Source organism: Agromyces sp. NPDC060279 (assembly GCF_042726785.1).
Classification (GTDB): domain Bacteria; phylum Actinomycetota; class Actinomycetes; order Actinomycetales; family Microbacteriaceae; genus Agromyces.
Genome location: NZ_JBHXBK010000001.1, coordinates 230,398 through 286,657 on the forward strand (window position 1 = coordinate 230,398; position 56,260 = coordinate 286,657).

53 protein-coding genes, 1 pseudogene and 1 riboswitch (1 of these 55 cut by a window edge) are annotated in these 56,260 nt (G+C 72.3%); of the genes and pseudogenes, 11 read left to right on the plus strand and 43 right to left on the minus strand.

Features of this window, described 5'->3' with window-relative positions; translation table 11 throughout:
- A pseudogene (locus ACFWE1_RS01105) lies at nt 1–2,364 on the minus strand (hypothetical protein); the annotation flags it as partial.
- A gap of 287 nt (nt 2,365–2,651) precedes the next feature.
- Here ACFWE1_RS01105 and ACFWE1_RS01110 point away from each other — a divergent pair.
- Complete coding sequence (locus ACFWE1_RS01110) at nt 2,652–2,999, plus strand: metallopeptidase family protein (protein ID WP_376931724.1); 348 nt, start codon at nt 2,652–2,654, stop codon at nt 2,997–2,999.
- Between the two features lie 54 nt (nt 3,000–3,053).
- Nucleotides 3,054–4,289 (plus strand): hypothetical protein, encoded by a 1,236-nt coding sequence (locus tag ACFWE1_RS01115; RefSeq protein WP_376931725.1) that lies wholly within the window; start codon nt 3,054–3,056, stop codon nt 4,287–4,289.
- A 35-nt stretch (nt 4,290–4,324) separates the two neighbouring features.
- On the opposite strand, the gene ACFWE1_RS01120 is transcribed toward ACFWE1_RS01115, so the two are convergent.
- From ACFWE1_RS01120 to ACFWE1_RS01190, 15 genes are all read right to left on the minus strand, one after another.
- A complete protein-coding gene (locus ACFWE1_RS01120; RefSeq protein WP_376931726.1) occupies nt 4,325–4,582 on the minus strand; it encodes a hypothetical protein in 258 nt (85 codons plus the stop codon).
- Between the two features lie 42 nt (nt 4,583–4,624).
- Entirely contained in the window at nt 4,625–5,179 is a 555-nt protein-coding gene (locus ACFWE1_RS01125) for a zeta toxin family protein (protein WP_376931727.1), read from the minus strand.
- A complete protein-coding gene (locus ACFWE1_RS01130; protein WP_376931728.1) occupies nt 5,176–6,042 on the minus strand; it encodes an energy-coupling factor transporter transmembrane component T family protein in 867 nt (288 codons plus the stop codon). Before ACFWE1_RS01130 ends, ACFWE1_RS01125 begins: the two co-directional genes overlap by 4 nt.
- Nucleotides 6,039–7,529 (minus strand): ABC transporter ATP-binding protein, encoded by a 1,491-nt coding sequence (locus ACFWE1_RS01135; RefSeq protein WP_376931729.1) that lies wholly within the window; start codon nt 7,527–7,529, stop codon nt 6,039–6,041. The genes ACFWE1_RS01130 and ACFWE1_RS01135 overlap by 4 nt, the downstream gene beginning before the upstream one ends.
- Nucleotides 7,526–8,164 carry an ECF transporter S component gene (locus ACFWE1_RS01140; protein ID WP_376931730.1) on the minus strand — a complete coding sequence of 213 codons (639 nt, stop codon included), beginning with the start codon at nt 8,162–8,164 and terminating at the stop codon, nt 7,526–7,528. The genes ACFWE1_RS01135 and ACFWE1_RS01140 overlap by 4 nt, the downstream gene beginning before the upstream one ends.
- A 35-nt stretch (nt 8,165–8,199) precedes the next feature.
- A riboswitch (TPP riboswitch) is annotated at nt 8,200–8,310 on the minus strand.
- An 82-nt stretch (nt 8,311–8,392) separates the two neighbouring features.
- Nucleotides 8,393–8,728 (minus strand): hypothetical protein, encoded by a 336-nt coding sequence (locus tag ACFWE1_RS01145; RefSeq protein ID WP_243568160.1) that lies wholly within the window; start codon nt 8,726–8,728, stop codon nt 8,393–8,395.
- 63 nt (nt 8,729–8,791) lie between these two features.
- Nucleotides 8,792–10,072 carry a DNA polymerase IV gene (locus ACFWE1_RS01150; protein ID WP_376931731.1) on the minus strand — a complete coding sequence of 427 codons (1,281 nt, stop codon included), beginning with the start codon at nt 10,070–10,072 and terminating at the stop codon, nt 8,792–8,794.
- 43 nt (nt 10,073–10,115) lie between these two features.
- Nucleotides 10,116–10,736, minus strand: coding sequence for a hypothetical protein (locus tag ACFWE1_RS01155; protein WP_376931732.1), 621 nt, complete (start codon nt 10,734–10,736; stop codon nt 10,116–10,118).
- A gap of 108 nt (nt 10,737–10,844) precedes the next feature.
- Nucleotides 10,845–12,365, minus strand: coding sequence for an Asp-tRNA(Asn)/Glu-tRNA(Gln) amidotransferase subunit GatB (gene gatB / locus ACFWE1_RS01160; protein WP_376931733.1), 1,521 nt, complete (start codon nt 12,363–12,365; stop codon nt 10,845–10,847).
- On the minus strand, nt 12,365–13,906 hold the full coding sequence (gene gatA / locus ACFWE1_RS01165; RefSeq protein ID WP_376931734.1) for an Asp-tRNA(Asn)/Glu-tRNA(Gln) amidotransferase subunit GatA: 1,542 nt from the start codon (nt 13,904–13,906) through the stop codon (nt 12,365–12,367). The genes gatB and gatA overlap by 1 nt, the downstream gene beginning before the upstream one ends.
- On the minus strand, nt 13,903–14,205 hold the full coding sequence (gene gatC / locus ACFWE1_RS01170; protein WP_189084818.1) for an Asp-tRNA(Asn)/Glu-tRNA(Gln) amidotransferase subunit GatC: 303 nt from the start codon (nt 14,203–14,205) through the stop codon (nt 13,903–13,905). The genes gatA and gatC overlap by 4 nt, the downstream gene beginning before the upstream one ends.
- A 38-nt stretch (nt 14,206–14,243) precedes the next feature.
- Entirely contained in the window at nt 14,244–16,604 is a 2,361-nt protein-coding gene (gene ligA, locus ACFWE1_RS01175) for an NAD-dependent DNA ligase LigA (RefSeq protein WP_376933048.1), read from the minus strand.
- A 95-nt stretch (nt 16,605–16,699) separates the two neighbouring features.
- Nucleotides 16,700–17,254 carry a phosphotransferase gene (locus tag ACFWE1_RS01180; RefSeq protein WP_376931735.1) on the minus strand — a complete coding sequence of 185 codons (555 nt, stop codon included), beginning with the start codon at nt 17,252–17,254 and terminating at the stop codon, nt 16,700–16,702.
- A complete protein-coding gene (gene mnmA, locus ACFWE1_RS01185) occupies nt 17,255–18,394 on the minus strand; it encodes a tRNA 2-thiouridine(34) synthase MnmA (protein ID WP_376931736.1) in 1,140 nt (379 codons plus the stop codon).
- 55 nt (nt 18,395–18,449) lie between these two features.
- Nucleotides 18,450–19,673 carry a cysteine desulfurase family protein gene (locus ACFWE1_RS01190; protein ID WP_376931737.1) on the minus strand — a complete coding sequence of 408 codons (1,224 nt, stop codon included), beginning with the start codon at nt 19,671–19,673 and terminating at the stop codon, nt 18,450–18,452.
- 53 nt (nt 19,674–19,726) lie between these two features.
- Here ACFWE1_RS01190 and glgX point away from each other — a divergent pair, with 53 nt between their 5' ends.
- Both glgX and ybaK read left to right on the plus strand, forming a co-directional pair.
- Nucleotides 19,727–21,829 (plus strand): glycogen debranching protein GlgX, encoded by a 2,103-nt coding sequence (gene glgX, locus ACFWE1_RS01195; RefSeq protein WP_376931738.1) that lies wholly within the window; start codon nt 19,727–19,729, stop codon nt 21,827–21,829.
- Nucleotides 21,829–22,326, plus strand: coding sequence for a Cys-tRNA(Pro) deacylase (gene ybaK / locus ACFWE1_RS01200; RefSeq protein ID WP_376931739.1), 498 nt, complete (start codon nt 21,829–21,831; stop codon nt 22,324–22,326). Before glgX ends, ybaK begins: the two co-directional genes overlap by 1 nt.
- An 8-nt stretch (nt 22,327–22,334) precedes the next feature.
- On the opposite strand, the gene glgP is transcribed toward ybaK, so the two are convergent.
- Nucleotides 22,335–24,914, minus strand: a complete 2,580-nt coding sequence (gene glgP, locus ACFWE1_RS01205) for an alpha-glucan family phosphorylase (protein ID WP_376931740.1) — start codon at nt 24,912–24,914, stop codon at nt 22,335–22,337.
- Between the two features lie 97 nt (nt 24,915–25,011).
- Between glgP and ACFWE1_RS01210 the strand changes: the two genes are divergently transcribed.
- Both ACFWE1_RS01210 and glgB read left to right on the plus strand, forming a co-directional pair.
- A complete protein-coding gene (locus ACFWE1_RS01210) occupies nt 25,012–27,054 on the plus strand; it encodes a maltotransferase domain-containing protein (RefSeq protein ID WP_376931741.1) in 2,043 nt (680 codons plus the stop codon).
- Complete coding sequence (gene glgB, locus ACFWE1_RS01215; protein WP_376931742.1) at nt 27,047–29,227, plus strand: 1,4-alpha-glucan branching protein GlgB; 2,181 nt, start codon at nt 27,047–27,049, stop codon at nt 29,225–29,227. Before ACFWE1_RS01210 ends, glgB begins: the two co-directional genes overlap by 8 nt.
- Before the next feature lie 30 nt (nt 29,228–29,257).
- On the opposite strand, the gene ACFWE1_RS01220 is transcribed toward glgB, so the two are convergent.
- Both ACFWE1_RS01220 and ACFWE1_RS01225 read right to left on the minus strand, forming a co-directional pair.
- On the minus strand, nt 29,258–30,190 hold the full coding sequence (locus ACFWE1_RS01220) for a co-chaperone YbbN (RefSeq protein WP_376931743.1): 933 nt from the start codon (nt 30,188–30,190) through the stop codon (nt 29,258–29,260).
- Nucleotides 30,187–32,049, minus strand: coding sequence for a hypothetical protein (locus ACFWE1_RS01225; protein WP_376931744.1), 1,863 nt, complete (start codon nt 32,047–32,049; stop codon nt 30,187–30,189). The genes ACFWE1_RS01220 and ACFWE1_RS01225 overlap by 4 nt, the downstream gene beginning before the upstream one ends.
- A gap of 162 nt (nt 32,050–32,211) precedes the next feature.
- On the opposite strand from ACFWE1_RS01225, the gene ACFWE1_RS01230 reads away from it, so the two are divergent.
- Together ACFWE1_RS01230 and ACFWE1_RS01235 are read left to right on the plus strand one after the other, a co-directional pair.
- Entirely contained in the window at nt 32,212–33,825 is a 1,614-nt protein-coding gene (locus ACFWE1_RS01230) for a DivIVA domain-containing protein (RefSeq protein ID WP_376931745.1), read from the plus strand.
- 22 nt (nt 33,826–33,847) lie between these two features.
- Nucleotides 33,848–34,924: an AI-2E family transporter gene (locus ACFWE1_RS01235; protein WP_376931746.1), complete on the plus strand. Its 1,077-nt coding sequence runs from the start codon at nt 33,848–33,850 to the stop codon at nt 34,922–34,924.
- A 36-nt stretch (nt 34,925–34,960) separates the two neighbouring features.
- Here ACFWE1_RS01235 and ACFWE1_RS01240 read toward each other — a convergent pair whose 3' ends face one another.
- From ACFWE1_RS01240 to rpsB, 9 genes are all read right to left on the minus strand, one after another.
- Nucleotides 34,961–35,713: an alpha/beta hydrolase gene (locus ACFWE1_RS01240; RefSeq protein ID WP_376931747.1), complete on the minus strand. Its 753-nt coding sequence runs from the start codon at nt 35,711–35,713 to the stop codon at nt 34,961–34,963.
- Nucleotides 35,710–36,015 (minus strand): hypothetical protein, encoded by a 306-nt coding sequence (locus ACFWE1_RS01245; RefSeq protein ID WP_376931748.1) that lies wholly within the window; start codon nt 36,013–36,015, stop codon nt 35,710–35,712. Before ACFWE1_RS01245 ends, ACFWE1_RS01240 begins: the two co-directional genes overlap by 4 nt.
- Nucleotides 36,016–36,067: 52 nt before the next feature.
- The gene (locus tag ACFWE1_RS01250; RefSeq protein ID WP_376931749.1) at nt 36,068–36,682 is read right to left on the minus strand and encodes a lytic transglycosylase domain-containing protein; all 615 of its coding nucleotides are present in this window, start codon (nt 36,680–36,682) and stop codon (nt 36,068–36,070) included.
- A gap of 138 nt (nt 36,683–36,820) precedes the next feature.
- Complete coding sequence (locus ACFWE1_RS01255) at nt 36,821–37,375, minus strand: DivIVA domain-containing protein (RefSeq protein WP_376931750.1); 555 nt, start codon at nt 37,373–37,375, stop codon at nt 36,821–36,823.
- Nucleotides 37,376–37,395: 20 nt separating this feature from the next.
- Nucleotides 37,396–38,412 (minus strand): phosphatidate cytidylyltransferase, encoded by a 1,017-nt coding sequence (locus tag ACFWE1_RS01260; protein ID WP_376931751.1) that lies wholly within the window; start codon nt 38,410–38,412, stop codon nt 37,396–37,398.
- Nucleotides 38,413–38,421: 9 nt separating this feature from the next.
- The gene (gene frr, locus ACFWE1_RS01265; protein WP_189084801.1) at nt 38,422–38,976 is read right to left on the minus strand and encodes a ribosome recycling factor; all 555 of its coding nucleotides are present in this window, start codon (nt 38,974–38,976) and stop codon (nt 38,422–38,424) included.
- 35 nt (nt 38,977–39,011) lie between these two features.
- A complete protein-coding gene (pyrH, locus tag ACFWE1_RS01270; protein ID WP_189084800.1) occupies nt 39,012–39,749 on the minus strand; it encodes a UMP kinase in 738 nt (245 codons plus the stop codon).
- Between the two features lie 198 nt (nt 39,750–39,947).
- Nucleotides 39,948–40,772 carry a translation elongation factor Ts gene (gene tsf / locus ACFWE1_RS01275; RefSeq protein WP_376931752.1) on the minus strand — a complete coding sequence of 275 codons (825 nt, stop codon included), beginning with the start codon at nt 40,770–40,772 and terminating at the stop codon, nt 39,948–39,950.
- A 23-nt stretch (nt 40,773–40,795) separates the two neighbouring features.
- Nucleotides 40,796–41,707, minus strand: coding sequence for a 30S ribosomal protein S2 (gene rpsB / locus ACFWE1_RS01280; protein WP_243568138.1), 912 nt, complete (start codon nt 41,705–41,707; stop codon nt 40,796–40,798).
- Nucleotides 41,708–42,053: 346 nt separating this feature from the next.
- Between rpsB and ACFWE1_RS01285 the strand changes: the two genes are divergently transcribed.
- Nucleotides 42,054–42,584 carry a murein hydrolase activator EnvC family protein gene (locus ACFWE1_RS01285; RefSeq protein WP_376931753.1) on the plus strand — a complete coding sequence of 177 codons (531 nt, stop codon included), beginning with the start codon at nt 42,054–42,056 and terminating at the stop codon, nt 42,582–42,584.
- A 45-nt stretch (nt 42,585–42,629) separates the two neighbouring features.
- Here the strand turns inward: ACFWE1_RS01285 and ACFWE1_RS01290 are convergent, their stop codons facing one another.
- The 10 genes from ACFWE1_RS01290 to ACFWE1_RS01335 all read right to left on the minus strand — a co-directional run bounded on the left by ACFWE1_RS01290 (nt 42,630) and on the right by ACFWE1_RS01335 (nt 50,918).
- Nucleotides 42,630–43,667, minus strand: a complete 1,038-nt coding sequence (locus tag ACFWE1_RS01290; protein WP_376931754.1) for a tyrosine-type recombinase/integrase — start codon at nt 43,665–43,667, stop codon at nt 42,630–42,632.
- A 4-nt stretch (nt 43,668–43,671) separates the two neighbouring features.
- Complete coding sequence (locus ACFWE1_RS01295; protein WP_376931755.1) at nt 43,672–44,568, minus strand: metallophosphoesterase; 897 nt, start codon at nt 44,566–44,568, stop codon at nt 43,672–43,674.
- An 82-nt stretch (nt 44,569–44,650) separates the two neighbouring features.
- Nucleotides 44,651–46,012 (minus strand): DNA-processing protein DprA, encoded by a 1,362-nt coding sequence (gene dprA, locus ACFWE1_RS01300; RefSeq protein ID WP_376931756.1) that lies wholly within the window; start codon nt 46,010–46,012, stop codon nt 44,651–44,653.
- On the minus strand, nt 46,000–47,544 hold the full coding sequence (locus tag ACFWE1_RS01305; protein ID WP_376931757.1) for a YifB family Mg chelatase-like AAA ATPase: 1,545 nt from the start codon (nt 47,542–47,544) through the stop codon (nt 46,000–46,002). Before ACFWE1_RS01305 ends, dprA begins: the two co-directional genes overlap by 13 nt.
- Nucleotides 47,544–47,900 (minus strand): YraN family protein, encoded by a 357-nt coding sequence (locus ACFWE1_RS01310; RefSeq protein WP_376931758.1) that lies wholly within the window; start codon nt 47,898–47,900, stop codon nt 47,544–47,546. Before ACFWE1_RS01310 ends, ACFWE1_RS01305 begins: the two co-directional genes overlap by 1 nt.
- A 111-nt stretch (nt 47,901–48,011) precedes the next feature.
- Complete coding sequence (locus ACFWE1_RS01315; RefSeq protein ID WP_243568131.1) at nt 48,012–48,335, minus strand: DUF2469 family protein; 324 nt, start codon at nt 48,333–48,335, stop codon at nt 48,012–48,014.
- Between the two features lie 6 nt (nt 48,336–48,341).
- The gene (locus tag ACFWE1_RS01320) at nt 48,342–49,031 is read right to left on the minus strand and encodes a ribonuclease HII (protein WP_376931759.1); all 690 of its coding nucleotides are present in this window, start codon (nt 49,029–49,031) and stop codon (nt 48,342–48,344) included.
- The gene (lepB, locus tag ACFWE1_RS01325) at nt 49,031–49,780 is read right to left on the minus strand and encodes a signal peptidase I (RefSeq protein ID WP_376931760.1); all 750 of its coding nucleotides are present in this window, start codon (nt 49,778–49,780) and stop codon (nt 49,031–49,033) included. The genes ACFWE1_RS01320 and lepB overlap by 1 nt, the downstream gene beginning before the upstream one ends.
- Before the next feature lie 91 nt (nt 49,781–49,871).
- Nucleotides 49,872–50,219, minus strand: a complete 348-nt coding sequence (gene rplS / locus ACFWE1_RS01330; protein WP_189084790.1) for a 50S ribosomal protein L19 — start codon at nt 50,217–50,219, stop codon at nt 49,872–49,874.
- A gap of 198 nt (nt 50,220–50,417) precedes the next feature.
- Nucleotides 50,418–50,918, minus strand: coding sequence for a hypothetical protein (locus ACFWE1_RS01335; RefSeq protein WP_376931761.1), 501 nt, complete (start codon nt 50,916–50,918; stop codon nt 50,418–50,420).
- A gap of 122 nt (nt 50,919–51,040) precedes the next feature.
- On the opposite strand from ACFWE1_RS01335, the gene map reads away from it, so the two are divergent.
- Nucleotides 51,041–51,808 carry a type I methionyl aminopeptidase gene (gene map / locus ACFWE1_RS01340; protein ID WP_243568126.1) on the plus strand — a complete coding sequence of 256 codons (768 nt, stop codon included), beginning with the start codon at nt 51,041–51,043 and terminating at the stop codon, nt 51,806–51,808.
- Between the two features lie 13 nt (nt 51,809–51,821).
- Here map and trmD read toward each other — a convergent pair whose 3' ends face one another.
- The 4 genes from trmD to rpsP are packed head-to-tail and all read right to left on the minus strand — an operon-like array spanning nt 51,822 to nt 53,816.
- Entirely contained in the window at nt 51,822–52,514 is a 693-nt protein-coding gene (trmD, locus tag ACFWE1_RS01345; protein ID WP_189085143.1) for a tRNA (guanosine(37)-N1)-methyltransferase TrmD, read from the minus strand.
- A 16-nt stretch (nt 52,515–52,530) separates the two neighbouring features.
- On the minus strand, nt 52,531–53,142 hold the full coding sequence (gene rimM / locus ACFWE1_RS01350) for a ribosome maturation factor RimM (RefSeq protein WP_376931762.1): 612 nt from the start codon (nt 53,140–53,142) through the stop codon (nt 52,531–52,533).
- 1 nt (nt 53,143) lies between these two features.
- Entirely contained in the window at nt 53,144–53,380 is a 237-nt protein-coding gene (locus ACFWE1_RS01355; protein WP_189084786.1) for an RNA-binding protein, read from the minus strand.
- Between the two features lie 4 nt (nt 53,381–53,384).
- Complete coding sequence (gene rpsP / locus ACFWE1_RS01360; RefSeq protein ID WP_376931763.1) at nt 53,385–53,816, minus strand: 30S ribosomal protein S16; 432 nt, start codon at nt 53,814–53,816, stop codon at nt 53,385–53,387.
- Nucleotides 53,817–54,104: 288 nt separating this feature from the next.
- Between rpsP and ACFWE1_RS01365 the strand changes: the two genes are divergently transcribed.
- Nucleotides 54,105–55,256, plus strand: a complete 1,152-nt coding sequence (locus tag ACFWE1_RS01365; RefSeq protein ID WP_376931764.1) for a glutamate--cysteine ligase — start codon at nt 54,105–54,107, stop codon at nt 55,254–55,256.
- A gap of 8 nt (nt 55,257–55,264) precedes the next feature.
- On the opposite strand, the gene ffh is transcribed toward ACFWE1_RS01365, so the two are convergent.
- On the minus strand, nt 55,265–56,260 hold the 3' portion of the coding sequence (ffh, locus tag ACFWE1_RS01370; protein ID WP_376931765.1) for a signal recognition particle protein. Its footprint extends 588 nt past the window's final position; 996 of the gene's 1,584 nt are visible here — the last part of the coding sequence; the start codon falls outside the window, past its right edge; the stop codon is at nt 55,265–55,267.

Below are 56,260 nucleotides of genomic sequence, written 5' to 3' on the forward strand. Positions count from 1 at the left end.
GTACGTGATCGTCTGCCCCGCGACGAGCTCCGTACGATCCGCCGACTTCGTCAGCTCGATCGCCGGCGCCGGATCAGCGGTGACCTCCGCCTCCGAGGGCTCCGAGGTCACCGGCTCGCCCTCGGGGGGCGTTCCGCTCGCGGTCGCGGAGTTCGTGATGCTGCCGCGGTCGACGTCCTCCTGCGTCGCCTCGTAGCTCGCGGTGCAGTCCACCACGTCACCCGGTGCGAGCGAGGCGGCCCCGTCTTCGCACACGACGGCCGACAGCGAGCCCGTGCCCGAGAAGTCGCCCTCGTTCACCACGACATCGCTCAGCGTGACATTGCCCGTGTTGCGCACTGCGAAGGTGTAGGTGATGGTCTGGCCCGCCGTGAACTCCACCGGGTCCGCGCGCTTGACCAGCGAGATGGCAGGTGCCGGCTCCTGCGGGATGCGCACGCTCGACGGTTCGGACGAGATGGGATCACCGCCGCCCGGCGGCGTGCCGGACGCCGTGGCAGAGTTCTCGATCGTGCCGGCGTCGACGTCGGCCTGCGTCATCTCGTAGCTGGCGGTGCACACCACGGTGTCCCCAGGCGCGAGCGAGGCAGCACCGTCGTCACACACGACCGCCGAGAGCGAGCCCGAGCCGCTGAAGTCGCCCTCGTCCACCGCGACGTCGCTGAGCGTGACGTTGCCCGTGTTCTCGACCACGAAGGTGTAGATGATGGTCTCACCGGCGACCAGTTCGCTCGCATCCGCCGACTTGACGATCGAGATGCCGGGATCGGCTTCAGAAGGGACGACGGCCTCCGACGGTTCGGAGATCACCGGGTCCGCCCCGTTCGGCGGCGTGCCGGTCGCGGTCGCGGTGTTCTCGACCGTCCCTCGGTCGACGTCGGCCTGGGTGACCTCATAGGTAGCCGTACACGTCACGGATTCGTCGGGGGCGAGACTCGTCGGATCGCAACTGACCGCCGACATCGTTCCGAAACCGGTGAACTCGCCCTCGGTAATCGTGAGATCGTCGAGCCGCACATTGCCGGTGTTCCGCACCAGGAACTCGTAGGTGATGGTCTCGCCGGCGACCAGCTCAGTCCGGTCCGCCGATTTCTCCAGCGTGAGTCCTGGCCGGACCGGAACGTTCGTGAACCTGCAGTCGATGTCGATGATCGGGGACGAAGGGACGCTGAAGGTTCCGCGATTGCCCTCGCCGCTCGAGACCTCCCGGTCGTTGGTGATGTCCCGGCAGACCCAGGTCGTCGTGTAGTTGCCGAGATTCGTCGTGCCCGCCGCGGTCTGTTCGATCGTGTATGTGTCGCCGGCGAAGGCCGCCGTGCGGCCGATGTACTCGCGCTCCTCCTGATTCTGCACGCCCGATTCCGTGCCCGTGGTCTCCGCGGAGATCGCGGGGTCGTTGGCGTCCGGCCCCTTCAACGTGATGTGGAACTGATCGCCGTCGCCGTATCGGCCGTCGGGCAAGTCGACGTCGACGAGCACGGTCGGCTGGAACGCGCGGGACGCGAGGTCGGTGATCTGCACGGCGGCGGGCGAAATGCGGATCCTGGAGATCAAGGAGAACGAGACGGGGTCGGTGCGCAGGAGCTCGGACCCTCCGCCCGACAGTGTGCGAGACAGGTAGCCGTAGCCGTCCGGACCGTACGCGGCACCGTTGCTGAGCTGAGTGTTGGCGAACTTGGCACCGACCGGGGTCCCGATCGCGGTTCCGCCCGTCGTCGTCGAGACGGTCGAGGCGTCCACTCGCCACACCTGGGAGCCGACGCCCTCCGCGGCGTCCGAAGTCAGGATGTACATGTTGCCCTGCTGGTCGAACACGAGGTCGCCGTTCACCCCGGTGTTGCCCGGCAGCGTCACGGTCAGCGCGCGGGACACCAGCCTGCGCGAGACGGTGTCGAAGGCGGCGAAGCGGAAGGTTCTGAGGCTCGTGTCGGCCGTGTCTCGGCCGCCGTAGTAGTACCAGCCCGACTTGGAGTTGACGCCGCCCATCGTGGTGCCCGCGGCGTCGTTCGCCGGGCGGGCAACGACGGTCCACCGCTCGCTCGGCGCGTCATACATGAAGACGCGAGCGGCGCTGGCGACGAGCATCTCGTTGCCGTCCGCTGTGAGCGCGATGGAGTTGATCGTCTCCGCCACCGGGGTCTGCAGGATGTAGACGGAGGCGCCGGTCGCCGGATCGATGCGGTAGATCTGCCCACCGTTTCCGGCATTCGTTCCATAGAGGAAGTCGGAGCTGAACGGAGCGGCGGCGTACGCGGCGGGAGCCTGGATGCCGAGCCCGCCGAGGACGACCGCCAGGATCGTCGCGAGGGCGAGCACGAATCGTGCCCCCGGGCTTCGTGCGGTCTTCGACTGCGTCAACGACATCGTTCCCCCTTGAGCGTTGCTGGCATCCCGCATCTCGCCAGGCGTTCATTCGTCATCTTATGCAGAGCCCCTCCGCTTTGTCACGCTCCAGCCCCTGGCGGCGCGGCGATCCAGTTCCTGCGCGGCACATCCGATCAGCGGCGCCCTTCAGTGCGAGCTGCAGGGCTCGGTCGCGGGAGGCGTGACGCTGGTCGCCCATTCCACGCGGGGTACGCTGAGGCGACGTCCGTCCACCGCAACCGGGGCCGAATCCCAGCGCGCCCCGCCGCCCGAGATCAGGAGCACGCATGGAACTCGACGCAGAGGCCTTCGAGCGCATCGTGGTCGACGAGCTCGACCAGCTCCCCGACGACATGGTCGACGGGCTCGAGAACGTCGTCTTCGTCGTCGAGGACCGGCCGGAGGACGGGTCGCTCGACCTCCTCGGCCTGTACGACGGCACCGCCCTCACCGATCGCGACCGCTACGGCTTCGGCGAGATGCCCGACCGGATCATCCTCTACCGCGAACCGCTGCTCGCGATCTGCGACGACGAGGCGACGCTGCGCGACGAGATCCACGTCACACTCGTGCACGAGATCGCGCACTTCTACGGCATCGACGACGACCGCCTGCACGAGCTCGGCTGGGCCTGACCGTCGGCCGTGGCGCCGAGCGGTGTCACCGGCGCCCGCAGGTAGCCTGATTCCATGAGTGCTTCCCCCGGCCGAACGATCGGCATCGTCATCGGGGCGATCGCGATCCTCGGCATCGGGGCGTACGCTCCGGCCATGCTGCTCGGGCCCCTGCCCGAGGTCGAGGTGGTCGCCGCCGCTCCCCCGGCCGCCGAGCCGCCTGCGCCGCTCGCATTGCCGGGCGACGGGGCGAGCGCGGTCGCCAGGGTCGGCGAGACGCCGGCCGTGCTCGCGACCGCGGGCGATGCCGAGCCCCTGCCGATCGGCGCCGCCGCGAAGCTCGTCACCGTGCTCGTCACGAGCGAGGCGCTGTCACTGCCGGTCGACGCCGCCGGAGCGGAGCTCACGATCGGGCCCCAGGACTACACCGAGTACCTGCAGGCCGAGAAGGAGGGCACGCGCACGCTCCCCGTCTCGCCCGGCGACCGCTGGTCGCAGCGCGACGTCACGCGAGCCGTGCTGCTCGCGAGCAGCAACAACCACGCGGACACCCTCGCCCGCTGGGCGTTCGGCAGCGTCGACGCCTACGTGGACCGCGCGAACGGATGGCTCGAGGAGCACGATTTCGAGACGCTCCGCGTCGCGGACGCGACGGGGCTCTCCGGCGACAGCGTGGGCACGGCGGAGGAAGTGGCCCGCTTGGCGGCGCTCGCCCTGGCGCAGCCCGCGATCGCGTCGATCGTCGACGGGGTGCAGGTCAGCGGGGAACGGAAGATCCCGCACGTCGCCGATCATGCCGCCGACGACGGCCTCGACGCCCTGGTGCGCGGCTTCACGGACGAGGCCGGCCTCGTGTTCGTCGGACGCGCCCCGCTCGGCTCCGGCGATGGGGCCGCCGACTTCGTCGTCGCCTTCGTGCGGATGCCCGACTACGAGACCCTCGACCCGGCGATCGCCGCCCTCCTGCAGAGCGTCGGCGCCGCGGCCGCCCCCGTTCCGGTCATCGTCGAGGGAGCGAGCTACGGCGAGGTGCGCGCCCCCTGGGGTGATCGCTCGGCGCTCCTCGCCACCGGCTCGCGCGACGCGGAGGCCTGGGGGGCCGAGCCCGGCCGGCCGGCGCTCGAGGTCGAACCGTTCACCACGGCACCCGCCGGGCGGACCGTCGGCGAGGTGGCCATCGACATGGCTGGGGCGACGCTCTCCTCGAGCGTCGCCCTCGAATCCGCGATCGGCGACCCCGGACCGCTGTGGCGGCTGCTGAACCCCGGCGCCATCGTGGGCGCGTTCATCGAGGGCCAGCAGTCCCGCTGAGCGCCGGCGCGCTCAGCGAGGCCGCGCGACCCGACTCAGTCGTTCTCCTCGTCGGCCTCGACCGGGTCGGAGTCGCTCGGGTCGAACTGGAACCGCACGCGCAGCTCGCCGGCGACCTCCCGCTCCTCGATGCGGTCGTACCAGAACAGGGACTCGAGGCCGTCGACCGCGGCCACCATGCCGATCCGGGCCTCCGATGCGCCGTCCACGAGGGCGCGACGATCGAACTCGCCCTCCAGCGGGCCGTCGACGAATTCAGCGAGGTACTCGCCGGGCGCGTTGTCTGCAGTCATGTCACTACCGTAACCCCGGCCGCGCCGCGACGGGAGGACGCCTCAGGCCCGGATGACGAGGTCGGGGCTCGCCCCGCCGCGTTCGCGTGCGCGATGTCGCCGCCACTGGGTCTCCCACAGCTCCCAGTAGGGGTCGAACGCGCCAGCATCGCGACGGAGCGCGCGGCCGCGACGGTCGCCGAGCGCCGCCTCGACGAGGATGCGGACCGCATCCGGCTGCTCGGCGACGGCGGCGAACGCGCCGCACCCCTCGATCACGAGCGGACGGCCCGGCCGCACCGTCCGCACCCCGTCGACGCGCGAGCGGGCCCAGTCCCACTCGCGGACCCGGCCGATCCTCCCGTCCCGGGTCGCCGGGACGAGGTGGCGGCGAAGCTCGGCAGCTCCCTCGTCGAGGCCCTCCCAGCCGCGGTAGACCGTGTCGAGCTGGATGAGTACCGGGGCGCGACGCCATTCTGCGGCGACGGCCTCGGCGAGCGTCGTCTTGCCCGCGCCGCTCGGCCCGTCGATCGCCACGAGCGCCGGTCGGCGCCGCCGGAGGAGCTCGCGGACGCGGGCGAGCGCCGCCGCGCTCGGCGCGGCCATCGGCGCGCTCACGCCCACACCGGGTGGAAGGTGCCCGCGGCGATCGCCCCGCCGATCGCGCATCCGGCCACCGCGAGCGCGATGAGGATGAGCACGGCGTCGGCCGCACCGACGCTCGAGGGGCGGGCCCAGCTCCGCGCGGTCCGCGCCCCGAATCCTCGCGCCTCCATCGCCGTCGCGAGCTTCGAGCCGCGCCGGATGGCGAGCACCAGGAGTGCGAAGGCCATCGTGGCGAAGCGCTGCAGCGCCCCATGATCGCCGATCCCCCGGGCCCGTCGCGACATCGCCATGGCCCGCCAGTCGTCGAGGAACAGCCCGATGAGGCGCGCCCCGGCCAGCGCACCGAGGACGAACCTCGACGGCAAGCGCCACACCTGCGCCAGCCCGTCGGCGAGCTCGGTCGGATCGACGTCGAGGAAGAGCAGCACCGCCGGCAGTCCGATCGCGAGCACGCGCAGCGTCACCGCGATCGCCAGCTCGATCGATCCGTCAGTGATCCGGGCGAGCCAGAAGTTCCAGTACTCCGTGCCCGCGGGGCGGCCGTACAGCAGCATCGAGACTCCGGCGAGCGGCGCTGCCACGAGGATCGGCCAGCAGCGGCGCAGGATCGTCGCCGGACGCACCCCCGCGAGCAGGAAGAGTGCGAGCTGCAGCACGAGCGCGATCGCGGCGCTCAGCCAGTCGATCGTGAAGAGCAGCGGCGTGGTCACGAGGATCGCGGCCGCGAGCCGGCTGACGGGATTCACCCGCGGCAGGAATCGCAAGCGGTGGCGGTGCGAGGCATCCGGCTCACTCGTCTCCGTCTCCGCAGCGACACCCGGCGGACGCCCGAGGAGCATCGTGACCGGCTCGGCGCGCCCGACCCGGCCGGTCATGCCGCCCGCTCCTCTGCCCGGGCGTCGCTGCCGAGGGCGTACCTGACGTCGCCGAGCGCCTCGCGGTACGCCGCGTCGTGCGTCACGGAGAGCACGGCGACGCCGTCGTCGGTCAGTTCGCGCACCAGGCGGACGAGTTCGATCCAGGTCAACCGGTCCTGCCCGAAGGTGGGCTCGTCGAGGATCACGACGCCCGGCCGTGCGACGAGCACCGAGGCGACCGTGAGCCGGCGCTGTTCGCCGCCGGAGAGCGTGAACGGGTTCGCCTCGGCGAGGTGGTCGAGACGGAGTCGCTCGAGCACCGGTTCGATGCGCGCGGCCGCGTCCTTCACCCCGAGGGCGCGCAGGGCGACGCCGAGCTCGGCCCGCACCGTCCGGGCGACGAACTGGTGCTCCGGCTCCTGGAACACCGTGCCGATCCGGCTCAGCAGCTCCCGGGAACGCCAGCCCGCCGGGTCGGCCCCGAGTCCCCTCGCGAGCGCCGGCGCCGCGACGACCCGGCCGGCGAGCGGGCGGATCAGTCCGCCCATCGTCAGGGCGAGCGTCGACTTGCCCGCCCCGTTCGGCCCGGTGAGCACGGTCGAGGCGCCGGCCGGAATCGCCAGCTCGATCTCGGCCCGGAGGGGGCGGCCCGCCGAGCGGCCGATCGTCAGCTCGTGGCCGCGCAGCAGCGCCTCGGTATCCGGCGTCGCGACGGCCCGCGCAGCACCCACCTCGAGCGGCTCGCCGGGCACCCAGACGCCCGCCGCGAGCAGCTCGGTGCGCGCGGACACGAGCACTTCGGCCGGCCGACCGTCGGCGATGACCCGGCCGTCGCGACCGAGCACCACCATCCGGTCGACGAGCCGGTGCCAGACATCGACGCGGTGCTCGACGACGACGAGGGTCGCCCCGGTGCGATCGAGCACGCGGGCCACCGCGTCGCGCACCTCGGCGACCCCGGTGGGATCGAGGTTCGCCGTCGGCTCGTCGAGCAGCAGCAGGCCGGGGCGCATCGCGATCGCGCCGGCGAGGGCGAGCCGCTGCTTCTGGCCGCCGGAGAGCCGGCCGGTGGGGTGGTCCAACGGCAGCTGGAGGCCGACCGCGTCGAGGGCGTCCCGGACGCGCGACCAGATCTCCGACCGCTCGATGCCGAGGTTCTCGCACCCGAAGGCGACGTCGTCCCCGACCTTGGAGAGCACGACCTGCGAGTCCGGATCCTGGAGCACCAGGCCCGATCGCCCGCGGCGATCGGCGGGCCGGAGCCCGTCGATCAGCAGCTCGCCGACCGACTCGCCCTCCTCGGCCCCGCCGTTGACCCCGGCCAGGGCGTGCAGCACCGTCGACTTGCCGCTGCCCGAGGGACCGACGAGGAGCACCCGCTCACCCGGCGCGACGCTGAGGTCGAGTCCGTCGATGGCCCAGCGGCGGCGGCCGGCGTGACGCCAGCCCCAGCCGCGCGCTTCGACGCCCGCGGGCGCGGGGCGCCCGCCCACCGTGTCGCTCATACCCGCTGCGTCACGTCCTGTCCGGCGGCGAAGCGGCTGAGTGCGCCGGTCGCAGCCAGCGCCCGCACGATGATCCAGCCCAGGATGCCGGCGAGCACCGCGCCCGAAATCACGATCGTGGTGAAGTACAGGCCGAGGAACTCGGGCGACTTCTGCAGGTTGCCAGAGGTGAACAGCTCCAGCAGCCAGGCCCCCGCGCCCGACGCGGCGCCCGCGAGGATCGCCGGCAGCAGCCCGAAGCGGCGGTAGGCGAAGAGCGCGAAGATCAGCTCGGCGCCGAGGCCCTGCGCGATGCCGGAGTAGAGCGTCTCGATACCCCACTGGTTGCCGACGAGGGCCGAGACGACGGCCGCGAGCAGCTCGACGAAGAGCGCCGCGCCGGGCTTGCGGATGATGAGGCCGCCGAGGACCCCGCCGATGAGCCAGATGCCGACGGCGATGCCGCCGAGGCCGGGCGTCAGCGCGTCGGCCGCGGAGAACCAGGCATAGCCGATGTTGTTCCAGAGCAGGAAGAGGAGTCCCGTCGCGACGCCGATGACGGCGGCGACGACGATGTCGACGACCCGCCAGCGCAGCTCGCGGGTCCGCTTGGCGGGCCGATCGACGGTGGATTGCTGGTTCGCGTTCGCGTGCACTGTACGTGCCCTTTCTTCAGTGGAAAGCGGCACGGGAATGAAGAGATCGATCTCCCTGCGCTGGCATGACCCAGATCAGGTTCGACGGTCGAAGGTTGGAGCACCTTCCTCTCAGCCCGGCTCACCGGACTCCCGTGTTCGAGCACGAGTATACGCCGACGCCGGGCGGCGTGGGCCGACCGGCGTCGTCGTGCGTCGTGAGGACGCGGATCGTGGGCTGGGCGTCGCTCAGCGCTTCAACGCGCGGATGATGCCCTTCAGCGCCTTGCCGGCGACCCACACGAACGGCGTCGCGGCGAGCAGCAGCCCGATGAGGTTCGGCTCGAAGCGGACGTCGCCGCCACCGCGACCGACGTATGCGCCGAGGGGAATGGATGCCCCGCCGCCACCGCCGCCCGAGGCGGACTGGCCCTCGTCGTCGGTGCCTGAGCCGCCGCCGAAGCCGTACCAGCCGAGCGCGACGGGGATCACCGTGGTGCCGTCGAGGTCGACGGCGTCGCCGTAGGAGGTCTTGACGCCGACACCGGCGACGTTCTCTGCGAGGTCGAGCACGAATTCAGCCATGCGTCAACGGTACCCGCGCCGGCGATCCGACTCCAGGGCTTGCGCTTGGCCCGCCTGCCGCGTTCAGTGCTCGGTGGGGCGGTCGCCGCCGTCGAGCGGTTGCCGGAATCGCGCCCCCGCCGCCGAGCGGTCGGGCGCGCGCCCCACGAGGGCCGCGGGCTTCACCGCGCCCGTGCCGAACTTCGCCACGACCTGATCGACCGTGCGCTCGGCGTCACGCCACTCCTCGTCGGGGTCCCACAGCGCGAAGCCGCCGTCGGCCGGCCGCAGCTGCTCGCCCCTGACCCCGATGAGCCGCACCCGCTCGCCCCGGCCCACGAGCCCGGCCATCGCCTCGACGGCCTCGTCGTAGATGCGACGGGCGACGTCGGTCGGCTCGGCGAGCGTCCGTGAGCGGGTGATCGTGCGGAAGTCGTCGTAGCGCAGCTTCAGCACGACGGTTCGGGCGACCATACCGGCACGCCGCAGCCGGACCGCGACGTTGCCCGAGAGGTCGAGCAGGCTACGCCGGATCTCGGCGGGATCGGCGAGATCGTGCCCGAAGGTCGTCTCGTGCCCGATGGACTTCTCGACCCGGTGCGTGGACACCTCGCGCGGATCGTCGCCGTTGGCGAGTCGGAGCAGCCGCTCGGCGAGGGCGGGGCCGACCGCCCGTTCGAGCGCCTCGGGCGGCATGGCCGCGACGTCGCCGACGGTGTGCAGGCCGAGCTTCGCGAGCGACTGCTCGGTGACCCGGCCGACCCCCCAGAGCGCGGACACCGGCAGCGGGTGCAGGAACGCGACCGTCTCGTCGGCGGGGACCACGAGCATGCCGTCGGGCTTCGCCCGACCGGAGGCCACCTTGGCGACGTACTTGGAGGCCGCGACGCCGACCGAGCAGGTGAGCCCGGTCTCGGCCCGCACGCGCTCGCGGATGCTCCAGGCGATCTCGGCCGGGCTGCCGTGCAGTCGCCGAGCCCCCGAGACGTCGAGGAACGCCTCGTCGATCGAGAGCGGTTCGACGAGCGGGGTGACCGACTCGAAGATGGTGAGCACCCGACGCGAGTACTCGCTGTACTTGCGGTAGTCGCCCCGGAGGACGATGGCGTTCGGGCAGCGCTGCAGGGCGACCGACATGGGCATCGCGGAGTTCACGCCGTACCGGCGCGCCTCGTAGCTCGCCGCCGACACCACCCCTCGCCCGGCGGTGCCGCCGACCAGCACGGGCTTGCCGCGCAGTTCGGGTCGGCTCAGCAGCTCGACGGAGACGAAGAAGGCGTCCATGTCGACGTGGAGGATGGGGGTGCCGGAGTCGTCGACGGGGCCGGTGGTGACCTGCCTCGACGAGCCGTCCTGCTTGCTCATGCTGCGACCCTATCCCCCGCCGCCGACATCGGCGTCCCGGCGGTCAGAAGCCGAAATCGCCGCCGCTGAAATCACCGAAGCCGCCGTCACCGAAGCCGCCCTGATCCGCGCCCGCGGCATCGACCGAGCCGGCGTCACCGCCCTGATCGGCCCCGGCGTCACCGCCCTGATCGCCCGTGCCCTCGCCGCCGGCCTCGAACGCACCGGGGGCGGGCAGGAACGCCTGCGCGATCGCCGAGCCGACCACCACGCCCGCGATGGTGCCGAGCATGGAACCGCCGAGCATCTGCCCGAACGACGGCCCGCCCGCCACTGCCGCGCCTCCGCGCCCGCCGCCCTGGAAGGCGCGCTCCATGCTGCCCGGTGCCCGGAGCTCGTGGCGCGTCGCCGCTCGGGCGAGCGCGCTGGGCTCGTCGGACACGAGGCGCTCCCCCGCCGGCGCCTGCTCGCTGAGCGCCTGGAACACCTGGTGGCGCTGCTCGGGCGTCAGCTTCGCGAAGGCCTCGGCGTGCACCTGCTCGATGGACTCCGGCGGTGCGGTGCGCAGCAGATAGCGGTAGCGCTCGACCGCGAGCTCGTCCTCGCTCAGGGTTCGGGCCTGCGGGGCGGGCTGGGCGGCGGGACGCTCCTCGGGAGCGCCGAAGAGTCGATCGAAGAATCCCATGCTGTCCTCGTCATTCCTGGTGGGGAAGGCGATCGTACCGAGCGCGCCCACGAAACGGCTGGGAGCCGGTGCCGACGAATCGGCACCGGCTCCCGTGAGCGCGGTTCGCTACTCCGCCGCGGCGGCGCGCTCCAGCACGAGCTCGCGGACGCGAGCCGCGTCGGCCTTGCCCTGCATCGCCTTCATGACGGCGCCGATGACCGCGCCGGCGGCCTGCACCTTGCCGTCGCGGATCTTCGCGAGCACGTCGGGCTGCGCCGCGAGCGCCTCGTCGATCGCCGCGATGAGGGCGCCGTCGTCGGAGACGACGGCGAGCCCGCGGGCGTCGACGATCTGCTGCGGCGAGCCCTCGCCCGCCACGACGCCTTCGAGCACCTGGCGCGCGAGACGGTCGGTGAGCGTGCCCGCCTCGACGAGGGCGGCGAGCTCGGCGACGTGCTCGGGCGAGGCCAGCGACGCGGCATCCGTCTCGCTCGCATTGGCGAGTCGGGTGAGCTCGCCCGTCCACCACTTGCGGGCGGCGGCGGGGCTCGCCCCGGCGGCGATCGTGGCGGCGACCTCGTTCAGCAGGCCGCCGTTCACGACGTCCTGGAACTCGAGGTCGGTGAAGCCCCACTCGGCCTTGAGCCGGCGACGGCGGGCCGCAGGCGGCTCGGGCAGTGCGTTGCGCAGCTCGGCGACGCGCTCGGGCGACGGGACCACGGGCACGAGGTCGGGCTCGGGGAAGTAGCGGTAGTCGTCGGCGTCGGACTTCGGACGGCCCGGGCTCGTGGTGCCCGTGTCCTCGTGCCAGTGCCGGGTCTCCTGCGTGATGGCGCCGCCCTTCGCGAGGATCGCCGCCTGGCGCTGGATCTCGTACCGCACCGCGCGCTCGATGGAACGGAACGAGTTCACGTTCTTCGTCTCGGTGCGGGTGCCGAGCTTGTCCGCGCCCCGCGGACGCAGCGACACGTTCGCGTCGCAGCGCAGGTTGCCGCGCTCCATCCGCGCCTCGGAGATGCCGAGCGAGATCGCGATGTCGCGGATCGTCGACACGTACGCCTTGGCGAGCTCGGGCGCGTCGCCCTCGGCGCCGAAGATCGGCCGGGTGACGATCTCGACGAGCGGGACACCCGCACGGTTGTAGTCGACGAGCGAGTGCTCGGCGCCCTGGATGCGCCCGGTGGCGCCGCCGACGTGCGTGAGCTTGCCCGCGTCCTCCTCCATGTGCGCGCGCTCGATCGGCACCTGGAAGGTGCGGCCGTCGGCGAGCTCGACCTCGACCTCGCCGTCGAACGCGATCGGTTCGTCGTACTGCGAGATCTGGTAGTTCTTCGCGAGGTCCGGGTAGAAGTAGTTCTTGCGGGCGAAGCGGCTCGACTCGGCGATCGAGCAGCCGAGGGCGAGGCCGAGCGAGATCGACTTCTCGACCGCCTCGCCGTTCACGACCGGCAGCGAGCCGGGCAGACCGAGGCAGACCGGCGAGACGAGCGTGTTCGGCGCCGCGCCGTGGTACTTCTCGTTCGCCGGGTTCGGGGCGGGCGAGAACATCTTCGTTTCGGTGTTGAGCTCGACGTGCACCTCGAGGCCGATCACCGGCTCGAAGAGCTCGAGCGCCTGCTCGTAGTCCATCAGTTCGACGCGCGCCATCAGAGTGCGCCCTCCTCGGTCGCGGTGAGCTCGTGGGTCGAGAGATCAGGGGCTTTCGCGAGCAGCGGGCCGCCCCACTCCGCCTCGAGCAGCCGCTCGAGGGCGCCGCCCACGTTGTAGAGGCGGGCGTCCTGGCGGGCCGGGGCGAGGAACTGGATGCCGACGGGCAGGCCGTCCTCCGGCGCGAGGCCGGCGGGCAGCGAGATGCCGGGGACGCCCGCGAGGTTCGCCGGGATCGTCGCGATGTCGTTCAGGTACATCGCGAGCGGGTCGTCGAGCTTCTCGCCGAGCTTGAAGGCGGTCGTCGGCGCGGTCGGCGTGGCGAGCACGTCGACCTTCGCGAACGCCTGGTCGAAGTCGCGCTGCACGAGCGTGCGCACCTTCTGAGCGCTGCCGTAGTAGGCGTCGTAGTAGCCGGCCGAGAGGGCGTAGGTGCCGAGGATGATGCGGCGCTTCACCTCGGGGCCGAAGCCCGCCTCGCGACTCGCCGCCATGACCTGCTCGACCGTGCCGCCGCCCTGCGGGGTCACCCGCAGGCCGAAGCGCACCGAGTCGAACTTCGCGAGGTTCGAGGAGGCCTCGGCGGGCAGGATGAGGTAGTACGCGGCGATCGCGTGCTCGAAGTTGGGCGCCTCGACCTCGACGATCTCGGCGCCGTTGCGCTCGAGCAGCTCGAGCGACTCGTGGAAGCGCTGACGGACGCCGGCCTGGAAGCCGTCGGTGTCGAGCTCCTTGACGACGCCGATGCGCAGGCCCTGCACATCGGCACGGCGCACCGCCTCGGCCATCGAGGGCCACGGCTCGGCGATGGAGGTGGAGTCGTGCGGGTCGTGCCCCGCGATGACGTCCTGCAGCAGCGCCGCGTCGAGCACCGTGCGGGTGACGGGCCCGATCTGGTCGAGCGAGGAGGCCAGGGCGATCGAGCCGTAGCGGCTCACGGCGCCGTAGGTGGGCTTCACGCCGACGGTGCCGGTCACGTGCGCGGGCTGTCGGATCGAGCCGCCCGTGTCGCTGCCGAGGGCGAGCGGCGCCTCGAAGGCCGCGACGGAGGCGGCGGAGCCGCCGCCCGAGCCGCCGGGGATGCGGTCGAGGTCCCACGGGTTGTGCGTCGGACCGTACGCGGAGTGCTCGGTGGACGAGCCCATGGCGAACTCGTCCATGTTCGTCTTGCCGAGCGGCACGAGGCCGGCCTCGCGCACCTTGCGCACGGGGGTGGCGTCGTAGGGCGGGATCCAGCCCTCGAGGATCTTCGAGCCGGACGTCGAGGGCATGCCCTCGGTGACCAGCACGTCCTTGATGGCGATCGGCACGCCGGCGAGCTCGCCGAGCGACTCACCAGCGGCGCGGGCCCGGTCGACCTCGGCGGCGGCGCGCAGAGCGCCCTCGGCGTTCACGTGGAGGAACGCGTGCACGGCGCCGTCGACGGCGGCGATGCGGTCGAGGTGCGCCGTGGTCGCCTCGACCGAGCTCACCTCGCCGCGGCCGAGACGGCCGGCGAGCTCGGCGGCGCTGAGACGGATCAGCTCGTCGGAGTGGCTCACTGCTCCTCCCCCAGGATCGCGGAGACCACGAAGCGGTCGCCGTCACGCTCAGGGGCGCCGGAGAGCGCCTGCTCGGGGCTCAGCACGTCGTCGGTCACCACATCGGCGCGGAAGACGTTCTGCATCGGGATGGGGTGGCTCGTCGGCGGGACGTCGGGGGTCGCGACCTGGTTCACCTGCTCGACGGCCTGCATGATCTGGCCGAGTTCGGTGGTGAGGTGCGCGATCTCCTCCTCGGTGAGCGCGATGCGAGCGAGGTTCGCCAGATGGGCGACCTGCTCCGCACTGATTTCAGGCATGCTGCTCCGAACGTGTCGTGACGGGGATGCCTGCCAGTCTATTCGAGCGGGTCGCCAGGCATCGAGTCGCCGGGCGTCGAGGCGCCGAGCGCGGACGGACCCTCCGTCACGAGCAGTCGGAACTGCTCGGCGTCGAGGACGGGGATGCCGAGCTCCTCCGCCTTGGCGAGCTTGGAGCCGGCACCGGGGCCCGCGGCCACGTAGTCGGTCTTCTTCGAGACGCTCGAGGCGGCCTTGCCGCCCGCGGAGATGATGGCCTCCTGGGCGCCCTCCCGCGTGAAGCCCTCGAGGCTGCCCGTGGCGACGACCGTCAGCCCGGCGAGCACGCCGCCCGCGGCGACCGCGGCCCCGGGGCCGGGGTGCCCGGGCGTCGCCCACTGCACGCCCGCGGCGCCCCAGCGCTCGACGATCTCGCGATGCCAGTCCACCTCGAACCACTCGAGGAGCGAGTCGGCGATGATGCCGCCGACCCCCTCGACCTCGGCGAGCTCGGCCCGATCGGCGGCGCGGATCGCGTCGAGCGAACCGAACCAGTCGGCCAGGGCCCGGGCGGCGACCGGGCCCACGTGCCGGATGTTGAGCGAGACGATGAGCCGCCACAGCGGCTTGGTCTTGGCCTTCTCGAGCTCGGCGAGCAGCTTCGTCGCCGCCTCGGACGGACCGACCTCGCGGTGATCTTTGCGCACGCCGGCGGCGCGGCGCTCGGCGGGGCTCATCGCCTCGGTGCCAGGCGGGTAGCTCGCGGGGCCGAGCTTCTGGAAGGGCAGCCGTCGGACGGGTTCGCCGGTTCGCTCGTCGATCTTCACCTCGCCCGTCTCGGCGTCGCGCACGACGACCTCGATCGGCACGAGCTCATCGAGGGTGAGGTCGAAGAGCCCCGCCTCGGTGGCGAGCGGAGGCTCGGCCGGCACGGTGGGCTGGGTGAGCGCGGCGGCGGTCACCTCCCCGAGCGCCTCGATGTCGAGGCCGCCGCGGGAGCCGATGTGCTCGATGCGCCCGCGCACCTGCGCCGGGCAGGACTTCGCGTTCGGGCAGCGGAGGTCGATGTCGCCCTCTTTCATGGGCCGGAGCGGCGTGCCGCATTCGGGGCAGCGCTCGGGCATCTGCCACTCGCGCTCGGTGCCGTCGCGCAGCTGCTCGACCGCGCCGAGGATCTCGGGGATGACATCGCCCGCCTTGCGCAGCACGACGGTGTCGCCGATGAGCACGCCCTTGGCCTTCACCACCTGCTGGTTGTGCAGCGTCGCCTGGCGCACGGTGGAACCGGCGACCTTGACGGGCTCCATGATCGCGTAGGGTGTCGCGCGACCGGTGCGGCCGACCCCGACGGCGATGTCGAGGAGCTTCGTGTGCACCTCCTCGGGCGGGTACTTGTACGCGATGGCCCAGCGCGGCGCCCGGCTCGTGGCGCCGAGCTCGTCGTGCAGGGCGAGCTCGTCGACCTTCACGACGATGCCGTCGATCTCGTGCTCGACGTCGTGGCGGTGCTCGCCCCGGTCGGCGATGAACTCGGCGACCTCGTCGACGGAGGAGAACACCCGGGAGTGCGGCGAGACCGGCAGACCCCAGCCGGCGAGCAGACCGTAGATCTCGGACTGCGCGCGCACCTCGGGGTGCTGCCAGGCGCCGATGCCGTGCAGGTACAGCGAGAGCCGGCCGAGCCGTTCGCGCATGAGCTCGAGCTCGAGCGGGCCCTTCTTCTCGCGACGCTGTCGCAGGCTGCCCGCCGCGGTGTTGCGCGCGTTCGCGAACTCGGGGTACTTGGTGGGGATCTCGTCGGCGGGTCGGCCCTTGGCCAGCTGCTCGGCCTCGTAGGCGGCCTGCAGCTCGTGCTGGCGCTCGTTCAGCGCCTCGAAGTCGGCGGTGCGGAGGAACACCTCGCCTCGCACCTCGAAGAAGGCGGGGAAGCCCTCGCCGCTGAGCCGGCGCGGGATCACGGGGATCCAATCGACGTTCTCGGTGATGTCTTCACCGACCCGGCCGTCGCCGCGAGTGGTGGCCGTCTCGAGCACGCCGTCGCGATAGGCGAGGCTGATCGCGAGCCCGTCGATCTTCAGCTCGGACAGCCAATGCACCGGCCGCCCGGCGGCCGCCTGGGTCTTCGCGGCCCAGTCGCGGAACTCCTCGATCGAGAAGACGTTGTCGAGGCTCAGCATGCGCTCGGCGTGCTCGTGCTCGGGGAAGCCGGCCGAGACGATCGCCGCGCCCACCTGCTGCGTCGGGCTGTCTTGCCCGGCGAGCTCGGGGAACGCGCGCTCGAGCGCCTCGAGGCGGTGGAAGTCGGCGTCGTACTCGGCGTCGGAGAGCGTCGAGTCGCCGTCGCCGTAGTAGGCGAGGCGAGCGGCCTCGATGCGCTCGGCGAGCCGCTCGGACTCCGCCCGCGCCTCGTCGAAGCTCATGCCCTCGAAATCGGCCGGGAACTCGCTCGCCGCCGTCGTCTCACTCGCCGCATTCGTCTCGCTCACAGGCCAATCCTACGGACGACCTGCGACACTCACTCGGCGTTCCAGAGGGCTCGGTAGTACGCGAGCCGCCGCTCGTCGGGCTCGATGCCGTACGCGGCGAAGAACGTCGACTGGCAGCCCGGCCCGTAGTTCCAGTCGAGGCTCAGGCTCGCCACCGCGAGGTCGGCCCAGCGGTCCGCGACGCCGACCCTGGCCACGTCGACGATCGCTGCGAAGCCGCCGTCGTCGCCGAGCAGCGTGTTCTGCTCGGCCAGCCAGCGCGGGTCGACGGCGGAGCGGGCCGGGACGGCCTCGCTCAGCAGCCATTCGCCGGAGGCATCCGCCCCAGCCTCGATCACCCGAGGGGCAGGTACCCGCCCACTGAGCCAACGCAGCCGCTCGGCCTCCTCGGCGAGCGACTCGCTCGAACCGGGCGGGTTCCACTTCACGACGCTCTCGCGCACGCCCTCGATGCGGAACGTCAGTCCGCCCGCCTCGTTCCGCCACAGCGGGGTCGTCGGGCGACCGGCCGCGAGCTCGAGCACCTTCGCCGGCCGCACGATCTCGGCATCCGGCCGCTGGCTCGCGAGCGCGGGCTCCCCCACCTACGCGCCGACCGGGACGGCGCTGACCGTGCGGTCGATGGTGCACTGCCCGAGCACCCGCGTGCCGACGTAGACCACGGCGGTCTGGCCGGGGGCGACGCCGTCGAGCGGCTGCGCGGGGCGCACGACGAGCTCAGCGGCACCGTGGCCGTCGCGAGCGATGCGGGCGACCGCGGGCACCGGGTCGGCGTGCGCCCGGATCTGCACCTCGCAGTCGAAGTCCTCGCCCTCGGCGGCGACGAGCCCGGAGGCGATCGGGTCGAGTCCCGCCCAGCTCAACCGCGACCCCGCGATCTCGGCCGTCGCGAGCGCCTCCTTCGGGCCGACGACGACGGTGTTCTCCTTCGGCCGCACCTCCAGCACGAAGCGGGGCCGGCCGTCGGGCGCCGGGGTGCCGAGTCGGAGGCCGCGGCGCTGGCCGACGGTGTACGCGTGCGCGCCGTCGTGGCTGCCGACGACGGCGCCCGTGCGGTCGACGATGTCACCCGGCGTCTCGCCCACGCGGTCGGCGAGCCAGCCCTTGGTGTCGCCGTCGGGGATGAAGCAGATGTCGTAGGAGTCGGGCTTGCGTGCGACCGCGAGTCCGCGGCGCTCCGCCTCCTGGCGCACGAGCTCCTTCGACGGGGTGTCGCCGAGCGGGAACCACGCGTGCGCGAGCTGCTCGGCTGTGAGGACCCCGAGAACGTAGCTCTGGTCCTTGGCCTCGGCGCTCGCGCGATGCAGCTCCAGCTCGCCCGATGCGCCCGACACCACCTTCGCGTAGTGGCCCGTCACGACGGCGTCGAAGCCGAGGGCGAGCGCCTTCTCGAGCAACGCGGCGAACTTGATGCGCTCGTTGCAGCGCATGCAGGGGTTCGGCGTGCGCCCGGCGGTGTACTCGGCGACGAAGTCGTCGACGACGTCTTCCTTGAAGCGCTCGGAGAAGTCCCAGACGTAGTACGGGATCTCCAGCAGATTCGCGACGCGCTGCGCGTCCATCGAGTCCTCGATCGTGCAGCAGCCGCGGCTGCCGGTGCGGAGCGTGCCCGGCATCCGGCTGAGCGCGAGGTGCACGCCGACGACGTCGTGGCCGGCCTCGACCGCGCGCGCCGCGGCGACGGCGCTGTCGACGCCCCCGGACATGGCTGCTAGCACTCGCATGCCCACCAGTCTACGAAGTCGCGGCTGGACGGAGGCCGGGTGGCCCGGATCGGGCTCAGCGGTCGAAGGAGGTGCGGCGGGCCGCGAGTCCCGCCTTCGCCGCCCGCTCGTGGGCCGCCGGCAGTGCCGCGAGGAACGCATCGACGTCGTCCTCGCTCGAGTCGTGACCGAGCGTGATGCGGAGCGCACCGCGCGCCTCGCTCTCGCTGCGGCCCATCGCGAGCAGCACGTGCGAGGGTTCGGGCACCCCGGCCTGGCACGCCGAACCGGTCGAGACCGCCACGCCGGCGGCGTCGAGGAGGAAGAGCAGCGAATCCCCCTCGCACCCGGGGAAGGCGAAGTGCGCGTTGCCGGGCAGGCGCCCGGAAGGCGCTGGATCGCCGGACAGCACGGCGTCGGGCGCCACCGCGGCGACCCCCGCGATCAACCGGTCGCGGAGCGCCGCCATGCGGGCGGCATCCGCCTCGAGCCGCAACGCCACCGCCTCCGCCGCGGCGGCGAAGGCCGCGGCCGCGGCGACGTCCTGCGTGCCGGACCGCACCCGACGCTGTTGTCCTCCGCCGTGGATGAGCGGCTCGATGCGCCCCGTGCGGTCCAGCACGAGGGCGCCGATGCCGGCCGGGCCGCCGATCTTGTGCGCCGACACGCTGATCGCGACGAGCCCCGCTCCCGGCTTCGCGCCGGACTCGGCGCGCAGCGCGTGCAGGCCGACCGGCAGCTGCCCGTAGGCGGCGACGGCGTCGAGGTGGAGCGGCACGCCCGCGGCGGCCGTCAGCTCGGCGACCCTGGCCACCGGCTGCACCGTGCCCACCTCGTTGTTCGCCCAGAGCATGGTGACGAGGGCGATCCGGTCGGCGTTGGCCTCGAGCTCCGCGGCGAGCGCGTCGACGTCGAGCCGGCCGAGCTGGTCGAGCGGGAGTTCGACGATCTCGGCGCCCTCGTGCGCGGCGAGCCAGTCGACGGTGTCGAGGGTGGCGTGGTGCTCGCCTGCGGGCAGCACGATCCGCGGCCTCGGGGTGTCGTGCTGGCGCTGCCAGTAGAGGCCCTTGATCGCGAGGTTGATCGCCTCGGTGCCGTTGCCGGTGAAGACGAGCTCGATGGGGTCGGCGTCGAGGGTCGCGGCCACGACGGCGCGGGACTCCTCGAGGGAGCGCTTCGCGCGCTGGCCGGCGCTGTGGATCGAGGCGGGGTTGCCGACCGTGGCGAGCGCGGCGGTGAGCGCGGCGACGGCCTCAGGCCGCATGGGGGTCGTCGCGGCATGGTCGAGGTAGACGGGCACGCCGCTCTCCTCTCCTGCCGGTGGCACGTGGTCCACGAACTACTGTAGATCGCATGTCGGTCCCCGATCCCCTGCACGAGCTCGGTGCCGTGCCCGGCATCGACGGCGGTACGGTGCGCATCTGGTCGGAGCACGCCTCGGCGGTGGAGCTCGTCGTCTTCGACGACGGCGACGTGGACTGGGCGGTCGATCGGGTCGCGTTGGAGCGCGACGAGCACGGCGTCTGGTCCGGGCGTTCCGGCGCGCTGACGCCCGGTACACGGTATGCGGTGCGGGTGGACGGGCCGGCCGGCGTGGAGCACGCCTTCAACCCCGTGCACGATCTGCTCGACCCCTACGCGAGGGGGCTGGTGCGTGCCGGCGACGGGTCCTGGCGGGGCGTCGCGCTCGGCCGGCTCGGCGACGGCGACGGCTTCGACTGGGGCGGCGTCGCCGTGCCGCGGGTGCCGCTGGATCGCACGGTCGTCTACGAGACGCACGTGCGGGGCTTCAGCAAACGCAATCCGGCGGTGCCGGAGGCGCTGCGCGGCACGTATGCGGGGCTCGCGCACGACGCCTCGCTCGACTACCTCCGCGATCTCGGCGTGACGACGGTCGAGCTGCTGCCCGTGCACGCGTTCGTGTCCGAGGAGCGGCTCGTCCGGCAGGGGCGGGTGAACGCCTGGGGCTACAACACGCTCGGCTTCTTCGCGCCGCACGGCGCGTACGCGAGCGCGGCGGCGCAGGCGGAGGGAGCTGCTGGGGTGCGCCGCGAGTTCGCGGGGATGGTGCGGCGCTTGCACGAGGCTGGGCTCGAGCTCGTGCTCGACGTCGTCTACAACCACACGGCGGAGGAGCACCGCGAGGGGCCGACGTACAGCTTCCGCGGCATCGACAACGCCGCCTACTACCGGCACGACGCGCACGGCCGCTACGTCGACACGACCGGGTGCGGCAACACGCTCGACTTCGGCCGGGAGCAGACGGTGCGTCTTGCGCTCGACTCGATGCGGTACTGGGCGGGCGAGCTCGGCGTGGACGGGTTCCGGCTGGATCTGGCCGCGACCCTCGGCCGCGACGATCACGGCGCGTTCACCCCGGAGCACCCGTTGCTGCGCGGGATGCTCGACGATCCGGTCGTGGGCGCCTCGAAACTCATCGCCGAGCCGTGGGATCTCGGTCCCGACGGCTGGCGGACGGGCGGGTTCCCCGCCGGCTTCAGCGAGTGGAACGATCGCTATCGCGACCGGATGCGCGACTTCTGGCTGACGGATCTGCGCCAGGAACGGGAGACGGGTTCGGCGGGCAGCGGGATCGGCCGGTTCGCGACACGGCTCGCGGGGTCGGCGAACACCTTCTCGCCGGAGCGGGGGCCGCTCGCGAGCCTGAACTTCATCACGGCCCACGACGGCTTCACCCTCGCGGATCTGACCGCGTACGACGTCAAGCACAATCTCGGCAACGGCGAGGACAATCGCGACGGCACCGACCACAACCGCTCGTACAACCACGGCGTCGAGGGCGAGGCGGCGGATCCGGAGGTGCGCGCCGCACGGCGCCGGAGCATCCGGAACCTCCTCGGCACCCTGCTGCTCTCGGCCGGCGTGCCCATGCTCACCGCGGGCGACGAGTACGGGCGGACGCAGCGCGGCAACAACAACGCCTACTGCCACGACTCGCCGCTGACCTGGCTGGCGTGGTCGGCCGAGGATCGACCGCACTCGGCGGCGGCGCTGCATCGCACAGTCCGGACCCTCCTCCGCCTCCGGGCCGAGAATCCGGCGCTGCGCCCGGTCCGCTACGGCGTGTTCGGGGAGACGACGCCGAGTGCGACGCAGATGGACTGGTACAACGCCGACGGCGAGTCGATGGGCATCGACGACTGGAACTCCCCGGCCGAGCGCACGCTGCAGTACCTCGCCGCGTCGACGCCGGAGCACGAGCCGCCGAACCGCATCCTGCTCGTCGTGCACGCCCGCTCCGGGGACACCGAGGTGGTGCTGCCCGCGCATGCGGGCGTCGCCGGGTACACCGTGTGCTGGGACTCGGCGCTGGAGGAGCCCGCGCGCGACACCCGGACGCTCGCCCCGGGCGCGCGACTGCCGGTCGCCGCGTGGTCGATGCAGCTGCTGCGAGCCGAGCCGGAGGGCGGCGAGCCAGCGGGCGGAGGCGCCTGATGGCCAGGCGCGCAGAGCCGGCGGCCGGCACCCCGGCGACGGTCGCGCTCACCGCGGCGGGGATCGCCTTCGTCCCGCGTGCCTACGACCATGATCCGCGGGCCGCGGCGTTCGGCCTCGAGGCGGCGGAGAAGCTCGGCGTCGAGGCCGAGCGCGTGTTCAAGACGCTGCTGGCATCCGTCGACGGCGCCCTGGTGGTCGGCATCGTGCCGGTCGCCGAGCAGCTCGACTTGAAAGCGCTCGCGCAGGCGGTCGGCGGCAAGCGGGCCGAGATGGCCGATCCCGCGCTTGCGGAGCGGAAGACGGGCTACGTCGTCGGCGGCATCAGCCCGATCGGGCAGAAGACGTCGTTGCCGACCGTGCTCGACGAGACCGCGATCCTGTTCGAGTCGATCCTCGTCTCCGGCGGCCGGCGCGGCTTCGATCTGGAGCTCGCACCCGACGATCTCCTCCGGGCGACCGCCGGCAGCTACGCGCCGATCGCCCGCTCGCGCTGACCTCGACCTCAGCCTTCGGCGAGCGCGACGAGGCCGAGCTCGGCCGGCCCGGCGAGCAGCGGGTTCGACGGCACCACGCGCACGGTGTAGCCGAAGGCGCCGGCACGGTCGAGCGTGACGGTGCCGCCGTACTCCCCGTCACCGAGACGGGCGAGACGGGTCGTCCGCGGTTCGGCGAGCGAATCGTCGGGGCGGCTGCGCCCGGAGACGAGCTCGACGGCGACGTCGGCATCGTCGAGACCGCCGAGGGCGAGCTCGGCGCGCACGTGCAGCTCGTCGCCGACGGCGGGCTGGTCGAGACCGCCGGACTCGACGTGCAGCACGCGCACCTCGGGCCAGGCGGCGCGGACCCGCGCGCTCCACGCGGCGAGCTCCCGGGCGCCGCGCGCGCCGTCGGCGACGAGGGCGCGGCGGCGCTCGGCCGCGGGGCGGTAGAGCCGCTCGACGTACTCGCGCACCATCCGGTCGGCCCCGAGCTCGGGCACGAGTCGGGCGAGGGTGGCGCGCAGCATCCTGAGCCACTCGCCGGGAACGCCGTCGGCGTCGCGCTCGAAGAACCCGGCCGACTCGGCCGGGTCCGGTCGGTCGTAGAACGCCGGGACGATGCGGTGCTCGAGGAGTTCGTAGAGCGACGCGGCCTCCCGTTCGTCGCGCTCGCCCTCGTCGCCGGCGGAATCCGCGGATGGGATGACCCAGCCGAAGTCGTCCGCGGCGTACTCCGCCCACCAGCCGTCGAGGATGGAGAGGTTCAGCGCGGCGTTCATGGCGGCCTTCATGCCGGAGGTGCCGCAGGCCTCGAGCGGCCGCAGCGGGGTGTTCAGCCAGACGTCGCAGCCCGGGTAGAGGAGTCCGGCCATGCCGATGTCGTAGTCGGGCAGGAACACGATGCGCTCCCGCAGTTCCGGCCGGGCGGCGAACTGCACGAGCCGCTGGATGAGGCGCTTGCCCTCGTCGTCCGCGGGGTGCGCCTTTCCGGCGATGACGAACTGCACGGGGCGCACGGGGTTCGTCAGGATCGCGGCGAAGCGTTCGGGGTCCTGCAGCATGAGGGTGAGCCGCTTGTACGTCGGCACCCGCCGGGCGAAGCCGACGGTCAGCACGTCGGGGTCGAGTGCGCGGCTCATCCACTCCGGGGCCTGGCCGCCGGGGTGCTGCTCCTCCCAGCCGGCCACGAGGCGACGACGCGCCTCGTCGACGAGCCTGGCGCGCATCTCGCGCTTCACGGTCCAGAGCTCGGCGTCGCCGAGGGCGGGGTTCTGCCAGTCGGCGTGCTCGCTGTCGTCGGTGCCGAGGGTGCGTTCGGCGAGTGCGATGAGCGCCGGATCGGTCCAGCTGGGCGCGTGCACCCCGTTCGTGACGGAGGTGATCGGCACCTCGTCGGCGTCGAAGCCCGGCCAGAGCTCGGCGAACATGCGGCGGCTCACGCGGCCGTGCAGTTCGGAGACGCCGTTCGCATGCTGCGCGAGGCGCAGCCCCATGACCGCCATGTTGAAGGCGCTCGTCGCGGGGTCCGCGCCGGGTTCGACGCCGAGTGCGAGCGCGTCCGCGGGCGCGACGCCCGGCAGCAGCTCGGAGGTGACGTAGCGCTCCACGAGGGCGCGGTCGAAGCGGTCGATGCCGGCGGGCACCGGCGTGTGCGTCGTGAAGACCGTGCCGCCCCGCACGAGCTGCAGGGCCTCGGGGAACGTCAGCCCCTCGCCGATCGCCGCCGAGATGCGCTCGAGTCCGAGGAAGCCCGCATGCCCCTCGTTCATGTGGAACACCTCGGGCTCCGGCGCCCCCGCGAGCTCGGCCCAGGCGCGCAGCGCCCGCACCCCGCCGATGCCGAGCAGCAGCTCCTGCAGCAGGCGGTGCTCGCTGCCGCCCCCGTAGAGCCGGTCGGTGACGCCGCGCCACTCGTCGCCGTTCGCCGGCACGTCGGTGTCGAGCAGCAGCAGCGTGACCCGGCCCACCGCCGCGCGCCAGACCCGCGCCGTCAGGGTGCCACCGTCGGGCAGCGCCAGCGAGACCTGCACCGCGCTGCCGTCGGGCCGGCGGAGCACCGAGAGCGGCAGCCCGTCGGGGTCGAGCGCGGGGTAGCGCTCCTGCTGCCAGCCGTCGGGCGAGAGCGACTGCGAGAAGTAGCCGGTGCGGTAGAACAGGCCGACCGCCACGAGCGGCACGCCGAGGTCGGAGGCGGCCTTCAAGTGGTCGCCGGCGAGGATGCCGAGGCCGCCGGAGTACTGCGGCAACGCGGCGGCGATGCCGTACTCCGGCGAGAAGTAGGCGACGAGCTCCGGCCGCTCCCCCTCGAGCCGCTGATACCAGCGCGGCTCCGTGAGATACGCGTCGAGCTCGGCGTGCTCGCGCTCGGCCCGGGCGACGAACTCGTCGTCGGCGGCGAGCTGCTCGAGCCTCGCCGGCTCGACCTCGCCGAGGAACGTCACCGGGTCGTGCTCCGAGCGCGCCCAGGCCTCGGGGTCGATGTGCTCGAACAGCCGGCGCGTCGGCTCGTGCCACGCCCAGCGGAGGTTCGCCGCGAGTTTCTCGAGCGCGGCGAGGCGCTCGGGGACGACGGCACGGACGGTGAACTTCCGGATCGACTTCACCCCCTCAGACTAGGAGGCGCTCGTGTCCGGCGTGTGAACACCGCCGCATCGACCAGAGCTGAGGACACGGAAACCGGGCTGCGCTAACGTTCGGAGGGTGACGTTCCGCCTCGCAGCCGACCGCATCCCCGTGACCGGGCTCACCCCGGCCGTGCCTGACCCGCGCTGGCACCCGAAGGCGTTCGAGGGCGAGGTGGTGCCGTTCGGGGCGACGGTCTTCCGGGAGGGGCACGACCTCGTCGGGGCGCTCCTCGTGCTCACGGCGCCGGGCGGGCGGATCCTCCGCCGCCGGATGACGAGCGCCGGACCGGGCACGGACCGCTGGACCACGGAGGTGCAGCTCGACGAGCTCGGCCGCTGGCACTGGCACGTCACCGGCTTCGACGACGAGATCGGCACGTGGCGGCACGATGCCGCCGTGAAGATCGACGCGGGCGTCGATGTGGCCCTCATGTACGAGCTCGGCGCCCGGCTCCTCGACCGCGCCGCGGCCGAGCGGGACCGACCGGCCGCCGTCAGGCGGGCGCTCGCCGCGCTCGCCGAGCGGCTCCGCGATCCGCAGCTCGACCCGGTGCGGCGCCGCGCGCTCGTCGACGACCCGGCGCTCGCGGAGTTCGAGCTCCGGCCCCTCAGCCGGCTCGCGGGCGACTCCCCCGAGCGCGAGCTGCTCGTCGAACGCCGCCGCGCCGGGGTCGGCAGCTGGTACGAGTTCTTCCCCCGCTCGGAGGGCGCGAAACAGCGCGCCGACGGCAGCTGGAAATCGGGCACCTTCCGCAGCGCGGTGCGGCGCCTCGACGGGATCGCGGCGATGGGCTTCGACGTGGTCTACCTGCCGCCGATCCATCCGATCGGCGTGACGAACCGGAAGGGGCGCAACAACACGCTCGACCCTGGACCGCACGATCCGGGCTCGCCCTGGGCGATCGGCGGACCGCTCGCCGACGGCACCCCTGGCGGCCACGACGCGATCCACCCCGATCTCGGCACGCTCGCCGACTTCCGCCGCTTCGTTCGAGAAGCCGCCGCCCGCGGCATCGAGGTCGCCCTCGACCTCGCCCTGCAGGCCTCCCCCGACCACCCCTGGGTCGCCGCCCACCCGGAGTGGTTCACCGTGCTGCCCGACGGCACCATCCGCTACGCCGAGAACCCGCCGAAGAAGTACCAGGACATCTACCCGATCAACTTCGACGACGACCCGGAGGGGCTCTTCGCCGAGGTGCTGCGGATCGTGCGCCATTGGATCGCGCAGGGCGTGCGCATCTTCCGCGTCGACAACCCGCACACCAAGCCGCTCGCGTTCTGGGAGCGGCTCATCGCCACCGTGAACGCCGAGGAGCCGGGCGTCGTCTTCCTCGCCGAGGCGTTCACCCGGCCCGCCATGCTGCAGGCGCTCGCCATGGCGGGGTTCCAGCAGTCGTACACGTACTTCACCTGGCGGAACACGAAGGAGGAGCTCGAGGAGTTCCTGCTCGGGCTCGCCCGGGACACGGCCGACTTCCTGCGGCCGAATCTGTTCGTGAACACGCCGGACATCCTCACCGAGTACCTGCAGTTCGGCGGCCCCGCGGCGTTCACCGTGCGGGCGACGATCGCCGCGACCGCCGCTCCCACGTGGGGGGTCTACTCGGGCTTCGAACTGTTCGAGTCCGTCGCCAGGCCAGGCGCGGAGGAGGCGATCGACAACGAGAAGTACGAGTACAAACCGCGCGACTTCGCCCTCGCCGAGGAGGAGGGCCGTTCGCTCGCGCTCTACCTCGGCATCCTGAACCGAATCCGCGCCGAGCACCCCGCGCTCGGCCAGCTCCGCAACCTGCACGTCCACCGCAGCGACGACGAAGCCGTCCTCGTGTACTCCAAGCGGCTCGCCGCCGAGTTCACGGGCACCGGATCGGACGACACGCTGATCGTCGTCGCGAACGTCGATCCGCACTCCGTGCGTGAGACGACCGTGCATCTCGACCTCGACGCGCTCGGCCTGCCGCCGGGCAGCACCTTCGACGTCGAGGACCTCGTGACGGGACAGCACTGGGAGTGGGGCGCGGACGCCTACGTCCGCCTCGACGCCTTCACGAGGCCAGCGCATGTGCTGCACGTCCGGCCGAGGAGCGCGGATGCCTCGGAGGCGACGCCTCATGACTGACGCCGTCGCCCACGACCTCCTGACCGCGGTCGCCGAGGGCCGCTCCGCCGATCCGCACGCCGTGCTCGGCCAGCACGGCGGCGAGGCGCCCGGCACCCCGCGCACCCTGATCCGGGCTCGTCGCCCGCTCGCCGAGACCGTGGACGCCCTCCTCGACGACGGCCGGGTCGTCCCCCTCCGGCACCTCGGCGAGGGGATCTGGTCGGGCGGCGACGACGGCCCCCCGAGCGGCTACCTGCTCCGCGCCCGCTACGCGGACGGCACCGAGTGGACCGCCGACGACCCCTACCGCTTCGAACCCACGATCGGCGAGCTCGACCTGCACCTCATCGGCGAGGGCCGCCACGAGGAGCTCTGGCGCGCGCTCGGCGCCCACCTGCGCAGCCACCGCGGCAGCGGGCGGACCGTGACCGGGACCGCGTTCACCGTCTGGGCGCCGAGGGCGCGCGCGGTGCGCGTCGTCGGCGACTTCAACCGCTGGGACGGCCGCGGGCACGCGATGCGCAGCATGGGCGCGAGCGGCGTGTGGGAACTGTTCGTGCCCGGCGTCGAGGCCGGGGCGCGCTACAAGTTCGAGCTGCTGACGGCCTCGGGCGCCTGGATCATGAAGGCCGACCCGATGGCCAGGCAGGCCGAACCGTCCCCCGCCACGGCCTCGGTCGTCTCGACGAGCGAGCACCGCTGGGGCGACGAGGACTGGCTCGCCGAGCGGGCCGCCACCTCCGTCCATGAACGGCCGATGAGCATCTACGAGCTCCATCTGGGCTCCTGGCGGCCCGGCCGCGGCTACCGCGACGTCGCCGACGAACTCATCGAGTACCTCGACTGGCTCGGCTACACCCACGTCGAGTTCCTCCCGCTCGCCGAGCACCCGTTCGGCGGCTCGTGGGGGTACCAGGTCACCGGCTACTACGCGGCCACGAGCCGCTTCGGCACCGCCGACGACCTCAGGTACCTCATCGACCGCCTGCACCAGGCCGGCATCGGCGTGATCATGGACTGGGTGCCGGGGCACTTCCCGAAGGACGAGTGGGCCCTCGCCCGTTTCGACGGCGAACCCCTCTACGAGCACGCCGACCCTCGCCGCGGCGAGCAGCTCGACTGGGGCACGCTCGTGTTCGACTACGGCAACCCGCGGGTGCGGAACTTCCTCGTCGCCAACGCCCTGTTCTGGCTCGAGGAATTCCACGTCGACGGGCTCCGCGTCGACGCGGTCGCCTCGATGCTGTATCTCGACTACTCCCGCGCCGAGGGCGAATGGCTGCCGAACGAGCACGGCGGGCGCGAGCACCTCGAGGCGATCGCGTTCCTGCAGGAGGCCACGGCGACCGCGTACAAGCGGAACCCCGGCATCGTGATGATCGCCGAGGAGTCGACCGCCTGGCCGGGCGTCACCGCGCCGACCTCCTCAGGGGGGCTCGGCTTCGGATACAAGTGGAACATGGGCTGGATGCACGACACGCTCCAATACCTCGCGCACGATCCCATGTACCGGGCGCACCACCACCACGAGCTCACCTTCTCGCTCCAGTACGCGTTCAGCGAGCACTTCGTGCTGCCGATCAGCCACGACGAGGTCGTGCACGGCAAGGGCTCGCTCGTGCGCAAGATGCCGGGCGACCACTGGCAGCAGCTCGCCACCACACGCGCGTACCTCGCCCTCATGTGGGCGCACCCCGGCAAGCAGCTGCTGTTCATGGGTCAGGAGTTCGGTCAGCTCTCCGAGTGGAGCGAGGAGCGCGGGCTCGACTGGTGGATCCTCGACCAGCCCTCGCACCGGCAGCTCGCCGAGTTCGTGGCACGGCTGAACCGCGTCTCCCGCGAGCTGCCGTCGCTCTGGCAGCTCGACGACGACCCGGCCGGCTTCGAGTGGGTCGACGGGGGCGCCGCCGCGGAGAACGTGATCGCGTTCCTCCGCTACGACCGGGACCGGGTGCCCGTGCTCTGCGTCGTGAACTTCGCCGGCCGCCCGCACGAGGGCTTCCGACTGGGGCTGCCGTCCGCCGGCCGCTGGGTCGAGGTGCTGAACTCGGACGCGCTCGAGTTCGGCGGCTCCGGCGTCGGCAATCTCGGCGCCGTGGAGGCGGTCGACGCGCCCTGGGCGGGGCGGCCCGCTTCGGCGAGCGTCACGCTCCCGCCGCTCGGCGCGCTCTGGTTCCGACTCGAAGGCTGAGCCGAGAGCCCAGCAGCTCGGGGTGCGCGCTCAGTACAGCAGGCTCGCGAGCCGGCGGCGCGCCACGGCGACCCGGGGGTCCTCGGTGCCGACGACCTCGAAGAACTCGACCAGGCGCTCGCGCACGGCGGTCTTGCCGTCGGGGTCCAAGCTCGGGAACAGGCTCAGCAGCCGGTCGAAGGCGTCGTCGATGTGCCCGCCGGAGAGGTCGAGGTCGGCGACGGCGAGCTGCGCCTCGAGGTCGTTCGGCGCGGATGCCGCGGCGTTGCGCACCTCGTCGAGGCGCTTGCCCTGCAGGCGTCCGAGGAGCCGCACCTGGGCGAGGCCGGCGACGGCGAGCTGATCGCGGGGGTCCTGCGCCATGGCGGTGCGGTACGCCGCCTCGGCGGCCTGGTAGTCGCCGCGCTCGATGGCGTCGTACGCCTCCTGGTGCAGCGGGGGCAGCGGGGCCTCGGCCGGCTCGGCGGCCTCGTCAGCGGCGCCGCCGGGGTCGATGCGGCCGTCGGCGCCGTGCTGCGCTCCGAGTTCGAGGAGCTGGTCGAACAGCTGCTCGATCACGTCGTCGGGCTGCGAGCCGGCGAACAGCGGAACCGGCTGGCCGGCGACGAGAGCGACGACCGTCGGCACGGACTGCGCCTGCAGCGCCTGCACGAGCTGGGGGCTCCGCTCCGCGTCGACCGCGGCGAGGAGGAGCCGCCCGTCGCGCGCGCGGACCAGGCGGGCGATCCGGTCGACGAGCTCGATGGACGGTTCGCTGAAGCCCGCCCAGAGCACGGTGACGACGGGGACGGTCTTGCTCTGCTCGAGCACCCGGCCGAACGTCTGGTCATCGGCCTCGACGATCAGCGGGTCGGTGCCGCCGCCCGCCGGGGCCGCGCTGTCGCTCGACGGCTGGGCCCGCTGCGTGAGCGAGGAGAGGTCGACCGCACCGCGCAGGCCGATCGGGTCGTTCGGGTTCGTCATTGGACCTCCGATGCGCTGACGAGGCTCTCGGACCAGCCGAGGAGCCGAATGGGTTCGTCCGTGCCGACCGCCGGCACATAGAAGAGCAGCTGCAGATCGCGCGTGGACTGCACGCCCTTCGCGCTCTGCTCGGTGAAGCCGGACAGGGCGCGGGCGGGCGTGTTCTCCTTGAAGCCGGTCGTGCCGCCGTCGTTCGGCCGGGACTGCTCGGTCCGGCGCACGAGCGTCGAGACGAGCGCGCCCGCGTCGTTCGTGGCGAGTGCGACGACGGGGGCGTCGCCGGCGACGGCCGAGACGCTCAGCGTGATGGTCGGGTTCGCACCCTGGACCTCGTTCGCCCGCGCCGTCGCGTTGAGCGTGTCGTCCAGGTCGGTGCCCTCGAGGTCGAAGAGCGGCGCGTACTCGCTCTCGGCACCCTTCATCAGGATGTCGGCGAACGCCGTCGAGACCTGCGACGGGGCGAGCGACAGGCCCTTGTACTCGGGGGCGATGATCGGGGCGCCGATCGAGGCGGGGGCGACGTCGGGGAACTCCGGCCCGGGCACGAGCGACATCGTGTAGAGCACGTGGTACTGGTCGCGCGGCGCGTCCTGCTGCAGGACGAGCGCGGTCGGGGCGACCGCGGCGTCCTCGGACGACTCGATGACGGTGAGGACCGTGCGGGGCCAGCCGGTCGTCGGGTCGGCGCTCGTCTGCTGCGGGAGCATCACGGACAGCGGACCCGGCGGGATGGCGAGCGCCTGGGTCTGATCCGGCAGCGTGCCGCGGATCGTGTAGTCCGCGGCCCGGGCCTCGAGCGCCGGGCCCGTGAAGCGGGTCTCGAGCGTGTCGCTCGCGCGGGCCTCGTCGTTGGCGACGGTGAACTCCGAGATGGTGCGCATGATGCGCTCCATCTGCGGCTCGGTGACGGCGGGCACGCTCTCCTCGGCGGGCTCGCCCTCGTCGGGCGCTTCGCTCGCGCTCGGGTCGGGCGTCGCCGTCGCGGTGCCGCTCGGCGACGCCTGCTCGAAGCTCGGCCAGTAGTCGGCGGAGCATGCGGTGAGCGCGAGCGCCGGAACGAGGACGAGCGGAGCGAGGATCGCGCGGCGTCCGCGGCCGAGCGCGCGCGACTGATCCGCCGGGCTGCGGCGGCGCAGGCCCCGGGTGCCCTTGGGGAGGTTCCGGCGCGGCCCGCGCGAACGGCGGTGGTGACGGATGCCGAAGAAGAGCAGCACGAGGCCGACGAGGAAGAGCACGCTCCCGCCGACCAGGAGCGGGCCGGCCCACGGCGTCGAGTTGTCGAGCGGCCACGCGACCACGAGCTGGTCGGGCACGGGGTCCTCGGAGCCGGAGGCGACGATGACCGAGATGCCCTCGAGGGCCGCGATGGTCGTGGTCACCCGGCGGTCGCCGGTGAACTGGTCGAGCCACAGGTCGGAGCCGGCCGGCGACACGGTCGCCGTGTCCGCTTCCGGGGTCTCGGGCGTGGCCGGCGTCGCAGGGGTCTCGACGACGGTGCCGTCGGCGGGCGGCTCCTCGGCCGGGGCATCCGTCACGCCCTCGACCCGCTCGCTCACGAGCGAGTCGGTCTCGGCGTCGTACCCGATGGTCACGTGGTCGCTCGAACGCACCCAGGCCTCGACGTCGGACGAGCGGCCGTAGGCGAGGAAGACGGTGCCGTCACCGGCGGCGCTCAGCGTCTGCTTGCCGGGATGCGCGGCGAGCGCCTCCGGCTGCACCACGATGTAGTCCGCCGCCTCGTCGACGGTGGCCGTGAGCGATACCCGGGCAGGCTCGAGGAAGACCGTGCGCTGGGCGATACCCAGCCCGATGAGCACGGCCGCAGCGACGAACGCCACGATGGCGAGGACGAATCGCACGTAGGACCTCCAGGGGCAAAGACATTCCACACTACCCAGCGCGCCTGAGCGTCTCCTAACCGCCAGCTGAAGACGAAATCCCCGGCTGCGCCTCCTACCCGTACAATCGGAGGCGATTCCCGCGCGCCCGATTCGCCGTCGTGGGACCGACACGGAGGAAGAATGGCCGCCGAAGAGACCGAGTTCACCCAGGTGTTCCGCGGATACGACAAGGACGAAGTCGACAAGGCGATCAACGGCCTGCGTCGCGACATCATCGCCGCGAACACCCAGTCGGCCGAGGCCTCGAAGGAAAACAAGCGGCTCCTCGCCCGGATCGAGGAGCTCACGGCCGAACTCGAAGAGGTCGGCAGCCCGACCTTCTCCGGCCTCGGCACGAAGCTCGAGAACACCCTTCGCGTCGCCGAGGAGCAGTCCACCCGGCTGATCGCCCAGGCCGACATCGACGCGGAGAAGCTGCGCCGAGCCGCCGAAGACGAGGCGCACGTCCTCAAGTCGGACGCGCGCGAGCTCGCCGAGCGCAGCGTCGCCGAGGCGCGCGCCCAGGCGAGCCGGCTGCTCGAGAACGCCCGCGCGGAGGCCGACGACATGGTCGCCAGGGCGCACGAGACGAGCGAACAGCTCCGCCAGGAGGCGGCGCGCGACGCCGCCGCGATCCGCAGCTCCGCCGCGACCGAGACCGCCGAGCTCCGCGCGAGCGCGAAGCGCGAGGCCGCCGCCACCATCTCGGAGGCCGAGCGCCGTGCCACGCAGCGGCTCGCCGAAGCGAACGCCGAGGCGAACGAGGCGAAGGCGACCGCCGCCGGTCTTGCGAAGGAGACCGAGCAGACCCGCGCCGAGGTCGCGGTCGAGCTCGACCGCGCCCGGGCCGAGCTCGCGAAGGAGAGCGAGCAGGTCCGGCTCGACCTCGCCGCGGAGACCGAGCAGGCGCGCCTCGACCTCGCCCGCGAGACCGATGAGGCCCGCGCCGCCGTGGCCGCCGAGACCGCCGAGAAGCGCACCGCGCTGGAACACGAGCTCGAGCAGGCCCGTGCCGACCTCGCCCGTGAGCTCGCCGCCGGCCGCGAGGAGCTCGAGCTCGCCCGCGAGCAGGCCGCGATCGACCGCGCCCGCGAAGCCGAGACCGCGAAGCAGAAGCTCGCCCACGAGCTCGATCGCATCCGGGCGAAGCACGCCGCGGAGCTCGAGCAGATGCGCGCCGACCTCGCGCTCGAGCAGGAGCAGGCCCGTGCCGACTTCGAGGCCGAGGCCGAGCAGGCCCGCATCGACCTCGACAACCAGCTCACCTCGATGCGCAAGAAGACCACGCACGAGGTGAACCGGATGACCCGGGAGATCGAGCAGGCCCGCATCGACCTCGAGACGGAGCTCGCCACCAAGCGCGACGAGGCCGAGCAGGAGCTGCTCGCCGCCCACCAGCAGGGCGTCGCCGAGACCAAGAAGTTCCTCGACGAGGCGAACGCCGAGCTCGCCGAGGCCGTCGCGCGCACCGCGGCGAGCCGCGCCGAGGTCGAGCGGCTCGAGACCGAGGTCCGCGCCGAGATCGCCGAGCTCCGCACCCGCGCCGAAGCGGACGCGCACTCCCGCGTGCAGAGCGCGCACGACCAGGCCCGCAAGCTCATCTCCGACGCCGAGGAGCGCACCCGCGCCCTCGTCGCCGACGCCGAGGACCGCCTCTCCCAGATCCGCATCGAGCGCGACGCCGTCGCCGGCTACTTCGAGAGCCTCCGCGGCGTCCTGACCCAGGCGGAGCAGGTCGCGGCGGACACCGAGTAGCGAGGCGGGGCGGCTCCCGGCAATGAAGATCCAGAACGCGTTCCGGGTCGGGCTCGTCGGCACGCTCGGCGTCGGCGTCGGGCTGCTGATCCTGATGTCGCTGGCGAGCCTGTCGACGATCCTCACCTACGTCGGGGCCGCCCTCTTCCTCGCGCTCGGCCTCGAGCCGGCGATCGCCTGGCTCGAGCGACGCGGGCTCCCCCGCTGGAGCTCCATCGTCATCGTGATGGCCGGGGTCGCCGCGCTGGTGGCCGCCCTGCTGCTCGCGGTGATCCCGATCATCGTCGAACAGGTGGGTCAGCTCGTGCAGCGGGTCCCGCTGCTCGTCACCAACCTGAACTCGACCGAATGGGTCGCGAGCACCCTCGACTCGCTGCAGCAGCAGTTCCCGCTGTTGAACGTGCAGGAGATCTGGGACAGCGTCTCCAAGGGCGTCGTCGACTTCGTCAGCGACCCCGACAAGATCAGCGAGCTCGCGGGCGGCGTCTGGCAGGTCGCGGTGGCGCTCGGCTCCGGCCTCTTCGCCGTCATCATCGTCGTCATTCTGACGCTGTACTTCACGGCCTCGCTGAACACCATGAAGCGCGGCATCTACCAGCTCGTGCCCGCCTCGCGCCGGCCGCGCTTCGCCGACCTCACGGAGCAGATCACCCAGTCGGTCGGACGGTACGTCATCGGCCAGGTGTCGCTCGCCGCGATCAACGGCGTCGCGAGCTTCATCTTCCTCTCGGTGATCCAGGCCCCGTTCTCCGCGGTGCTCGCCTTCGTCGCCTTCGCGTTCTCCCTCGTCCCGCTCGTGGGCACCCTGACCGGATCCGTCCTCATCGTGCTCGTCTGCCTCATCCCCGGACTGGGCTCGCCGCTCACCGCGCTCGTCGCCGCGGTGTACTACATCGTCTACATGCAGGTCGAGGCATACGTGCTCAGCCCGCGCATCATGAACCGCGCCGTCAAGGTCCCCGCAGCGCTCGTCGTGGTCGCCGCCCTCGCGGGCGGCGCGCTCCTCGGCGTGCTCGGCGCGCTCGTGGCCATCCCGATCGCCGCCTCACTGCTCCTGATCATCAAGCAGGTCGTCATCCCCAGACAAAACGAGCGCTGAGACGCCGTCCGGGCCCGCAGGGTCGGGTACAGCGAGTCAGCCGCCCGCGACGGGCCAGCTCGTGGGCAGGGGCGCGGCCGCCGGATTCACGATCGCGACGATCTCGTCGAGCACCCGACGCGTCTGCGTCTCGCCGACCCACAGATGACGGCCGCCTTCGACGTCGATGCGCTCGAGCCGGGGCACGCTCGCGAAGCGCACCGCCGCCTCCGCCGGCCGCAGGTAGTCGTCGAACTCTGGGATGAGGGCGACGAGTCGCGGCGCGGCGTCTCGCCAGCGCAGCAGTTCGGCCTCGCTCGTGCGGTGGAGGGGCGGAGAGAGCAGGATGGCGCCGTCGATGCGGTGCTCCAGCCCGTACTTGAGCGCGAGCTCGGTGCCGAAGGACCAGCCGAGCAGCCACGGGTGCGGGAGCCCGCGCGCCTCGACGAACGCCATCGCCGCCGCGACATCCGCCCGCTCCGCGTCGCCCTCGCCGAACGCCCCCTCGCTCGTGCCGCGCGGCGAGGCGGTGCCGCGCGTGTTGAACCGCAGCACCGCGAGATCCGCGAGCGCGGGCAGCCGTGCCGCCGCCTTGCGCAGGATGTGGGAGTCCATGAAGCCGCCGGCGGTCGGCAGCGGATGCAGCGTCACGAGGGTCGCGACGGGCGCTCGGCCCTCGGGCGTGGCGAGTTCGCCGACGAGTCGCAGCCCGTCACCCGTCGTGAGCTCGATCTCCTCACGGACGGCCGGGAGTTCCACGCCCGCGCGGATCTCGACGGGCGTCGGGCCGAGGGAATCGTGCTGCGTCATCTTCCCGCCTTCCAGCAGTGGGTGTGCCAGTGTCGCCGTGCGGCCAGATCCGCCGCGTCGCCGAGCACCCCGTCCGCCCGCCACACCACGAGATGGGCGGTGCCCGGCAGGATCTCCTGCGCGCAGCCGGGGCAGGCGTACGCTTTCTGGGCCTGCGACTCGGAGACCGGCTGGACGTTCCACTCCCGACCGCGATGGGTCTCGGTGCGACGCCAACCGGAGGTCAGGCGTTCGACGTCGAGCTCGGGGTGCGGCTCGCGAGCACGCGCGGACCGTCCACGGGAGCGGTGCGAGGGTGCCATGCGGACCAGTCTACGGCGGCGGCCGAGGGGCGCCGCGCGCGACGAGGCACGCTCAGTACCAGCCGGCCGACTCGGAGTGCGCCCACGCGCCGCACGGCGAACCGTAGCGGCCCTGGATGTACCCGAGCCCCCACTCGATCTGGGTGGCGGCGTTCGTCTCCCAATCGTCGCCGGCGCTCGCCATCTTCGATCCGGGGAGAGCCTGCGGAATGCCGTAGGCGCCGCTCGACTCGTTGTGGGCGTTCACCCGCCACCCGGACTCGCGGTCCCAGAGCGCGACCAGGCAGTCGAACTCCCCCGCTCCCCAGCCGCGGGCCGCGACCGCGCCCGCCGCATAGCCCTGCGCCGAACCGGGATCGGGCTCGACGGCCGGCGGCGCCCAGGCCACCGCCTCGGGCGCCTCGACGATCGGTTCGGGCTTCTTCTCGACGGCGTAGTCCTCACGGCCGACCGAGAGCGTGTACTCGCCCTCGACTTCGAGGTCCTGCACCGCTCGGCCGTCGAAGCGGTCGCCCGCGGCCGCGAACTCCACGCCCGACGCCGCGGTCGCCCGCGCGTCGACGGTCGGATCGACCAGGTTGACGAGGACGATGCCGATGCTCGCGGCCGAGGCGAAGCCCACGGTGAGCGCCTGCTTGAGGCGGGAGCGCACGGTGGAGCCGCTCACGGCCCGGCGCTGGGCTGCGGCCGCCGGCTCGACGGCGCGGGCGGCCGGAGCGAGCTGGGGACGCGAAACCGACGCGCTTGGCGCGCCTGCGTCAGAGTGCCTACCCACGATCCTCCGAGTCTAGCGAGACCGTGCAGCTCATCGCACGGCCAGCATCACGTCGACGACGGCGTCGAGCACGAGGTCGACCTGCGCCTCGCGATAGCCGCCGCGCTGCGGCCGGAACGTCACCGTGCGCACATCGTCCACCGAGATCGGCCAGCCGTCGCGGAAGTACCGCGTGAGCTTGTCCGCGAAACGGTCGACGTCCTCGACCCGGTAGCCCGTCACGAGCGGATTCACCCGCTCGAAGCGGTGGCGCTCGGGGCGACCGAGCCGGTTGGCGATGACCTGCGCCGTGGTTCGCGCCTCGCGCAGCCACGCCTCCTGCCCGTAGAGCAGCGCCGAGGTGCGCCGCTCCTGCGCGGCGAAGGCGTCCTCCAGCCGTTCGAGCGCGGCATCCACGTGTTCGGTCGAGTAGCCGTGCTTCTGCATGCCGAACGCCGTGAGCCGGATCGACTCCGCGGTGATCTTCTGGTCACCCGGTGCCGGAGTGCCGTCGTAGGCGCGACGCGCCACCCTCAGGAACTCGTCGACCTCGCCGGTGTGGTACCCCAGCTTGGGCTTTCGTGCGCGCGGAAAGGGAGAAGACACCGCTCCAGTATTGCGCACGCTCATCCGAAGAGCTGGAAGGCCACGAACGCAACCGCGGCGGACGGCAGGATCGAGTCGAGCCGGTCGAGGAATCCGCCGTGACCCGGCAGCCAGGAGCTCATGTCCTTGATGCCGAGATCCCGCTTGATGAGCGACTCCGCGAGATCGCCGAGCGTCGCGGTGAGCAGGACGGCCGCACCGAAGATGAGCCCGAACCACCACGTGTTGTCGAGCATGAACACCGACAGCAGCACGCCGGCGACGAGGCTCGCCAGAGCTCCCCCGGCGAAGCCCTCCCAGGTCTTCTTCGGGCTGATCACCGGCGCCATCGGGTGCTTGCCGAACAGGAGACCCGCGGCGTAGGCGCCAGTGTCGGCGCCGACCGCGATGATGATGAACGCGAGCGTCCACCACTGCCCGCCGTCCGCCGCCGTCAGCACGACAGCGAAGGAGGCGAGGAACGTCACGTAGCCCTGCACGAACGCGCCGGCGGCGAGATCGCGCAGCAGGCCGCGAGAACCTGCGACCGCCTTCGGGAACGCCTGCTCGACGAGACGCCACACCGTGACCAGCAGGATGCCGCCGAGCACCGCGAGGAGCTGTCCGCCCGGTCCGCCGTAGTACGCGACGGGCACCGCCACCACCGCCGCGACGACGGTGGGGATGCGCGGCACGAGGTACGAGCCCTTGCGCAGCGCCTGGGCGAGCTCGTAGCTCGCGAACCCGACCACGAGCACCGCGAGGAGCATGAAGAGCTCTTTGAGGAAGAGCAGGCTCAGCAGCAGGGCGCCGCCGAAGACGACGCCGATCAGCACCGCCAGGATCAGATTCCGCCCGGTGCGCGCCTGAATGCGCTCCTGCGCCTGATCGAACTGCGCCTTGCCGGCCTCGAACTGCCGCTCGAAGTCGGCCTTCCTCGCCCCGAACTGCCGCTCGAGATCAGCCTTCCGCGCCTGCACTTGGGCACGGAACTCACCGCGCGACGCGGGCCCCTGCCCCGATCCCCCGTCGCGCTCCTCCTCGGGAACGCCCGACATCCGCTGTCCTCAGACCTCGAGGAGTTCGGCTTCCTTGCGCTTCAGCGCCTCGTCGATCTGGTCGACGTGCGCCTTGGTCACCTGCTCGAGCTCCTTCTCACCGCGCGCGACCTCGTCGTCACCGACCTCGCCCTTCAGGGCGTCGAGGTCGTCCTTGGCCTTGCGGCGCACGTTGCGCACCGAGACGCGGGCGTCCTCCGCCTTCGAGCGGACGATCTTCACGAACTCCTTGCGGCGCTCCTCCGTGAGCTCGGGGAGCGTCACTCGGATGACGTTGCCGTCGTTGTTCGGGTTGGCCCCGAGATTCGGCGTGTCGCGGATGGCCTGCTCGATGTCCTTCATCGCGCTCTTGTCGTAGGGCGTCACGACGAGCGTGCGCGCCTCCGGATTGGCGAGCGAGGCGAGCTGGGCGAGCGGGGTGGGCGTGCCGTAGTAGCTCACCATGATCTTCTGGAAGAGCTGCGGGTTCGCACGGCCCGTTCGCACGGTGGCGAAATCCTCCTTCGCCGCCTCGACGGCCTTCTGCATACGCACACCGGCGTCGGAAAGTACATCCGCGATCACGTCGAACTCCTTACGGTTCTAAGCCTCTGGTCAGTCTATCGACTGACGGGTTCCACGCCGTTCGCCACGACGGTGCCGAAGTCGGCGCCGAGGATGGCCGCGGTGACATTGCCGGCCGGCTCCATGCCAAACACCTGCATCGGCATGCCGTTGTCCATGCACAGGCTGAACGCGGTCGAGTCGACGACCTTGAGGCCTCGCTGGAGGGCCTCCTGGTAGCTGATGCGGTCGATCTTGTGGGCGTCGGGGTTCGTGCGCGGGTCGTCGGAGTAGACGCCGTCCACCCCGTTCTTCGCGACGAGCACGAGGTCGGCGCCGATCTCGAGCGCACGCTGCGCGGCGACCGTGTCGGTTGAGAAGTAGGGCAGGCCCGCGCCCGCGCCGAAGATGACCACGCGCCCCTTCTCGAGGTGGCGCTCGGCGCGGCGCGGGATGTACGGCTCGGCGACCTGCGTCATCTCGATGGCCGACTGCACCCGGGTCTCCGCCCCCGCCTGCTCGAGGAAGTCCTGCAGCGCGAGCGAGTTCATGACCGTGCCGAGCATGCCCATGTAGTCGGCGCGTCCCCGGTCCATGCCGCGCTGGCTGAGCTCGGCGCCGCGGAAGAAGTTGCCCCCGCCCACGACGATCGCGATCTCGACGGTGCGCGCGGCATCCGCGATCTCGCGGGCGATCTGGCTGACGACGTCGGGGTTGACGCCGAGGGCGCCCCCGCCGAACGACTCGCCGGAGAGCTTGAGGAGGACCCTGCGTCGCTTGGGCGTCTCGGTCATGGGTGTCGGTTCCTTCCCGCTCGTCTGAGTTCAAACTAGTGCGTCGGCCTCGTGGTGGAGCCGTACGGAGCCTGGGAATCCCGCCCGACGAGGAGGGCGGGGCCAGACCTCAGCGCCCGAACGGGCGCGTGCGCACCGATCGGGCGCACAGAAAAGGAGTCCGGATCGACGAGCGATCCGGACTCCTCCTCAACGGCGTTACGCCGTGGCCTTGAACCGGGCGAAGCCGGTCACGGTGAGGCCGGCGTCGTCGAGCACCTTCTTCACCTGCTGCTTGTTGTCGCGGGCGTAGTCCTGCTCGAGCAGGGCGACCTGCTTGAAGAACGCGGTGAGACGACCCTCCACGATCTTCGGCAGGGCGGCCTCGGGCTTGCCCTCGTTGCGGCTGATCTCGGTGACGAGCTCGCGCTCCTTCTCGACGATGTCGGCCGGCACCTCGTCGCGCGTGAGGTACGTCGGGTCGAACATCGCGATGTGCTGCGCGATCGCCCGTGCGGTCTCGGCGTCGTCACCCGTGTAGGCGACGACGACGCCGATCTGCGGCGGGAGGTCCTTCGAGGTCTTGTGCAGGTAGACGGCGAACTGCTCGCCGCTCAGCGTGGCGACCTTCGAGAGCTCGACCTTCTCGCCGAGGGTGGCGGCCTGCTCGTCGATGAGCTCGCCGACGGTCTTGCCGTCGGCGGGCGCGGCGAGGGCGGACGCCACGTCGGTGGAGCCGGCCGCGGCGACCGCGTCGAGCACCTTGTCGGCGAGGGCGATGAACTTCTCGTTCTTCGCGACGAAGTCCGTCTCGCAGGCGAGCTGGATCATCGTGTAGCCCGCGGCCGACTCCTTGGCGGCCACGAGGCCCTCGCTCGTGGAGCGGTCGGCGCGCTTGGCGTTGCCCTTGGCGCCCTTCAGGCGCAGGATCTCGGTGGCCTTCTCGAGGTCGCCACCGGCTTCCTCGAGCGCCTTCTTGGTGTCGACCATGCCCGTGCCGAGCTGCTCGCGCAGGGCCTTGATGTCAGCGATGCTGATTGCCATGTCTGGCTGTCTCCTTCGGGGACTTATTCGGCGGGGGTGGCGGCGGCGGCCGCGCCCTCGGCGTCTGCCTCGGACTCGGTCGCGGCGATCTCGGTCGCGGCCTCGTCGACGACCTCGGCGGCCTCGGCCTTGGCCTCAGCCTCGGTCTCGACGGCCTTCTCGGTCGCGGCGCCCTGCTGCAGGAGCTCCTGCTCCCACTCGGCGAGCGGCTCGACGGCGGAGACGTTGCCGCTCTCCTCCGGCTTCTGGTGGCGCTCGATGAGGCCCTCGGCCGCGGCGTCGGCGATGATGCGGGTGAGCAGGCTCACCGAGCGGATCGCGTCGTCGTTGCCCGGGATCGGGTACTGCACCTCGTCGGGGTCGCAGTTCGTGTCGAGGATGCCGATGACGGGGATGCCGAGCTTCTTGGCCTCGTCGATCGCGAGGTGCTCCTTCTTGGTGTCCACGACCCAGAGCGCCGAGGGCGTCTTCGAGAGGTTGCGGATGCCGCCGAGGGACTTGTGGAGCTTGTCGAGCTCGCGCTTCTTGAGCAGCAGCTCCTTCTTGGTGAAGCCCGAGGTGGTGCCCTCGAAGTCGAGCTCCTCGAGCTCCTTCATGCGGGCGAGGCGCTTCGACACCGTGCTGAAGTTGGTGAGGAGGCCACCGAGCCAGCGCTGGTTCACGTAGGGCTGGCCGACGCGGGTCGCCTGCTCGGCGATGGACTCCTGCGCCTGCTTCTTCGTGCCGACGAAGAGGACGGTGCCGCCGTGGGCGACCGTCTCGCGGACGAAGTCGTACGCCTTGTCGATGTAGGCGAGCGACTGCTGCAGGTCGATGATGTAGATGCCCGAGCGCTCGGTGAAGATGAAGCGCTTCATCTTCGGGTTCCAGCGGCGGGTCTGGTGCCCGAAGTGCACGCCGCTGTCGAGCAGCTGGCGAATGGTGACGACGGCCATGAGCCGTTCTCCTTCTGTTCTCAGTTGTCGCTGCCGGCCGGCGGCCGGAAGCCCTGGTGCCCGGCGCGATCCCGCCGCTCCGGCGATTCGCTGCTGGGCAGCGACTCGCGTCGAGTCGGACTGAGTGGGATCGGCGGCCGAATGGGCACGCGGAGTCACCTCGACATGCGAGGTGCGGGTCCACTCTACCAGTTCACCGGGCGGGCCGCGGTCAGGTGCGGTCCCGCGGTGCGGCCGCTCGGCGTGAGCGGACGCCTCGTCCTCCACAGTGCGCGCCAGTCCGCTCCGTTGCACTGGCCTGCGGCGGCCGAGTCCGCGCGCCTCCCAGCCCGGGAAGAGTCGATGCATGCTCCAACCGTTCCGTCCCCGGCCCCTGTTCCTTCTGCTCTGCGGCGTGCTGGCCATGACGGGTGCGCTCACCTCGGCCCAGTCGTCCGCCGTGTCGCTCGCAGCGGGCCGTTCCGCGGACACCGGCTGGCTGTGGCCCGTGGGTCCGCCGGCCACCATCACCGCCCCGTTCCGCGCGCCGCCCACGCCGTACGCGCCCGGGCACCGCGGCATCGACCTCGCCGCGGCGGCGGGTGGCCCGGTGCGCGCGCCCGCCGGCGGCGTCGTCAGCTTCGCGGGCACGGTCGCCGGGCGTCCGCTGGTCGCCGTCGACCACGGCGACGGCTACGTGAGCGCCGTCGAACCGGTATCGCCGCTCGTCACGGAAGGCACGCCGGTGGCGCCGGGTGAACCGCTCGGCACGGTGGCGGGCGGAGGACATTGCGACGGCGCCTGCGTCCACTTCGGCGTGCGACTGCACGGGGAGTACGTCTCACCGATGCTCCTGCTCGGCTCGGTCCCCCGCGCGGTGCTCCTCCCGCTCGACTGACACCGCCGGCTCCGCCCGCGACACAACCGTGCCGGCGTGCCGCGCTCAGGCTCGCGGGTGGGCGGTGCGATAGCTCTGCTTCAGCCGCTCGGCCGACACGTGCGTGTAGATCTGCGTGGTGCCGAGGCTCGCGTGGCCCAGGAACTCCTGCACCGCCCGCAGCTCGGCTCCTCCGTCGAGCAGATGGGTCGCCGCCGTGTGCCGGAAGGCGTGCGGCCCGGCCGGCCCACCGCCCGGAACCTCGGCGAGCAGGCCGGCGACGAGGCGGTGCACGCTCCTCGCGTTCAGCCGACCGCCCCGTGCGCCGAGGAACACGGCGTGGGCCCCGCCGCTCGAGGGACGACGGTCGGAGGCGGTGCGCCGGGCGACGGTGGACGACCCGCCCGACGCCGCCTCGGTTCTGGCCGCGGCCCGTGCGAGCAGCGCCGGTCGCCCGAGCTCGAGATAGCGGTCGAGCGCGCGCGCGGCCGGGGCGCCGTAGGGGACGACGCGTTCCTTCGCCCCCTTGCCCAGCACCCGCACGGTGCGGTTGGAGCGGTCGAGGTCGTCGACATCGAGGCCGACGAGCTCGGAGACGCGGAGCGCGGCCGCGTAGAGCAGCTCCACGACGGCGTGGTCGCGCAGCGCGTTCGGCTCGCCGTCGGCCGCGGCCTGCTCGAGCTCGGCGAGCAGGCCGTCGGCGGCGTCGCGGCTGAGCACGCGAGGGAGGGTGCGTTGCGGCTTCGGGGCGCGGAGCCTGGCACCGGCATCGCTCCTCGCCCGCCCGCTCGTGGCGAGCCAGGCGGCGAAGCCCCGGGCGCTCGCCGCTCGCCGGGCCAGCGTCGCGCGGGCGAGGCCGCGCTGGTCGCCGTCCCAGAGCCAGTCCCGCAGCAGGGCGAGGTCGAGCTCGGCGCCGGGCCCGGGGTGGTCGTCCGCACGCTGCGCTGCCGCCACTGCCGGCGGCGCGGCAGCGTCGCGGGTGTCCGCGAAGCGGGCGAGGTGGTGCAGGTCGGCCGAGTACGCCGCGACCGTGTGCGCGGAGAAGCGGCGTTCGTCGCGGAGATGGGCGAGGTAGTCCTCGATCGCGTGGCCGAGCGGGCTCATCGCGTCACCCGGCTCGCTTGCGCGAGAATCGCTCGAGTCTCGCCGGCGGGTCGAGGCTCGATAGTTCGTCGACGAACTCCGCGTCGAAGCGGGAGATCACGGCGTTTGGCCCGACGGGTGCCACGGAGACGAGGTGACCGTCGTCGAAGAGCTGCACGAGGGAGAACGATCGCCCTCCGTCCACCCCCTGCAGCTCGCGCGGCGGCGCACTGACGTCGAGGGTGTACGCGGTCGCCCCGGCGATCGACACGGGAATGCCCGCGAAGCTCCCGGCACTCGGGTAGTGCAGGTGCCCGCCGAGGATGAGCCGCACGTCGCTCCCCCGCAGCACCTCGGCGAGCCGTTCCTGGCCCTGCAGCTCCAGCACGTCCATCACCGCGATCGGCGTCGGGATCGGAGCGTGGTGCACCGCGAGCACGGTGCCGCGGGGCGACGGCGTGGACAGCACCTCGGAGAGCCATGCCGCGCGCTCCTCGTCGATGGCGCCGTGGTGCCAGCCCGGCACCGAGACGTCGAAGGAGACGATGCGGACCCCGTCGAGCTCGACCACCCGGTGCAGCGGCTCGCGCGTCGGGGCGAGATCGAGCAGGCCGACGGCGAACGGCTCGCGCTCGTCGTGGTTGCCCATCACCCAGACGAGCTCGGCGCGGGCACGCTCCGCAAGCGGTTCGAGCGCGGCGCGGGCGAGCCGGTAGGCGTCCGGCTCGCCGAGGTCGGCGATGTCGCCGGTCACGACGATCGCGTCGAGGGCGGTGCCGAGCCGATCGAGCTGCTCGACGGCCTGCCCGAGGGCGGCGACCGTGTCGGCCGCGCCGCCGAGCGGTGCGCCGCCCGCGAGCAGGTGCGTGTCGCTCAGGTGCGCGATCGTCGTGTGCGCTGCCGGGTATCTGCCGAGTTGCATCCGTCTGGCCTCCAGGCCTCAGCCTACGGCGGACCTCGGCCACCGCCCGGCGCGGCCTCGGCGTGGTCGGCAGGAGCCGCCCTCATCGGCTGATGAGCCAGCCGTCGGTGGTGCGCCGCACCCGCCCGAGCGCGTCGAGCGTGCCGAGCGCGCCGAGGGTGCGCGAGGGCTCGAGCCCGGCGCGCGCCGCGAGCTCGGCGACGCTGCGCGGCGTCCGCACGCTCATCGCGTCGAGCAGTCGGATCTCGACCTCGCGGAGTCCGGCGGCGGGCTGCGGGCCCGACGGCCCGCTCCGGCTCACCGTGCCGCTCCCGGCGCCGCTCGACGTGGCGGCGTCGCTCTGCAACGGGGCACCGGCGAGCCGCGCCTCACCCAGCGGCCCGAGCATCGTCTCGCCGCCCGGGCCGAGCAATTCCGCCGCCTCGGCGGCGTCGGTGACGCAGACGGCCTCCTGCTCGCGCAGCAGGCGATGGCAGCCTGCCGACGCCGGGCTCGTCACCGGTCCGGGCATGACGCCGACCGGCCGCCCGAGCGACGCTGCGTGATGCGCCGTGTTGAGGGCTCCCGAGCGCCACCCGGCCTCGACGACGAGCACCGCATCGCTCAGCGCGGCGATGACCCGGTTGCGGGCGAGGAACCGCCACTTCGTCGGCGCGGCGCCGCAGGGCAGCTCGGAGACCACCGCCCCGCGCTCGACGATCTCGCCGAGCAGCGCCGCGTGGCCCTGGGGGTAGAGCCGATCGGGCCCGCCGGCGAGCACGGCGACCGTCGCTCCCCCGCGCCGCAGTGCCGCACGGTGCGCCGCCCCGTCGATGCCGTACGCGCCGCCGGAGACGATCGTGCACCCCCGATCGACGAGTCCGGTCGCGGTCTCGAGCGCGAGCTGCTCGCCGTAGCCGGTCGCCGCGCGAGCCCCGACCACCGCGACGCCCGGCCGGGCGTCGACGAGTTGCGGATCGCCGCGCACCCAGAGCGCCAACGGCGCGTGCACGCCGAGGTCGTCGAGCCGGTCGGGCCAGCCGTCGTCGCCGGGGAGGAGCAGGCGGGCGCCGAGTCGTTCGGCCTGCTCGAGCGAACGCAGGAACGGGTCCGGCGCGAGACGCTGACGCCACCGCTCGAGCCCGTCCTCGACCGCCCGGCCACCCGGGTCGAGCGCGAGCTCCGGATGTGCACGGAGCAGCTCGCCCGCGGGGCGCTCGCCGCCGACGAACGCGGCGGCGGCGGGTGCGCCGAGCGACGCGACGAGGGCGCCGAGGGTGCCGTCGCCGGGCTCCGCGAGGACGCCCAGCAGCGCGCGCGACGCGGCCTCCGCCGGCGTCGGCACGCTCGATGCGTTCCCGCCCTCCACGCGCTCGGCCGCGGTGGGCGGCGCAGGCCGCATCGCCGCCACGAGCGGCTCGGCGCGGTGCAGCGCCGCGGCGACGTCGGCGCTCAGGCCGCCCACAGCGGGGCCCTTCGCAGCACGTTCGCTTGCCCGACGTGCTCGGCGTCGGGTACCTCGGCGCCGTCGAGGTCGGCGAGCGTCCAGGCGAGCCGCAGCACCTTGTCGTAGCCGCGCATGGTGAGCCCGCCGCGCTCGAGCGCCCGATCGATGGCGACGGTCGCCCGGCGTCCGCGGTGCATCGCGCCGGCTCCGCGGAGCCACGGCCCCGGCACCTCGGCGTTCGTGCGCCACGGCGTGCCGCGGTATCGCTCCGCGGCCACCTCCCGGGCACGCTCGACCCGACCGCGGGCCTCGGCGCTCGAGACGAGCCCGGCCGCACCCTCGCTCGTCGCCGTCGTCGTCAAGCGGGGCACCCACAGCTCGAGGTCGAGGCGGTCCCGCAGCGGGCCGGAGATGCGCGAGAGGTACCGTCGCTTCACGCTCGGCGCGCAGGTGCACGCCTCGCCCTTCGGCGACCACTGTCCGCAGGGGCAGGGATTGGCCGCCAGCACCAGCTGGAAACTCGCCGGGAACGAGGCGATCGCGCTCGCCCGGTGGATGGAGATCGACCGGGACTCGAGCGGTTGCCGGAGCACGTCGAGCACGGACGCCGGGAACTCCGGTGCCTCGTCGAGGAAGAGGACCCCGTGCGAGGCCCGGGCTGCGGCACCGGGCCGGATGAGCCGACCGCCGCCGCCGCCGATGATCGACGCCGCGCTCGCGGTGTGGTGCGGCGCCTCGAAGGGCGGCCGCGTCGAGAGCCCGCCGACCCCGAGCCCGGACAACGAGCGCAGGGACGCGACCTCGAGCGACTGGTCGAGGCCGAGGTCCGGGAGGATCCCGGGCAGGCGCGACGCCAGCATCGTCTTGCCGGCGCCGGGCGGCCCGTACAGGCCCAGATGGTGTCCGCCCGCCGCGGCGGCGATGAGCGCCGCGACCGCCTCGGGGTTGCCCACGACGTCGGCGAGGTCGCCGGGATGGGCGAGCGGCGGCTCCAGCTCGTGCGTGGCGGGAACCGGGTCGACGTCGGTCACCTCGACGTCGCCGCCGTGCCAGGCGACCGCCTCGGCGAGCGAGGCGACGCCGACCACCTCGATGCCGTCCACGAGCGCCGCCTCCGAGGCGTTCGCCGCGGGCACCATGACCCGCTGGACGCCGGCTCGCCGCGCGGCGAGCACCGCGGGCAGCACCCCGTCGGTCGGGCGCAGGCGGCCGTCCAAGCCGAGCTCGCCGAGGTGCACGAGCGAGCCCGCGGAGCCCGCGTCGAGGTGCTCGGCTGCGGCGAGACAGGCGATCGCGATCGCGAGGTCGAAGGCGGAGCCGTGCTTCGGAAAGGTGGCCGGCGAGAGGTTGACCGTGAGCCGGCGCGCCGGCAGTGGGCATCCGGAGTTGGCGGCGGCAGCCCGGACTCGCTCCCGCGACTCGCCGATCGCAGCGTCGGGCAGTCCGATCACGAGGAACGCCGGGAGCTGGCTGCCGAGGTCGGCCTCGACCTCGACGATGGATCCGCTGAGCCCGAGGAGCGCCACGGACCGGGTGCGTGCGACCGGCATCAGCCGATGCCCTCGAGGTGCTCGATGACCGCTGCTTCGCCCGGCCTCACCAGCACCGCGACCGCATCGATGCGCAGCGGCCCCGCCACCGCGCCCTTCGCCTCGCACCACATCGCGGCGAGGCGACGGAGCCGGGCGAGCTTCGTCGCCGTGATCGCCTCGAACGGATGGCCGAAGCGGTCGCCCGCCCGCGTCTTCACCTCGATGAACACGGTGCAGGCCCGGTGCGCGGCGACGACGTCGATCTCGCCGTGCCTGCACCGCCAGTTGCGTTCGATCAGCCGGAAGCCTCGCGCCTCCAGGTGCGCCGCGGCGAGATCTTCGCCGCGGCGTCCGAGTTCTGCGTTGTGGGACATCCGCACCACCTCCGCGACTCAGCGTCGCGGACGATCGGCGCGCGCACGGCGCGTCCGGGCGGTTCGGTGGAGAGGGCGCCGCTCACCGCGGCAGCCGCGGACGAGCGCGGACTACTCGTCGAGCGCGAGTTCCTTCGGCAGCTCGAACTCGCGCGCGGCGAGTTCCTCGATGTTGACGTCCTTGAAGGTCAGCACGCGCACGCTCTTCACGAAGCGATCGGCGCGGTAGACGTCCCAGACCCAGACGTCCTTCATCGTGAGCTCGAAGTAGAAGTCGTGCTCGGTGTCGCGGCGGACCAGCTCCACCTCGTTGGCGAGGTAGAAGCGGCGCTCGGTCTCGACCACGTACTGGAACTGCGACACGATGTCGCGGTACTCGCGGTACAGGGCCAGCTCGACCTCGCGGTCGTAGTCGTCGAACTCGTCTTCATCCATCGCTGATCATCCTACGCCGAGCTCGAAGAGCGCGGCGGCGGGTTCCGCCTCACGCGAACGATCGTGGAGCCAGGTGCGCCGATGCAGTTCGCTCGGCCCGTGCTCCGCGATGGCCTCGAAGTGCGCCCGCGAGGAGTAGCCCTTGTTCTCGTCCCAGCCGTAGACGGGCCAGTCGAGGTGCGCCGCCCGCATCGCGCGGTCGCGATGCACCTTCGCGATGACCGAGGCCGCCGACACCGAGGCGCAGTCGCGGTCGGCCTTGATGCGGGTGATGACCCGGGCGCGGTGCTCGATCGCCTGGCTCAGCCAGTCGTAGTTGCCGTCGAGCACGAGCGGCGAGCCGAACGGCACCTCGACGAGTTCCCGCACCGCGGCGAACGCGCGCGCCCCGGCCAGCCCGAGGCACGCCATGATGCCGAGCTCGTCGATCTCGGCCGCGCTCGCCTCCCCGACGGCGGAGGCGCGCACCCAGGCCGCGGCCCGCGGGGCGAGGAGCTCGCGCTTGGGCTCGGGGAGCAGCTTCGAGTCACGCAGTCCCGCCGGCATCCGCCGCATTCCCGCGTCGACGACGACGATCCCGACCGCGACCTGCCCGGCCAGCGCACCGCGCCCGACCTCGTCGCAGGCGACGACGATCTCGGCGCCGCGGGCGAACAGCTCCCGCTCGAATCGCATCGTGGGCGCGGCGGCGGCCATCAGCCCGTTCCCTCGTCGACACCGGCGAAGACCTCCGGGTAGTTGCCGAGCCATGCCCAGCGCGACAGCGGCCAGCTCACCACGAAGGCGCGCCCGACGACGTTGTCGACCGGGACGAAGCCCTTGAGCGGCGTGTCGCCGTTGTACCGGCTGTCCTTCGAGTTGTAGCGGTTGTCGCCCATCACCCAGAGCGAGCCCTCCGGGACCGTGACGTCGAAGTCGTCGCGGGAGACCCGGGTGTCGCCCGGCGGAAGCGCCACGTACGGCTCGTCGAGCGGAACGCCGTTGACGCTCATCTGCCCGAGCGCGTTGCAGCAGACCACGTGGTCGCCAGGGAGTCCGATGAGCCGCTTCACGAGGTGGTCGTTGGAATCGGGCGCGGAGAGACCGACGAAGGCGAGGAACCAGTCGACCGCGGCGACGAGCGGCGGCTGCTGCGGCTCCTCGCGGACGGGCAGCCAGCCGCCCGGGTCGCGGAAGACCACGACGTCGCCGCGCTCGAGCGGCACGACATCGGGCACGAGCTCGTTGACGATGATGCGGTCGTCGATCTCGAGCGTCTCCTGCATCGACTGCGACGGGATGAAGAACGAGCGGATCAGGAACGTCTTGATGAGGAAGGACACCAGCACCGCGACGATGAAGATGATCAGCAGATCGCGGAGGAACAGCAGCACCCCGCGCTTCCTGCCCGGCTTCTGCTGCCCGCGGTCATCGGTGGTCGCGGTGGACTGCGTCTCGTCTGTCATGGAACCCCGTGTCATTCGCTCGGAAAAACGCCGAGCTCCCCGTCCCAGTGTAGGGGCGGGGAGCTCGGACAGCTGCTTCGACGCGAGCGGTTCAGCTCTCGCGCTTCTCCTTGATCTTGGCCTTCTTGCCGCGGAGCTCGCGCAGGTAGTAGAGCTTCGCGCGACGGACGTCACCGCGGGTGACGACCTCGATCTTGTCGATGATCGGGGAGTGCACCGGGAACTTGCGCTCGACGCCGACCTGGAAGCTGATCTTGCGGACCGTGAAGGTCTCGCGGACGCCCTCGCCCGAGCGGCCGATGACGACGCCCTGGAAGACCTGGACGCGCGAGCGCGTGCCTTCGACGATGTTGACGTGCACCTTGACGGTGTCGCCCGGGCGGAAGTCGGGGATGTCCGACTTCAGGCTCGCGGCGTCGACGTGGTCGAGGATGTGCATGATGGTTCGCTCTCTGCGCCCGCCACCGGTCGAACGCGGATCAGAATTGGTAAGAGTGCGGTGCCGCCTCGCGCATGACGCGCATTGCAGGCTCCCCGGAGGCAGGGCCGAGCAGCGGCACAAGCGTCTATTCTGCCAGATCGCGGCGCCGCCCGCCAACACGGCCCGACGGCGGATGCGGCGAGGAGACGCTCAGCCTCAGTCGCGGACTTCGTGGACGACGATGACGTCGCCGTCGCCATCGTCGAACGGCGGCTTCTGCGGACCCGGCACCGGTCCCCCGCCCTGCGCGGCGGCCTGCCGCTCGAACTCCGCCATCGTGGCGCGCATCCGCCGGGAGCCGTCGGCGACGAGCTGCGACAGGGCGACCCAGAACGCCGCGACGGCGCCGATGATCGCGAGGACGCTGAACAGGGTGGCCGTGGCGCCGTAGAACCCGGTGCCGATGATCGCGAGATGCCAGGCGCCGAGGACGCCGACGTCGAGCCAGGAGGCGGCCCGCTGGGAGCGTGCGGTCGGCCGGGCGTTCACGAGGAGCGCCACGACCAGCAGCGTCAGGAAGGCGGCGGGCACCGTGATCACGAGGCCGAGGGTGCCCCAGCCGCCGGCGCCGAAGAAGGCCCAGCCGATGACGAGCCAGAGCGGCAGCGCGATCACCGCGACGAACTGCCAGCGGTAGAAGAGGCGCCTGAGGACCATGCCGACAGGCTAACCTCGGCGCGCTGTGAGCGCACCGGGTGTTCACTCAGGGCGGAGCCGGGAGACTGGACGGACGAGCCGCGCCCGCGGCATCCGCCAGAATGGTCTCGGAGAGGATGATCGTGATCGAACTGAGGACCCCCGCCGAGATCGAGGAGATGCGCCCGGCCGGGCGCTTCGTGGCCAGCGTGCTGCAGGCCACCTCCGCCGCGGCGAAGCCGGGCGTGAACCTGCTGGAGCTCGACGCCCTCGCGCACGAGATGATCCGCAAGGCCGGCGCCGAGAGCTGCTACATCGACTACCACCCCTCCTTCGGCGCGAGCCCGTTCGGCAAGGTCATCTGCACCTCGGTCAACGACGCGGTGCTGCACGGCCTCCCCCACGACTACGTGCTGCGCGACGGCGACCTGCTGAGCCTCGACTTCGCCGCCTCCGTGAACGGCTGGGTCTCGGACTCCGCGATCTCCGTCGTCGTCGGCACGCCCCGCGAGGCGGACCTCCGCCTCATCTCGACCACCGAGGAGGCCCTCGCCGCCGGCATCGACGCGGCGCGCGTCGGCAACCGGATCGGCGACATCTCCCGGGCGATCGGCGACGTCGCGAAGGCCTCCGGCTACCTCGTGAACACCGACTTCGGCGGCCACGGCGTCGGCCGCACCATGCACGGCGACCCGCATGTGCCGAACTCCGGCCGCCCCGGCCGCGGCATGCCGCTGAAGGCCGGCCTCGTGCTGGCGATCGAGCCGTGGTGGCTCGAGACGACCGACCGCATCTTCACCGACCCCGACGGCTGGACGCTGCGCAGCGCCGACGGCTCGCGCGGCGCGCACTCCGAGCACACGATCGCCATCACCGACGGCGACCCCATCGTGCTCACCGCCCGCGGCTGACGCGGGCCGCGCCCTACTCGGGCGGCAGCAGGTCCGGACGGACCGCGCGGGTGCGCTCGAGCTGCTGCTCGTGGCGCCACTCGGCGACGCGGCCGTGATTTCCGGAGAGCAGCACGGGCGGCACCTCCAGGCCCCGCCACTGCTGCGGCTTCGTGTAGCTCGGGTACTCGAGCAGGCCGTCCTCGTGGGACTCCTCGACGAGCGACTCCGGGTTGCCGACCACCCCCGGCACGAGCCGGCCGGCGGCCTCGATCATCGCCATGACGGCGACCTCGCCACCGTTCAGCACGTAGTCGCCGAGCGACACGAGCCGCACCCGCATGCGGGTGGCGTAGTGGTCGACGACGCGCTGGTCGATGCCCTCGTAGCGACCGCAGGCGAAGACGAGGTGCGACTCCGCGGCGAGCTCGCGGGCGAGCTGCTGCGTGAACGGCTCGCCGGCCGGCGACGGCACGACGAGGAGGGCGTCGGACGGGCCCTCGCCGACGATCGCGTCGAGGGCTTCGCCCCACGGCTCCGGCTTCATGACCATGCCGGCGCCACCGCCGTACGGTGTGTCGTCGACGGTGCGATGCCGATCGTGCGTGAAGTCGCGCAGATCGTGCGCGGCGACCTCGATGAGGCCGGACTGCCTGGCCTTGCCGAGCAGCGACAGGTCGAGCACATCGAAGAAGCTCGGGAAGATCGTGACGATGTCGATCCGGATGGCCCCGTCTCCTTCGTTAGTTCGCGTCGTCGCCGGCAGCGGATGCCTCGGCGTCGCCCTGCGCCGCCTCCGCCTCGTCCGGCAGCTCCTCGAAGAGCCCGGCGGGCGGCGTCACGGTGAGGGTGCCCGCCTCGAGGTCGACCTCGGGGACGATCGCGGCGACGAACGGCACCATGACCTCGCCCGACGCGGTCTTGACGATGAGCAGATCCTGCGCCGGCAGATGGTCGACGTGCGCGACCTCGCCGACGCGGACGCCGTCGCGCAGGACGGCGAGCCCGACGAGCTGGTGGTCGTACCAGGCGTCCGGTTCGGCGTCGGCGGACTCGGCGGCCTCATCGATGTCGACCCAGAGGATCGCCTTCACGAGCGTCTCGGCCGCGGTGCGGTCGTCGACGCCGTCGAAGAACCCGACCGGCTGCTGGTTGTACCAGCGGAGCTCCCGGAAGACCAGGTGCTTGCCGTGCCACGGGGACTCGGCAGGCACCTGGAGGGAGAACTCGGCTCCGGGGACGAACCGCCGCTCGGGGTCGTCGGTGTAGAGCTCGAGCTTGATGGCGCCCTTCAGCCCGTGGGCCTTGGTGAGGCGCCCGACCCGCAACTGCTGGGGGCGCTTGCCGCGCGCCACGTCAGGCGTCGGTGTCGACGACGTCGACGCGGACTCGACGACCGTCCGCGAGGGCGGTCACCACGGTGCGGAGCGCTTTGGCGGTGCGGCCGGCGCGTCCGATGACGCGGCCGAGGTCCTCGGGGTTCACATGAACCTCGAGGACCTCGCCGCGTGCGCTCGACGCGGAGACGACCTTCACCTCGTCGGGGTGTTCGACGATGCCCTTGACGAGGTGCTCGAGCGCGGACCTGAGCAAGACGTTACGCCTCGTCGGTCGCGGTCTCGTCGGCGGGGGCCTCGGTCTCGGCGGCCTCGGGGGCCTCCTCGACCTTGGCCGGCTTCTCCGCCTTGGGCTTCAGCACCGGCTTCTTCTTGTCGTCGGCCACGAAGGCCTCCTTCGCCGCGGCGACCTTGACGGTCGAGACGGCGTCCTTGTCGCCCTTGAAGCGACCCCAGTCGCCGGTGAGCTTGAGGATGGCCCGGACCTGCTCGGTCGGCTGCGCGCCGACGGAGAGCCAGTACTGGGCGCGCTCCGAGTCGACCTCGATGAACGAGGGCTCCTCGGTGGGGTGGTACTTGCCGATCTCCTCGATCACACGACCGTCGCGCTTGGTGCGCGAGTCGGCGACGACGATGCGGTAGTACGGGGCACGGATCTTGCCGAGCCGCTTGAGACGGATCTTGACAGCCACGATTCTCCTGGAAGATGTAACGAGAGTTGAACCGATCGCCTGGAGCGTGGGGTGCACACCCGGCGGAAGCTCGAAATGGGCGGACCACGGCCTGATAGAGGGTCGGGCGGCGGTCCAACCGCCTATTCTGCCAGATCCGGACGGCCGCCGCGAACCAGGGCGGCTCCGTGTCGCCCGCCCGAGCGCCCGGGCCGACGCGCCGCCCGTCATCGGGCGTCGTACGGGTGGGGTCGGGCACCGCCCGTGTCATGATGGGCCGCACGGCATCCGTCCCGAGAAAGGCCGCCCATGCCCATCGAGTTCGCCGACTCCCCCCGTTCGACCGTCGGCCTCGAGTGGGAGATCGCCATCGTCGATCGAGAGACGGGCGAGCTCGCCTCGGTGGCCGACCGGGCGCTGCAGCTGCTCGACTCGATCAGCCCCGGCGGTCAGCACCCCTTCATCACCTCGGAGCTCCTGACGAACACGGTCGAGCTCGTGAGCAGCGTGCACGCGACCGTGGCCGCGGCGGTCGCCGATCTCGAGGGCCAGCTCGCCGAGGTGCGCGCGGTCGTCGAGGAGCTCGGCGACTACGAGCTGATCTGCAGCGGCTCCCACCCCTTCAGCCAGTGGTACGACCAGCAGCTGACCGACAAGCCGAGGTACCACAAGCTCATCGAGCGCACCCGCTGGTGGGGCCGCAACATGATGATCTGGGGCGTGCACGTGCACGTCGGCATCGAGGATCGGGACAAGGCCCTGCCGATCCTCGACGGCCTGCTCACCTTCCTCCCGCATCTGCAGGCGCTCAGCGCGTCGAGTCCGTTCTGGGCCGGCGTCGACACGGGCTACGCCTCGAACCGGGCCCTCATGTTCCAGCAGCTGCCGACGGCCGGCCTCCCCTATCCGTTGGCCGACTGGGCCGCCTACGAGCGCTACGTCGAGGACCTCCGGCGCACCGGGGTCATCGAGGATCACAGCGAGGTGCGCTGGGACATCCGCCCCTCCCCGCGCTGGGGCACGGTCGAGGTGCGGGTCTGCGACGGCGTCTCGACCGCCAGGGAGCTCGGCGCCATCGGGGCGCTCGTGCAGTGCCTCGTCGAGTGGATGAGCACTCGCCTCGACCACGGCGAGCCGCTGACGGTGCTGCAGCCCTGGTACACGCGCGAGAACAAGTGGCGCGCCGCCCGCTACGGCCTGCAGGCCGTGGTGATCACGGACGCCTCAGGCACGGAGCGCCCCGTCGCGGACGACCTGCTCGAGCTCGTCGAGCGTCTCTCCCCCGTCGCCGAGCGGCTCGGGTGCAGCGCCGAGCTCGCCGAGGTGGCGCGCATGGTCGCCGAGGGCGCGAGCGCCCAGCGTCAGCTGCACGTCGCCGAGGCCAGCGACGGCGACCTCAAGGCCGTCGTCGCGCACCTCGCCCACGAGCTGCGCTCGGGGATGGACGCGTCCGGGCGCTGAACCGGTGCTCAGCGGCCGCCGAGCAGCTTCTGGAAGTTCGCCAGGTCGTCGGCAGAGGGCGTCGGCGCCTTCGCGCCGCCGAGCCCGAAGCCCGCGCCCTTCGACGCCTCGGCGTTCCCGGCGACCGGGCGCCCCTCGGCGATGGCCTGGTTCTCGGCGGCCCGCTTGGCGGGGTTGCCCGAGCGCGAGCCGCCCGACTTCTTTTTGTTCTTGGCCGCCTGGCGCTTGCCGCCGCCGTAGCCGCCCGCGCCGGGGATCGGCCCCATGCCGGGGATCTGCGGCACGCCGCCGCGCGCGACCGTCTTCATCATCTTCGCGGCCTGCTCGAAGCGCTGCACGAGCTGGTTCACGTCGGTCACCGTCATGCCGGCGCCCTTCGCGATGCGGAGGCGGCGCGAGCCGTTCAGGAGCTTCGTGTTCTTGCGCTCCGCCGGCGTCATCGACTGGATGATCGCCTCGGTGCGCACGATCTCGCGCTCGTCGAAGTTCTCGAGCTGCTGCTTCATGCCGCCGGCGCCCGGGAGCATGCCGAGCATCTTCTTGATGGAGCCGGCCCCGCGGAGCTGCTGCATCTGCTTCAGGAAGTCCTCGAGCGTGAACTGCTCGCTCGCGAGCTTCTCGGCGACCTTCATCGCCTCTTCTTCGTCGAAGGCCTGCTGCGCCTGCTCGATGAGGGTGAGGATGTCGCCGAGGTCGAGGATGCGGCTCGCCATGCGGTCGGGGTGGAACGGCTCGAAGTCGTCGAGCCCCTCACCGGTGGAGGCGAAGATGATCGGCCGACCGGTCACCGAGGCGACCGAGAGCGCGGCGCCGCCGCGCGCGTCGCCGTCGAGCTTGGAGAGCACGACGCCGGTGAAGTCGACGCCGTCCTGGAACGCCTTCGCGGTGGCGACCGCGTCCTGACCGATCATCGCGTCGATGACGAACAGCACCTCGTCGGGGTTCGTCGCCTTGCGGATGTTCGAGGCCTGCTTCATGAGCTCGGCGTCGACGCCGAGGCGGCC

Bases quoted from the DNA above. Each gene is read 5' to 3' on its own strand.
- ACFWE1_RS01110 (WP_376931724.1), top strand. From the start codon at position 2,652: ATGGAACTCGACGCAGAGGCCTTCGAGCGCATCGTGGTCGACGAGCTC.
- ACFWE1_RS01115 (WP_376931725.1), top strand. From the start codon at position 3,054: ATGAGTGCTTCCCCCGGCCGAACGATCGGCATCGTCATCGGGGCGATC.
- ACFWE1_RS01120 (WP_376931726.1), bottom strand. From the start codon at position 4,582: ATGACTGCAGACAACGCGCCCGGCGAGTACCTCGCTGAATTCGTCGAC.
- ACFWE1_RS01130 (WP_376931728.1), bottom strand. From the start codon at position 6,042: ATGACCGGCCGGGTCGGGCGCGCCGAGCCGGTCACGATGCTCCTCGGG.
- ACFWE1_RS01135 (WP_376931729.1), bottom strand. From the start codon at position 7,529: ATGAGCGACACGGTGGGCGGGCGCCCCGCGCCCGCGGGCGTCGAAGCG.
- ACFWE1_RS01145 (WP_243568160.1), bottom strand. From the start codon at position 8,728: ATGGCTGAATTCGTGCTCGACCTCGCAGAGAACGTCGCCGGTGTCGGC.
- ACFWE1_RS01150 (WP_376931731.1), bottom strand. From the start codon at position 10,072: ATGAGCAAGCAGGACGGCTCGTCGAGGCAGGTCACCACCGGCCCCGTC.
- ACFWE1_RS01155 (WP_376931732.1), bottom strand. From the start codon at position 10,736: ATGGGATTCTTCGATCGACTCTTCGGCGCTCCCGAGGAGCGTCCCGCC.
- gatB (WP_376931733.1), bottom strand. From the start codon at position 12,365: ATGGCGCGCGTCGAACTGATGGACTACGAGCAGGCGCTCGAGCTCTTC.
- gatC (WP_189084818.1), bottom strand. From the start codon at position 14,205: ATGCCTGAAATCAGTGCGGAGCAGGTCGCCCATCTGGCGAACCTCGCT.
- ligA (WP_376933048.1), bottom strand. From the start codon at position 16,604: ATGAGCTTCGACGAGGCGCGGGCGGAGTCCGAGCGGCTCGCCGAGCGC.
- mnmA (WP_376931736.1), bottom strand. From the start codon at position 18,394: ATGCGAGTGCTAGCAGCCATGTCCGGGGGCGTCGACAGCGCCGTCGCC.
- glgX (WP_376931738.1), top strand. From the start codon at position 19,727: ATGTCGGTCCCCGATCCCCTGCACGAGCTCGGTGCCGTGCCCGGCATC.
- ybaK (WP_376931739.1), top strand. From the start codon at position 21,829: ATGGCCAGGCGCGCAGAGCCGGCGGCCGGCACCCCGGCGACGGTCGCG.
- glgB (WP_376931742.1), top strand. From the start codon at position 27,047: ATGACTGACGCCGTCGCCCACGACCTCCTGACCGCGGTCGCCGAGGGC.
- ACFWE1_RS01220 (WP_376931743.1), bottom strand. From the start codon at position 30,190: ATGACGAACCCGAACGACCCGATCGGCCTGCGCGGTGCGGTCGACCTC.
- ACFWE1_RS01230 (WP_376931745.1), top strand. From the start codon at position 32,212: ATGGCCGCCGAAGAGACCGAGTTCACCCAGGTGTTCCGCGGATACGAC.
- ACFWE1_RS01235 (WP_376931746.1), top strand. From the start codon at position 33,848: ATGAAGATCCAGAACGCGTTCCGGGTCGGGCTCGTCGGCACGCTCGGC.
- ACFWE1_RS01240 (WP_376931747.1), bottom strand. From the start codon at position 35,713: ATGACGCAGCACGATTCCCTCGGCCCGACGCCCGTCGAGATCCGCGCG.
- ACFWE1_RS01245 (WP_376931748.1), bottom strand. From the start codon at position 36,015: ATGGCACCCTCGCACCGCTCCCGTGGACGGTCCGCGCGTGCTCGCGAG.
- ACFWE1_RS01260 (WP_376931751.1), bottom strand. From the start codon at position 38,412: ATGTCGGGCGTTCCCGAGGAGGAGCGCGACGGGGGATCGGGGCAGGGG.
- pyrH (WP_189084800.1), bottom strand. From the start codon at position 39,749: ATGACCGAGACGCCCAAGCGACGCAGGGTCCTCCTCAAGCTCTCCGGC.
- tsf (WP_376931752.1), bottom strand. From the start codon at position 40,772: ATGGCAATCAGCATCGCTGACATCAAGGCCCTGCGCGAGCAGCTCGGC.
- rpsB (WP_243568138.1), bottom strand. From the start codon at position 41,707: ATGGCCGTCGTCACCATTCGCCAGCTGCTCGACAGCGGCGTGCACTTC.
- ACFWE1_RS01285 (WP_376931753.1), top strand. From the start codon at position 42,054: ATGCTCCAACCGTTCCGTCCCCGGCCCCTGTTCCTTCTGCTCTGCGGC.
- ACFWE1_RS01290 (WP_376931754.1), bottom strand. From the start codon at position 43,667: ATGAGCCCGCTCGGCCACGCGATCGAGGACTACCTCGCCCATCTCCGC.
- ACFWE1_RS01295 (WP_376931755.1), bottom strand. From the start codon at position 44,568: ATGCAACTCGGCAGATACCCGGCAGCGCACACGACGATCGCGCACCTG.
- ACFWE1_RS01305 (WP_376931757.1), bottom strand. From the start codon at position 47,544: ATGCCGGTCGCACGCACCCGGTCCGTGGCGCTCCTCGGGCTCAGCGGA.
- ACFWE1_RS01310 (WP_376931758.1), bottom strand. From the start codon at position 47,900: ATGTCCCACAACGCAGAACTCGGACGCCGCGGCGAAGATCTCGCCGCG.
- ACFWE1_RS01315 (WP_243568131.1), bottom strand. From the start codon at position 48,335: ATGGATGAAGACGAGTTCGACGACTACGACCGCGAGGTCGAGCTGGCC.
- ACFWE1_RS01320 (WP_376931759.1), bottom strand. From the start codon at position 49,031: ATGGCCGCCGCCGCGCCCACGATGCGATTCGAGCGGGAGCTGTTCGCC.
- lepB (WP_376931760.1), bottom strand. From the start codon at position 49,780: ATGACAGACGAGACGCAGTCCACCGCGACCACCGATGACCGCGGGCAG.
- rplS (WP_189084790.1), bottom strand. From the start codon at position 50,219: ATGCACATCCTCGACCACGTCGACGCCGCGAGCCTGAAGTCGGACATC.
- ACFWE1_RS01335 (WP_376931761.1), bottom strand. From the start codon at position 50,918: ATGGTCCTCAGGCGCCTCTTCTACCGCTGGCAGTTCGTCGCGGTGATC.
- ACFWE1_RS01365 (WP_376931764.1), top strand. From the start codon at position 54,105: ATGCCCATCGAGTTCGCCGACTCCCCCCGTTCGACCGTCGGCCTCGAG.